44 protein-coding genes, 1 tRNA gene and 3 pseudogenes (1 of these 48 running past the window's edge) are annotated in these 57671 nt (G+C 44.6%); 27 read left to right on the top strand and 21 right to left on the bottom strand.

What is annotated here, in order from left to right; translation table 11 throughout:
- The 6 genes from QTO06_RS11930 to QTO06_RS11905 form a co-directional block, all read right to left on the bottom strand.
- Positions 1-684, bottom strand: the 5' portion of a protein-coding gene (locus QTO06_RS11930; protein WP_020196010.1) for a TRAP transporter substrate-binding protein. Its footprint begins 312 nt before the window's first position; 684 of the gene's 996 nt are visible here — the first part of the coding sequence; the start codon lies at positions 682-684; its stop codon lies beyond the left edge, outside the window.
- A 214-nt stretch (positions 685-898) separates the two neighbouring features.
- Positions 899-2368 (bottom strand): protein adenylyltransferase SelO, encoded by a 1470-nt coding sequence (locus QTO06_RS11925; protein ID WP_331408220.1) that lies wholly within the window; start codon positions 2366-2368, stop codon positions 899-901.
- 311 nt (positions 2369-2679) lie between these two features.
- Positions 2680-5670, bottom strand: a complete 2991-nt coding sequence (locus tag QTO06_RS11920; protein ID WP_331408219.1) for a M6 family metalloprotease domain-containing protein — start codon at positions 5668-5670, stop codon at positions 2680-2682.
- Between the two features lie 228 nt (positions 5671-5898).
- Positions 5899-7266, bottom strand: coding sequence for a TrkH family potassium uptake protein (locus QTO06_RS11915; RefSeq protein ID WP_331408218.1), 1368 nt, complete (start codon positions 7264-7266; stop codon positions 5899-5901).
- The gene (locus tag QTO06_RS11910) at positions 7263-7925 is read right to left on the bottom strand and encodes a potassium channel family protein (protein ID WP_005430853.1); all 663 of its coding nucleotides are present in this window, start codon (positions 7923-7925) and stop codon (positions 7263-7265) included. The genes QTO06_RS11915 and QTO06_RS11910 overlap by 4 nt, the downstream gene beginning before the upstream one ends.
- Before the next feature lie 390 nt (positions 7926-8315).
- Positions 8316-9551 carry a DEAD/DEAH box helicase gene (locus QTO06_RS11905; RefSeq protein ID WP_331408216.1) on the bottom strand — a complete coding sequence of 412 codons (1236 nt, stop codon included), beginning with the start codon at positions 9549-9551 and terminating at the stop codon, positions 8316-8318.
- Positions 9552-9733: 182 nt separating this feature from the next.
- On the opposite strand from QTO06_RS11905, the gene QTO06_RS11900 reads away from it, so the two are divergent.
- The gene (locus QTO06_RS11900; RefSeq protein ID WP_331408214.1) at positions 9734-11059 is read left to right on the top strand and encodes a hemolysin family protein; all 1326 of its coding nucleotides are present in this window, start codon (positions 9734-9736) and stop codon (positions 11057-11059) included.
- Between the two features lie 92 nt (positions 11060-11151).
- Here the strand turns inward: QTO06_RS11900 and QTO06_RS11895 are convergent.
- A pseudogene (locus tag QTO06_RS11895) lies at positions 11152-11628 on the bottom strand (TonB-dependent receptor domain-containing protein); the annotation flags it as partial.
- Positions 11629-11742: 114 nt separating this feature from the next.
- Between QTO06_RS11895 and QTO06_RS11890 the strand changes: the two are divergent.
- Positions 11743-12309: pseudogene (locus QTO06_RS11890) on the top strand (SDR family oxidoreductase); the annotation flags it as partial.
- Positions 12310-12332: 23 nt separating this feature from the next.
- Here QTO06_RS11890 and QTO06_RS11885 read toward each other — a convergent pair.
- The 4 genes and pseudogenes from QTO06_RS11885 to QTO06_RS11870 form a co-directional block, all read right to left on the bottom strand.
- A complete protein-coding gene (locus tag QTO06_RS11885; protein WP_331408213.1) occupies positions 12333-13055 on the bottom strand; it encodes a transglycosylase SLT domain-containing protein in 723 nt (240 codons plus the stop codon).
- A 150-nt stretch (positions 13056-13205) separates the two neighbouring features.
- A pseudogene (locus QTO06_RS11880) lies at positions 13206-13990 on the bottom strand (YeeE/YedE thiosulfate transporter family protein).
- Between the two features lie 297 nt (positions 13991-14287).
- The gene (locus QTO06_RS11875; RefSeq protein WP_331408212.1) at positions 14288-14704 is read right to left on the bottom strand and encodes a DUF5991 domain-containing protein; all 417 of its coding nucleotides are present in this window, start codon (positions 14702-14704) and stop codon (positions 14288-14290) included.
- 3 nt (positions 14705-14707) lie between these two features.
- Complete coding sequence (locus tag QTO06_RS11870; RefSeq protein ID WP_331408211.1) at positions 14708-15553, bottom strand: hypothetical protein; 846 nt, start codon at positions 15551-15553, stop codon at positions 14708-14710.
- 154 nt (positions 15554-15707) lie between these two features.
- On the opposite strand from QTO06_RS11870, the gene QTO06_RS11865 reads away from it, so the two are divergent.
- From QTO06_RS11865 to dndE, 6 genes are all read left to right on the top strand, one after another.
- Positions 15708-16232 carry a hypothetical protein gene (locus tag QTO06_RS11865; protein ID WP_331408210.1) on the top strand — a complete coding sequence of 175 codons (525 nt, stop codon included), beginning with the start codon at positions 15708-15710 and terminating at the stop codon, positions 16230-16232.
- 27 nt (positions 16233-16259) lie between these two features.
- Complete coding sequence (locus QTO06_RS11860) at positions 16260-18287, top strand: DNA phosphorothioation-associated putative methyltransferase (RefSeq protein WP_331408209.1); 2028 nt, start codon at positions 16260-16262, stop codon at positions 18285-18287.
- Between the two features lie 217 nt (positions 18288-18504).
- Entirely contained in the window at positions 18505-19584 is a 1080-nt protein-coding gene (dndB, locus tag QTO06_RS11855) for a DNA sulfur modification protein DndB (RefSeq protein ID WP_025541728.1), read from the top strand.
- Positions 19581-21212, top strand: a complete 1632-nt coding sequence (locus QTO06_RS11850; protein WP_021453027.1) for a DNA phosphorothioation system sulfurtransferase DndC — start codon at positions 19581-19583, stop codon at positions 21210-21212. The genes dndB and QTO06_RS11850 overlap by 4 nt, the downstream gene beginning before the upstream one ends.
- A gap of 8 nt (positions 21213-21220) precedes the next feature.
- The gene (dndD, locus tag QTO06_RS11845; protein WP_331408208.1) at positions 21221-23230 is read left to right on the top strand and encodes a DNA sulfur modification protein DndD; all 2010 of its coding nucleotides are present in this window, start codon (positions 21221-21223) and stop codon (positions 23228-23230) included.
- On the top strand, positions 23230-23577 hold the full coding sequence (dndE, locus tag QTO06_RS11840) for a DNA sulfur modification protein DndE (protein WP_331408207.1): 348 nt from the start codon (positions 23230-23232) through the stop codon (positions 23575-23577). The genes dndD and dndE overlap by 1 nt, the downstream gene beginning before the upstream one ends.
- A gap of 66 nt (positions 23578-23643) precedes the next feature.
- On the opposite strand, the gene QTO06_RS11835 is transcribed toward dndE, so the two are convergent.
- The 5 genes from QTO06_RS11835 to dptF all read right to left on the bottom strand — a co-directional run bounded on the left by QTO06_RS11835 (position 23644) and on the right by dptF (position 36269).
- Complete coding sequence (locus QTO06_RS11835; RefSeq protein ID WP_331408248.1) at positions 23644-25398, bottom strand: DUF262 domain-containing protein; 1755 nt, start codon at positions 25396-25398, stop codon at positions 23644-23646.
- 365 nt (positions 25399-25763) lie between these two features.
- Positions 25764-28142 (bottom strand): hypothetical protein, encoded by a 2379-nt coding sequence (locus QTO06_RS11830; protein WP_331408206.1) that lies wholly within the window; start codon positions 28140-28142, stop codon positions 25764-25766.
- Between the two features lie 61 nt (positions 28143-28203).
- Entirely contained in the window at positions 28204-33348 is a 5145-nt protein-coding gene (gene dptH / locus QTO06_RS11825; protein WP_331408205.1) for a DNA phosphorothioation-dependent restriction protein DptH, read from the bottom strand.
- The gene (dptG, locus tag QTO06_RS11820) at positions 33329-34669 is read right to left on the bottom strand and encodes a DNA phosphorothioation-dependent restriction protein DptG (protein ID WP_331408203.1); all 1341 of its coding nucleotides are present in this window, start codon (positions 34667-34669) and stop codon (positions 33329-33331) included. The genes dptH and dptG overlap by 20 nt, the downstream gene beginning before the upstream one ends.
- Before the next feature lies 1 nt (position 34670).
- Positions 34671-36269: a DNA phosphorothioation-dependent restriction protein DptF gene (gene dptF, locus QTO06_RS11815; protein ID WP_331408202.1), complete on the bottom strand. Its 1599-nt coding sequence runs from the start codon at positions 36267-36269 to the stop codon at positions 34671-34673.
- Positions 36270-36589: 320 nt separating this feature from the next.
- Here dptF and QTO06_RS11810 point away from each other — a divergent pair, with 320 nt between their 5' ends.
- On the top strand, positions 36590-37447 hold the full coding sequence (locus QTO06_RS11810) for a WYL domain-containing protein (protein WP_081234406.1): 858 nt from the start codon (positions 36590-36592) through the stop codon (positions 37445-37447).
- A 72-nt stretch (positions 37448-37519) separates the two neighbouring features.
- Here QTO06_RS11810 and QTO06_RS11805 read toward each other — a convergent pair whose 3' ends face one another.
- From QTO06_RS11805 to QTO06_RS11795, 3 genes are read right to left on the bottom strand one after another with little or no spacing between them, the layout of a single operon-like run.
- Positions 37520-38764: an NAD(P)/FAD-dependent oxidoreductase gene (locus tag QTO06_RS11805; protein WP_331408201.1), complete on the bottom strand. Its 1245-nt coding sequence runs from the start codon at positions 38762-38764 to the stop codon at positions 37520-37522.
- Between the two features lie 8 nt (positions 38765-38772).
- Positions 38773-39840 (bottom strand): class I SAM-dependent methyltransferase, encoded by a 1068-nt coding sequence (locus QTO06_RS11800; protein WP_009696050.1) that lies wholly within the window; start codon positions 39838-39840, stop codon positions 38773-38775.
- A gap of 30 nt (positions 39841-39870) precedes the next feature.
- Complete coding sequence (locus QTO06_RS11795; protein ID WP_005446495.1) at positions 39871-40266, bottom strand: hypothetical protein; 396 nt, start codon at positions 40264-40266, stop codon at positions 39871-39873.
- Positions 40267-40341: 75 nt separating this feature from the next.
- Here QTO06_RS11795 and QTO06_RS11790 point away from each other — a divergent pair, with 75 nt between their 5' ends.
- From QTO06_RS11790 to QTO06_RS11710, 17 genes are read left to right on the top strand one after another with little or no spacing between them, the layout of a single operon-like run.
- Positions 40342-41067 carry a beta-ketoacyl synthase chain length factor gene (locus tag QTO06_RS11790; protein ID WP_331408200.1) on the top strand — a complete coding sequence of 242 codons (726 nt, stop codon included), beginning with the start codon at positions 40342-40344 and terminating at the stop codon, positions 41065-41067.
- Positions 41064-41828 carry a lysophospholipid acyltransferase family protein gene (locus tag QTO06_RS11785; protein WP_331408199.1) on the top strand — a complete coding sequence of 255 codons (765 nt, stop codon included), beginning with the start codon at positions 41064-41066 and terminating at the stop codon, positions 41826-41828. The genes QTO06_RS11790 and QTO06_RS11785 overlap by 4 nt, the downstream gene beginning before the upstream one ends.
- 16 nt (positions 41829-41844) lie before the next feature.
- The gene (locus QTO06_RS11780) at positions 41845-42117 is read left to right on the top strand and encodes a phosphopantetheine-binding protein (protein WP_009696047.1); all 273 of its coding nucleotides are present in this window, start codon (positions 41845-41847) and stop codon (positions 42115-42117) included.
- Between the two features lie 15 nt (positions 42118-42132).
- Positions 42133-42390, top strand: a complete 258-nt coding sequence (locus QTO06_RS11775; RefSeq protein WP_005446488.1) for an acyl carrier protein — start codon at positions 42133-42135, stop codon at positions 42388-42390.
- The gene (locus tag QTO06_RS11770; protein ID WP_331408198.1) at positions 42390-42950 is read left to right on the top strand and encodes a hypothetical protein; all 561 of its coding nucleotides are present in this window, start codon (positions 42390-42392) and stop codon (positions 42948-42950) included. Before QTO06_RS11775 ends, QTO06_RS11770 begins: the two co-directional genes overlap by 1 nt.
- Positions 42951-42955: 5 nt before the next feature.
- Positions 42956-44326: an AMP-binding protein gene (locus QTO06_RS11765; RefSeq protein WP_331408197.1), complete on the top strand. Its 1371-nt coding sequence runs from the start codon at positions 42956-42958 to the stop codon at positions 44324-44326.
- 11 nt (positions 44327-44337) lie between these two features.
- Positions 44338-44697: an ApeI family dehydratase gene (locus QTO06_RS11760; RefSeq protein ID WP_005446483.1), complete on the top strand. Its 360-nt coding sequence runs from the start codon at positions 44338-44340 to the stop codon at positions 44695-44697.
- Position 44698: 1 nt separating this feature from the next.
- Positions 44699-46441: a glycosyltransferase family 2 protein gene (locus tag QTO06_RS11755; protein ID WP_331408196.1), complete on the top strand. Its 1743-nt coding sequence runs from the start codon at positions 44699-44701 to the stop codon at positions 46439-46441.
- A complete protein-coding gene (locus QTO06_RS11750; protein ID WP_331408195.1) occupies positions 46425-47978 on the top strand; it encodes an HAL/PAL/TAL family ammonia-lyase in 1554 nt (517 codons plus the stop codon). Before QTO06_RS11755 ends, QTO06_RS11750 begins: the two co-directional genes overlap by 17 nt.
- Positions 47978-48424: an acyl-CoA thioesterase gene (locus QTO06_RS11745; protein ID WP_331408194.1), complete on the top strand. Its 447-nt coding sequence runs from the start codon at positions 47978-47980 to the stop codon at positions 48422-48424. Before QTO06_RS11750 ends, QTO06_RS11745 begins: the two co-directional genes overlap by 1 nt.
- Complete coding sequence (locus QTO06_RS11740) at positions 48424-49053, top strand: LolA family protein (RefSeq protein ID WP_283311357.1); 630 nt, start codon at positions 48424-48426, stop codon at positions 49051-49053. Before QTO06_RS11745 ends, QTO06_RS11740 begins: the two co-directional genes overlap by 1 nt.
- Positions 49025-51367: an MMPL family transporter gene (locus QTO06_RS11735; protein ID WP_331408191.1), complete on the top strand. Its 2343-nt coding sequence runs from the start codon at positions 49025-49027 to the stop codon at positions 51365-51367. Before QTO06_RS11740 ends, QTO06_RS11735 begins: the two co-directional genes overlap by 29 nt.
- On the top strand, positions 51364-51975 hold the full coding sequence (locus tag QTO06_RS11730) for a DUF3261 domain-containing protein (RefSeq protein ID WP_331408190.1): 612 nt from the start codon (positions 51364-51366) through the stop codon (positions 51973-51975). The genes QTO06_RS11735 and QTO06_RS11730 overlap by 4 nt, the downstream gene beginning before the upstream one ends.
- Positions 51976-51996: 21 nt before the next feature.
- Positions 51997-53184: a beta-ketoacyl-[acyl-carrier-protein] synthase family protein gene (locus QTO06_RS11725; RefSeq protein WP_331408189.1), complete on the top strand. Its 1188-nt coding sequence runs from the start codon at positions 51997-51999 to the stop codon at positions 53182-53184.
- Positions 53177-53641, top strand: coding sequence for a hotdog family protein (locus QTO06_RS11720; protein WP_017188383.1), 465 nt, complete (start codon positions 53177-53179; stop codon positions 53639-53641). The genes QTO06_RS11725 and QTO06_RS11720 overlap by 8 nt, the downstream gene beginning before the upstream one ends.
- Positions 53638-54363, top strand: coding sequence for a 3-oxoacyl-ACP reductase FabG (fabG, locus tag QTO06_RS11715; RefSeq protein ID WP_029788652.1), 726 nt, complete (start codon positions 53638-53640; stop codon positions 54361-54363). The genes QTO06_RS11720 and fabG overlap by 4 nt, the downstream gene beginning before the upstream one ends.
- Positions 54360-55583 carry a beta-ketoacyl-ACP synthase gene (locus QTO06_RS11710; protein WP_331408188.1) on the top strand — a complete coding sequence of 408 codons (1224 nt, stop codon included), beginning with the start codon at positions 54360-54362 and terminating at the stop codon, positions 55581-55583. The genes fabG and QTO06_RS11710 overlap by 4 nt, the downstream gene beginning before the upstream one ends.
- A 52-nt stretch (positions 55584-55635) precedes the next feature.
- On the opposite strand, the gene QTO06_RS11705 is transcribed toward QTO06_RS11710, so the two are convergent.
- Both QTO06_RS11705 and QTO06_RS11700 read right to left on the bottom strand, forming a co-directional pair.
- A complete protein-coding gene (locus tag QTO06_RS11705; protein ID WP_331408187.1) occupies positions 55636-56232 on the bottom strand; it encodes a DUF1471 domain-containing protein in 597 nt (198 codons plus the stop codon).
- Positions 56233-56344: 112 nt separating this feature from the next.
- Positions 56345-56421, bottom strand: a tRNA-Arg gene (locus QTO06_RS11700).
- Positions 56422-56625: 204 nt separating this feature from the next.
- Here QTO06_RS11700 and folD point away from each other — a divergent pair.
- Complete coding sequence (gene folD / locus QTO06_RS11695; RefSeq protein WP_005430847.1) at positions 56626-57486, top strand: bifunctional methylenetetrahydrofolate dehydrogenase/methenyltetrahydrofolate cyclohydrolase FolD; 861 nt, start codon at positions 56626-56628, stop codon at positions 57484-57486.
- Positions 57487-57671 lie beyond the last annotated feature (185 nt).

The following is a 57671-nucleotide window of genomic DNA, read 5'->3' as shown; positions in this document are numbered from 1 at the left end:
GCCATCTTGTACCTCGAAGAATTTCTTACCGTAAATGTTCGACCACGTATTTTCTTGGCCATCGATAACCTTAGTTTGAAGGCCACCGTATACTTCTTTGAAAGACATCTTTTGTGGGTTTGCACCAAGCTGTTCGAACTGAGCAACCAATACGTCTGAAGCTTGTACACGGAACTTCAAACCTTCGGCATCGCTTGGCACCATCAGTGGCTTATTGGCAGACATTTGCTTCATACCGTTATGCCAGAAAGCCAAGCCCTGTAGACCACGTCGTTTCATTGCGTTTTTCAGCTTTTCACCTGATTCCGAGTTTTGGAAACGGTCAACAGCCGCCACATCCTCGAATAGGAAAGGAAGGTCAAAGATGCGGTACTTCTTGGTGAATTTCTCAAACTTTGAAAGAGAAGGGGCAGCGAGTTGAACATCACCATTAAGTAGCGCTTCAAGCACCTTGTTATCATCGTACAGTGTCGAGTTAGGGAAAACCTGCATACAGACTTTGCCATTCATCTCTTCGTTCACGCGCTTTTCCAGTAACGAAGCAGCAATGCCTTTTGGATGCTTATCTGTATTGGTTACGTGACTGAACTTGATCACGGTTTCACCAGGGTCACAGTTTGCGGCAGCGTTAAAGCTAGTGATAGCCAGAGCAGAAACAGACAATAGGGTTAGAGGCTTAAACATTATTATTCTCCTTGTTGAATCACATCCCATCCTTTCCATGAGTACCTAAATCGGTAGAGGGTAATGGGTACGGATGTTCAACAAAGAGCAAGTTGCAGACCAAGTTAATTATTCCTTATTAGTCAGCCACTTAAATAGCAATGAGGAATCATGGGTGAAGATAAGGGGTCAAATCCACCCACACGAACCAACGAGATGGGTGGAAAATGACACATTAAGAAGAACAGCTGATTTCCATTTTCTTACCCCACTCAGGAGGCAACTTGGCATAATCATCAAACTCGGGCTGTTCATCATAAGGGCGCTTTAATAGCTCAGCCAGTCGCTTTACTTCACTGAAGTCCCCTTTCTCTGCCTTATCAATGGCAAGTTGAGCTAGGTAGTTACGTAAGATGTATTTCGGATTCGTTCGACGCATCTTTTCACAGCGAATTTGTGCTGATACGCGCTCACCGTGCTCGTCCACTTCTAACTCACAGCGAGCGAGATATAAGTCTACCCATGCACTTGCCGCTTCTCGATCAATAAACAAATCAATCACAGCTTGAGGCGACTTCATGTCGAGGTTAGATAACTCACGGAAGAAGCGAGTGTAGTCAGCTTTGTTTTGGTTCAACAATTCAAACATGGCTTCGAATAAGCGGCCGTCTTCGTCCACCTTAGTGTGAAGACCGAGTTTGGCACGCATCAACTCACTGAATTTTTGACTCAGACGCACTTCAAATTTCCCTAAAGCGGCCTCAAGATCTTCTCTCTGTACAAGAGGCGACAAGGAGTGCGCCAAAGCAGAGAGATTCCACAGTGCAATACGCGGTTGCTGTTCAAAGGCGTAACGACCTTGGTAATCCGAGTGGTTGCAGATGTAATTAGGATCATAGTCATCGAGGAAGCCAAACGGCCCGTAATCAAAGGTTTGTCCTAATATCGACATGTTGTCAGTATTCATTACGCCATGGGCAAAACCATAAGCTTGCCAGTACGCAATCATCTCTGCGGTTTTCTCCACAACAGACTCAAACATGGCTGCGTATGGCTTTTCCGCTTGATAGCACTCAGGGAAATGCCACTCAATCACTTTGTCAGCGAGCAGCTTTTGCTCAGCAAGTTGATTGGTGTAGAAGAAGTGCTCGAAGTGACCAAAACGAATGTGGGTTTCTGCAACACGAATCAGTAGCGCTCCGTATTCCATCTTCTCGCGGTAAACGGGTGTATCACTGTCCATCATACCCAACGCTCTGGTAGTGGGAATGCCAAGCCCCGCCATGGCCTCACTGCACAAGTATTCTCGTATCGTAGAACGCAATACCGCTCGGCCATCGCCCATTCGAGAATAAGGTGTAAGACCCGCCCCTTTGAGGTGAATGTCGAACCAAGTGCCATCTTGGTGCTGCATTTCAGCGAACAGCAAACCACGACCGTCACCCAAGTCCGGGTTGTACACACCAAATTGATGACCCGCGTACTTCATTGCCAGAGGAGCAAATGGCGCAAGTTCTTTTTGTCCGGCAAACACATTCAACAACTCTTCGTTTTCGGTTGCAGGTAAACCGAATTGCTGCGCGAACTCACCATTCCACACCACCCAGCGAGTGTTATCTAAAAGCTGCGGCGTAACATAGGTAAAAAATGCCGACGGCAGTTCACTGAATCGATGGGTAAAATTCACACCTTCCCAAACGGACATAGCGGTTCCTTAATAAACGACTTCCTAACCAACAGTATAAGCTGTGTGTAAGGTCACCTTCAGCCACGAATTATTCATGGGTATTTACGATTCACGAAGAGGTTTGGGTTATTAGGAGAGAAAAAGAAGTTGGAAGCGTGCCCCACGAACCATCAGTAATCATGGGGCAAGTATGAGTTTCAATTAACCACGAAACTCATAAGCATCGTTTTGAGAGTCAGGCACACCTTTGAATTTAGCGCGCTCAATGTTCAGAATCGTTCGGTAGCTTAAAGACAAATGAGTGGCTTAACAGTATTGGAAATTAAAGCTTAAGCGCGACGACGCCAACCTAACAATGCCAACAACACGAGCGACCAGTAAGAGACACTACCGCCGCTATCAGAGCTTTCGAAGCTCACACTGTTAACTGAAGCAACAACAGAAACATTCACTGACCCTGTCGCAGTGCCACCATTACCGTCAGACACGGTGTACTGCAGTTGTACATTTGCCACACCCTCTTCAGGAGCTTGGTAAAGAACCTTGCCGTTAACCACACTGGCAGTACCCACACCAGACGGATTATTTACCGACTGAAGTGTTAGAGAGTCGTTGTTTAAGTCATAATCATTCGATAACACATCAATGGTGATGCTCTTACCTTCCTCCACACTTGTCACATCTTGAGTGGTGATTGGAGCAGTGTTTACCACTTCGACGTCCACATTGGCGGTTGAAGACAAACCGCTTGGGTCTTTGACCGTTACTTGGAATGTCAGAACCTCACCAGCTTTGGTGCCCTGTGCAACCGTAAAGCTCGCCTCTGCCGTGTTTGCGTCAGAAAGCGTCGCATCCGTACCTGCGGTTTGCTGCCAAGCGTATTCAAGCGCATCACCATCAGGGTCAGTGCTTGATACCGCAGACAGGCTTCCTTGGCCATTGGTACTCATGCTGCTCGTGTCAGCTTCCACACTTGCAGTTGGTGCGTCGTTTTGTCCGTTCACCGTCACTTGAACCGTAACAGGTTGAGACGAGAAAGAGCCATCCGAAGACACCAAACGATACTGGAAGCTATCACTACCTACGAAGTTAGTTTTAGGCACATATTGATCATCATTGATGGTGCCATGTGTCGGTTGTTGCGTGTACTCAACACTAAAGTGATAGCCTGGTGCGATAAAGTCGTTGGACATCAAGTTAAGATCGGCAGTCACGTTCTTGTCGGTTTCAATCGCATCCGATTTTGCTTCAACAATGCTGCTGGCATCGACATCAAACAGTGCCGCGAAAGGAACAAAAGAGAACCCTTGTCGTGATAAGCCTGAAGAGTAAATACCACTACTGCTGCCAGCCCACATGGTTGGCAAAGGTGAAATCTCCGTCGCTAGCTCACTGTCAAAGTTGAAGTTGGTCTCGAAGATACCACCTTCAATTTCAACGAGAAGAAGGTGTTTACCCGCACTTAACTGACTTGGCTGATTAAAGATAATGCGTGAAGACGAGTCGAACGCCCCCTCTTGCAACAGCTGAGCGTCGCTTTCTTGCAGCGACAAGCTGTAATTTTCAAATGCAGGCGCAGGGAAACGCCATACTTTGTAGCTCATCGTGTTGCTCCAAATATTAGTTGAAGCAAACAGTTGTAAACCATCCAGTTCCGAGTCAACGCCGAGGTCGACAGTAATCGCTAATGCATCATCAGAGCCCGGGTAAATAAAACCACGGTAAAATGAGTTCTTCCATGCTGATTTATTTGGCTCGCTTGGCATCTCTAAAGAGAAAGCTGCATCGGTGGCATTACTTACAAAGTTCGAAATGGCTACGTCAGTATTGAAACCAGCAATGTCATAAAAACCCGGATTAGTGCTGTCTGTAATGAACACGCCTCCGTTCGGATACAAGTCACCACTCTCACTGGTTCCCCAACGGCTTTCTAGCTCACCATAGCCATCTGCCTGCATGATCTGAACCTGCATTTCGCCCGTGTCATTGAAGCGGTTCATGATGTTGACAGATGTAACCAGCATACCTTCGCCAGCAAGCGCTCGGTCGTAACCAGAATAAGTTCGGTTCTCAAGATAAACTCGAGGGCCGTGCTCTTTTAAATATGGGTCGAGATAAACCAGCTTCACTTCGCCATTTTTAATCGATGAAAAAGGTTCGTTTCCGTGAGCCACCTGAGGGACAACAAAGCCAGCCGCATGTTTGCTCCAAGCACTCATGTTTACAGGCGTATCACCCGCGTAGCTATCACCAGGCTTCATTGCCCATGAACCGCCGCCCATGACACCCCATTCGCCAATAGAGCCTGAGCCACTGTATGAGTACAAGTCAGGTAGTCCTAACATTAGGTGGCCGAGCTCGTGCACTATCACACCCAGTGTCGATTGGTGCGTTAGCTGAAAATCAGCAAATACGCAGTAGTCTCTGATGACAGTGCCATCAATCGTCACGTCATCATGAGAAAACTTATGCGGCCAAATAGAAGGACGATCGACTTGGTTAGCGGCTAAATCACCACCCGCAAAAATAAACATCACTGACAGCTCAGTCGGACCAACACTGCCGCTGTTGTTCGTGTCGTATTGCGCCAAGTTGATGTATTGATCGAGCTTTTGATATGCCTCGGCAAAAACTGCGTTGGTTTTTACGTCACACTCGTCACCACGACTATTACTGTTACAGTCTGGGTGGTTTTGATTCACAGTAACGCTAATCACACCATCATTTGTCGTACCATAGTTCTCGTTTGCTGGTACAACTCGGTACTGGCCTTTTGAGTTTTTATCGTAGAAATCCACAACACTTTGGCGGTTCTCACCAAACACTAGCTGTTGAAAATCATGCACCATTTTCTGGTCATTGAAAGAGACTTCCACCACCAGCAAAGGTTGCTCTGTCACACCTGACGAGCTCATTGCTCGGTAACCTTGGGCTTGTTGACGCATCAGGTTTGCACGCGCTCTTGGCTCAATCGTTCTTAACGAAGACAAAGCAGGTTTAACCAACACACTCGGACGAAGCTGTGAAGCTTCTGGTGCTGACGTTGATTGTGTTTTCTCTACACCCGTTGAAACCAAAATTGGAGAATCGGATTCACGTTTAATCTCTGCAAAGAACCAATGTCCATCTTTTTTGATCAGGGCATTGCCTTGCTTGTCTTCATGCCAGTGAAACGCAGCGGTTCCGCGTAAAATAATATCACTGGATGTTCCATCGCTGAGAGTAACGGGTTGCCAGACAGGAGAAGGGGGTGTGGTTGCCATGCTTTGACCAGAGATAGCGGTGGCCAGCATGGTGAGTGCTAGAGTCTTGAACTTCAAACTACGGCTCCATGAGTTCGATGCGCGATCACACATTCCATACGCAAATAAAAACAATAAGTTGTATATGAAAGAACTATGGAATAGTACAGAAATCGTTAAAGATTGAAATACTGCGATCGCAAATAAATCGAAATTATTCTCATTTTGTTGATGTATTTATAAAAAACGCGAGTAGCGGTTTAACCGTCATACTCGCGTAATCGTTTGCTAGTAATAGATCTATTATTAACCAGTTAAGACATTGTCTTCTGGGTACTTGATCAACGTTGGTTCAGGGCGCGCTAGCATATACGCCAACGTCAAAGGTCCGATACGTCCGATGATCATCACCACAATCATGATGTATTTACCCGGCTCAGACAGTTCTGCCGTCAGACCCGCAGTCAAACCTACGGTTGCAAAAGCTGAGATGGTTTCAAACATCACCTTATCAAAGGCCGCTTTCTCCGTGATCATCAGTAAGAACATCGCCGTCGTTAAGATAGCGCCACTGACCACAATGATCGCCAACGATTTAGTTACCGTCTGCCAGTTCACGGTACGCTTGAAAATGACCACATGTTTCTTCTGACGCAAGAATGCCCACGTTGCCATAAATGCCACAGCAAAGGTCGATACCTTAATACCACCACCGGTTGAGGTAGAACCCGCACCGATAAGCATCAATACAATCATTACCAGTAACGCTGGTTGAGTGAACTGCGCCAAATCGACACTGTTGAAACCCGCTGTACGCGCACTCGCTGATTGGAAGAAGGCGGCGAGCCACTGCCCAGCGACTGGTAGAGACTCCATCGTATTCGGATTGTGTCTTTCCAATAGCCAGAACATGATTGTGCCCACAGCAAGCAATGCCGGTGTGGCAATCAGCATGATTTTGGTGTGCAGGTGCAAGAAGTGGAAACCTCTGCGCCAATGCAGCCACAAATCACCGATGACCGTAAAACCCAAACCGCCAAAGATGAACAAGCCTGCCAGCGTAAAGATAACCACTGGGTCATTCACAAAGCTCATCATGCTATCGGAGAAGAGCGCAAAGCCCGCGTTGTTGAAGGCCGAGATAGAGTGGAACAGCGCATAGAACATGCCTGTTTGCCAACCCATTTCAGGAACCCAACGAAACGAAAGGAAAAGAAAGCCAATCGTCTCTGCAATCAGCGCGAAGATAACGATTTTCTTCACCAACTTACGTAGATTTACTTGGCGATCTTGGCCCAATGCATCTTTCGCTAACGCTTGCTGTCGAAGGCTCAAACGAACCCCAAACATGTAAAGCAGGACAGCAGAGAGGGTCATTTGCCCTAACCCACCAACTTGCATTAAAAACATCAGCAGAATTTTACCTGCTAATGTGAAGTGCTCACCCGTATCCACCACACCTAGGCCGGTCACACTGATGGCCGAGGTTGCGGTAAATAATGCATCGGTCAGTGATAAACCGGTAACAGAGAACACTGGTAGCGTGAGCAGTACAGCAGAAGGCAATAACACACCGAGAAAGCTCAGCAATATAATGCGCGGTTCGCCACCTTTCGCTTTATCTCGTTTGCCATCTGGGACGTAAAAAACGCCTCTCTGATGAAATTGCTTCATAGTGATTTCAACTTGCTCGCAAGTTTGTCTTGAGGGCCAACGACAATGATAAGGTCGCCGATTTCTAATGTGGAATTCAGATCAGGCGCTTTGGTGATTTCTGGGCCACGTTTAAAGCCCAGCACTTGTACGCCTTCCACTTTGCAAAGCGCAAGGTCACCCAAGGTTTTACCCATCCAGCGCGAGCCAATGACAAACTCAGTCATCGCTAAGCCGCTGCCAAGTGGGTGGAACTCAAGTACGCGTTTATCAAGCATCTTACGCGCAACACGAATCCCCATATCACGCTCAGGCATGATGATGTGGTCTGCACCAATTTTTTGCAGCACGCGTGCTTGGAAGCGATCGTTCGCTTTGACCCAAACCGATTTCACGCCCGCCTCTTTCGCAATCAGCGTCGCAAGAATGCTGGCATTCACATCGGCACCAATGGCAATCATAACCATGTCATAGTCATCGAGTTTGAGTTCAGCTACCGTATCTTCTTGAGTACAGTTTGCCACGATGGCTTGACTCACGAACCCCGCCGCCTCTTTCACTCGGTCTTCATTGATGTCTACCGCCAAAACCTGTGAGCCGGAATCCTGCAGTTCTTTACAAACAGCCAAGCCAAAACGACCCAGACCAATTACCGCAAATTGCTTATCACCCGTTTTCATTCGTGCCTCATTTATGCGTTGAATAGCAGGCGCGAAAGTCTGCGCCTATTCCTCACCATCTGCAAACAAGACGACAAAAAATTGACAAAACCCTAACTCAGACTTTCGCACTCAATGTCTGTAAAGCGTAAGACACAATGATTGAGTTTTCCTAATTATTCGCAAGTAAATCAAAAGAATAGCCACCAAGTTCACACTTAGTGCGAGGTCATATTCATCGTCCATTCAAAACCGCTGCTTTTAGCCAGCAAACACCAATTCGTCTGCCATGGAAAGCATGCACCAACGAAAAATGAAAAGTAATAGACTGAAATCAAAAATAAAAAAGCCACATCGAAATGTGGCTTTATCTCTATGAAGACAGGTTTGATACAAAAACAAACGTGCAGATTATTTAGAATCGCGCTTGTCGCCATTATCACGACGAGGACGCTGATCTTGCGGTTTTCGCTTGTTCTTTGGCACGTAGTTTAGAATTGAAATTGGAACAGGCTTTCTTGGTGCAAAACCTTCAATTTCTACACGCTCTAATAAATGGCCAAGACGGCTTTCAATCATGCATAGGTTTTTGAAATCGTCTTTCGATACCAATGAAATCGCTTCACCCTGCGCGCCAGCACGACCAGTACGACCAATGCGGTGCACGTATTCGTCTGCCGGGTATGGCAAATCGTAGTTGATCACCACTGGCAAGTTGTCGATATCGATACCACGTGCCGCAACTCCTGTTGCAACCAGATATTGAATTTCACCCGCTTTGAACTGTCCAATCAGCTCTTGGCGAACGCGTTGGTTGCGACCACTGTGGAACGCTTCAGCCACGATGCCGCGCTTCTCTAACTGAGTCACTAGCTTAGCTGCACCGTGTTTGGTTTCAATGAATACCAATACTTGTGACCAGTCGTTCTCGTTTAGCATGTGGCTCAATAATGACGACTTCATGTCTTTATCAACCGTGGTGATCCACTGCTTGATGTTTGATTTTGATGCGCTGTGCTTCGCAATCGAGATTTCTTCAGGATCGACAATCGCGTTCTTCGCCAAATCACGCACTGGGTTTGATAGCGTCGCAGAGAACAGCAAGCTTTGAATGTCTTCTGGCATGCAATCGACGATCTTATCGATCGAATCGATGAAGCCCATATCCAACATTTTATCGGCTTCATCCAGCACCAGCATTTCCACTTCATCAAAGTGAATGGCGCGTTGACCGTAAAGGTCAATCAAACGTCCTGGCGTACTTACGACAATATCAACGCCGTCAATCAGCGCTTGTTTTTGCGGTGCGTAATCCACACCACCAAACATCGCCATTGAACGCAACGGTAAGTTCTTACCGTAAGCTTCGATGCTTTGGTGTACTTGAAGTGCAAGCTCGCGCGTTGGCGTTAGGATGATCGCACGTGCACGCTTTTTACGTTGCGTTTCACCTTGGCTCAATTTTTCTAAGATTGGCAATACAAAGCTGGCGGTTTTACCCGTACCTGTTTGTGCTGCGGCAATCAGGTTGCGACCACGCAGAACAATAGGAATGGCTTTTTGTTGGATAGAAGTCGGTTTTTCATAACCCAGCGCCTTCACAGCATCTGTGATAGGAGCGCTTAAACCAAGCTTAGAAAATGGCATAGAAACGTCTCAACGAAGAAATGGGCGCGTAGTGTATCAGAATCCGTCTTAAGTAACAGAATCATTCACACCAGCAAGTTGGTTGGCTCGACAAACAAATTCTATCCTTTTCATTGCGCATTTGATTGTTACAGCGTGATGATTTATTCACCACTTCACGTTTCTGCTAGATAAAGCTAGCTATGCTGAAACGGTGTGCATCACTGGAAAACTTCATGGACATTTTATTACTGGTTGGATTAATCGCGCTCAATGGTGTGTTTGCCATGTCTGAGATTGCCTTGGTCACGGCTAAAAGCGGACGACTGAAAAAGTTTGCCGAACACAGCGCTGCAGCCCGCCTCGCCTTACAACTAAAAAACAATCCCACACAGTTCCTCTCTACCATCCAAATCGGTATCACAGTGATCGGTATTCTCAGTGGTATCTTTGGTGAAGCCACACTCTCGGTTCCGTTTGAACACTGGCTCGTCGCACAAGGTATCGAGCGCGAAGTCGCCACCGTACTCGCTACCGCCATTGTCGTTGTCGTCATCACCTACTTCGCCATTGTGATAGGCGAATTGGTCCCAAAACGTTTTGCGCAAAACAATGCCGAGCGTATTGCGGTTATCGTCGCTTATCCTATTCATTGGTTAGCGAAACTGACCACACCATTTGTCATGCTGCTGACGACCTCTACTGATGCACTACTCAAGTTGCTGCGCCAAAATAACAATGGTGAGGTGGTCACAGAAGAAGACATTTTTGCCGTGGTGAGTGAAGGCTCGGAAAGCGGTGCGATTGAACCGCAAGAACAACTGATGATCCGTAATTTGCTGCACCTCAACGATCGCCTTGCACTTTCGCTAATGACGCCTCGCTGCGATATGCATTATCTCGACCTCGATTTACCCCTTGAAGAAACGCTCAGAAACTTGCGTCAAACGCAGCATTCCGTTTGGCCAGTGTGTAAAGGCGGACTGGACAACATCATCGGTACGATTTCTTCCAAAGTCTTGCTGGATGAATACAACGAGCTGTCGATTTCTCGCTTGGCTAAGTTGCTCAAACGTTCACGCTTTGTGCCAGAATCGATGAAAGGCTTACCACTGCTCAACTATATGCAACAAACCAGTACCGAAATGGTCTTTATCGTCGATGAATATGGCGATGTGCAAGGCTTGGTCACTCACCATGATTTACTCAAATCCATAGCGGGAGAGCTGGGCATGGCGCCACAGCATATTTGGGCGAAAAAACAGAAAGACGGCAGTTGGCTGATGGATGCTCTAATTCCGCTTAACGAGCTGAAATACAAACTTGAACTCAATGTCATTGAGGGTGAAGAGAGTGAGGGTTTTCAAACCTTAAATGGCTTTTTGACTTGGTTAATCGGGCGAGTACCGACTCAAGGTGAAACTGTTGACTATCAGCGTTGGCGATTCGAGATACTGCATGTGAAGAGTAATCGTATCGTCCAAGTTAAAGTCACAGAAACCGTCAAAGAACTTGAGGCTAAATGTTAAACATTCATGAGATAGAAATGAAAAATAGCCTCTGCGTAGAGGCTATTTTAGGTTTCAATAAAACCAGCAGTTCAACAAGGCCAACAGCCTAATTAGAACAGGTACGTTGCGCTTACGTACGCACTGCGGCCTTTCTCAGAGTAACCGTAGTAATCATCTTCATCATCTAACTCGACGTCAAAGATGTTGTTCAAACCCGCTTTTAGATTAAATTGTTGGAAATCGTAACCCACACCCAAGCCAACAAGCGTATAGCCATCGACCGTTTTGTTTTCACGGCTTTGGTTAGTAATAACTTGTTTACCAATGTAGTTCACGCGGGCAAAGGTGGTGAATGAATCGAAGACTTCCCAATTGACATTCAGGTTTGCCAAGTGCTCAGGTGTTTTAGTTAGCTTATCACCACTGCTCTTGTCTTTCGCGTCCGTGTAGGTGTAGTTACCTTTTAGGTTGATGCTATCGGTAATGTCATACCAACCTTCTAGTTCAATGCCTTTGATCTCCGCTTTGCCGATGTTTTGGTAAGTGAAAATAGGCGTTTTGCCCACCGAACCTACTATTCCAGTAATAATCACCTATCCCAACAAAATTGTGTTGCTTAAATACGTCAAGAATGGCCGCATCAGCAGGCTTAGCTTGCGCAACCACTTGTTCGATTTTTTGCTCTGGCAAATCCACCTCGGCAAAGTGCCTGCCGAAAGCTAGAACAAGACCAACTGATCCCCGATTACATCGTCACTTGTGCCGGTACTTTGCACCTTGAATCCATTTTAGATCTGCCTTTAGAGGCACTAAACAAAACCTTGGACGTCAATTTAAAAGGCACAATGCTGCTCACCCAGCAACTGGCAAAAATGCTGGTGAAACACAGTAAGCAAGGCGCAATAGTGGCCGTAGGTTCCAATGCGGCCGATACACCACGCGTTAAGATGTCCGCCTACTGCACATCCAAAGCTGGCCTGCACATGTGGATGCAATGTTTGGGATTAGAATTGGCAGAGCATTGCATTCGCTGCAACATCGTTAGCCCCGGCTCGACCAGAACGCCAATGCAAGAGCAGATGTGGAATGAATCTTATGGCGAGCGAGAAACGATTCAAGGCAACTTAGCATCCCATCGCATGGGTATTCCGTTAAACAAGATTGCCGAAGCCAAAGACATCACTAACGCGATTGAATTTTTGCTCAGTGACAAATCAGGCCATATCACCATGCATGATTTGAGAGTGGATGGCGGAGCTACGTTCTGATCCTCCGCCAAAATATGAAAGAATTAGCCGTGGAAGTTAGGGTGCATGCCCTTCTCTAGTTTGCGTCGCACCTTGTAAGAAACATCACCCAAGGTAATCCTGCCCGTCTTCTTACGGTCGATCCCCGCATTCTGGCGATAGGCGATCGACCCTTGTTTGAACAATACATGCGAATGCGGTTTCCCAATTGCCGCCGGATAGAGGATCGCCATATAAACGTCTTCTAAACAAGCCATGCGATTTCGGTAAGGCATAAAGTACGCTTTGACATAATCGAGCTGTTCAATAGCACTCATTTTGGCCAGTTTCTTAGTGCTGGTTCCCAGCGCCTCTGCCGTCGATGGCATAAACTGAATAAGCCCTGTTGCCCCACTCCCAGAACCATTTTTAATGCTCGGACTAAACGTCTCTGCCGTTTCAAACGCCATACAAGCCATCAAGTGGTTTGGATCAATATTGAGCTCTTGAGAAATGTCGCTCACTTTACTTTTGAAATCAGACGAAACGCGATTTCCCCAGGCAAGGGCATCTACAGAAGAGGGTGAAAAAGATGCATGAGAAGCATCATTTTTCTTAAGGGATAAAGACGAAGATGAGAAAATTTTCAGGAATTTCTGATTCTTACGTATCAGGCTACTAGGAAAGGAAAAAACCTTATCTTTTTTGTGCTTAAGCTTTGTTATTTTTAGTAGCTTATACAAGCGCTTAGAAACCGTTTTCACGATACAACCACAATTGGAAAACATTTCCCAAACTGTAATCCATTTCTTACTTTTTTAATATCAGTATCAATTATGAAGCACAAAAGTGTGAGTTGGATCCATGAGCTTTATAGAAAACATCACATCAATAAATGGAGTTGTTGGAAAAGTATTCACTCGCTTGGCAAAGTTATGCTACTTCCCAGCTCTAACCCCTACGAAAATTCCGGCAATAATACTCAACACTGCGACCAACCCTGCTGGAGAAAGTGCAGGTAATGCAACCAACAGTTGTGAATCATTACCGCCACCAGCCATCACAGCACCGAATCCCATCAAGATCCCAGCAGCCAAATGACGCATGTAATGTTTAATTGCAGAAGGCCTAAATTCAAAAGATTTTTTCGCGATTGCTGCTATCACCATGCCCCCGATTAATGCCGCCATTAACGCAAAACGTTCAAACTGAGGCCACTTCATGTCATTTTGATGCCAAATAGAAAGACTCATGTCTTTAAGCAGCCCACTCGGTGTCCAGTGCGGCTCATAAACACTAATCCTGCCATTACTCCGATTCCAAGCATCGATGCCCACAACACTTTGTCTTCTCGATTGAGTCTCCAAACGAACACAACCAACAAAATAGATAAACCAATTAAAGCGGTATATCGATACAAATGAGGAAGAGTGATCTCTCGGCCAATCACATTAGACGGAAGCAAACTAGAAAAAAACACCCAAGCGATAAACCATCCAAGTATCGTTGAGACCATGACCAACTCGCCGCGAGCAAGGCGACTTACTGTTGAAACGCCACATCCACTATTGAATGCCGCCCCAAGACCAAATAAGAAACCGCCAAGAGCAGAGTAAAGCGTGGGTTGAAATGCCGTAAAGTGACGACCTTCATCGAAAAAATAAGCAAAACCTACTGCCATCCAAGATAAAGTACCGCTCAGTATGATAGCCAATAGAAACATTGGCTTACCAGATGAAGCTTCTTTAACTCCTCTCACCATACATAACCCAGTGGTTTGAGCCAAATAGCCTAAGATCGCAATACAAATTAAGGAGAGAAAAAACAACATAACGCCCTCCGTATTGAGTCATTTTTTAGAGGCGTGTTGGAGAATCATTGATGACTACATTATTAAAACTATAGACACAGTTTTGGAAATCAACGTGTTTAGAGAGATGAATTGGCGTTATAGCTCACGAGTTGATGGCTTGAGTATTTGAACGCCAAGATAAGAGAATGATTTGAGGATGCTGAACTGTTACTTCTTTTCAAAACACGATGTGGACTTCGGTGCGGGTTCTCCAGGCCAATACGACAGCCAATGCGTTAAGAGCGCTTTTTGTTCCCTCTCCAACGAGAATAATGTCTCGTTAACTCTGTAAACTTGAATACCATACAGGTTACTTAGATCCCCATTAGAATAGGATTTAAACTGCACATCTAAACGATCGCCTTGAGCGCTCGTCGAACACACAATCGACTCATCCAACTGAAAGCCTTTTGCCTCAAGAGAACAAGAGCCTTCCGAAATGCTCAGTTCGTATTCTGCCCATGTACTCTGACCTGCTGCATTCTCACCTAAATCTAACTCACATCCATAATAGCCATCCCAAGAAGGAGTTAGCGAAGTCGATGCAGCAAAACTCAATAAAAGCGAGCTTAATAATTCGTTCATATCCTAGCCTATATACCCTGCTTGTAATCCCTTGTGGTACTTACTTGTCACTTTGCTCGAAATTTCACTTAATGTGATATTGCCATCTTTGTCTTTATCAAAGCCTGAGTTCTGCTTGTAAGCAATGGTGCCTCTTTTGAACAACGCATAAGAAGTCGATTTACCAATTGCTGCGGGGTAAAGAATGGCCATATACACATCTTCCAACTTATTAATACGCTTTCGATACGGCCAAAAGTACTTCTTAACATAATCAAGCTGTTTAACAGCAGTCATTTTGGCCAATTTTTCGGTCGTTGTCCCAAGCCCTTTGGCTGTTGCTGGCATAAACTGAATAAGACCCGTAGCCCCACTTCCTGCGGCATTCTTTATTTTCGGGCTAAACGTCTCGCCAGTTTCAAACGCCATACAAGCCATTAAAAAGTCAGGGTGAATATCCAACTCCTTACACACCAACAGAACCTTCTGCTTAAACTCTGGTGAGACTTTTGCGCCCCAAGCAATAGTTTGAATGGACTGAATGCTTGGCTCCGCTTTCTCAACGACTTGGTTGTGTGAAGTAGAGAATAAAGAAGCAAAACTCTTTGCCTGCTCTTTTGGTTTAACAAGAAACAGCGACAACGCTTTCCACGTTTTACCTTTCACATCAATTAAAGAGTCTGGCCTTCGAAACTTCAAAACCTCTTTTTGAAACCAGTAAATACGTTGCCGTGTGTTCGCACCACATACCCCATCTACCGACAGCAACCTTAATGGACCTATCGTTGCTCGATTGAGCGCCTCTTGCACTAACTTAACATCTGCCTTTTTGTTGATGCCCTTTAAGCCAACAGAATGAGAAAGTTTCATCGTCACCCTCCACTAATGATTGATGACGTGAAACTACTAAAAATGTACTAAACCTTTGGCGCAGAAAACGGAAAATAGAGTCGACTTCAACCTAATCTGCAACTATTTTGTCAGTCAGTAACCTTTCCTTACTGACCCTAAGATAAAAACTAAGATGCAAGACGCAATGATCAATTGGTATCGACAAAAACATCGCGCATTTGTTGGCGAGAATGCACCATCGAACGTCTCTCAAGAACAGCTGATGTTGCTGCAAGCTCACATATTAGAACCGCTTAGCCAACTTGGGGAGCTTACTATCACATACGGCTTTACCAACCATAAACTTCTTCGCTTTTTGTTGAGAAACAGCCCAAGAGACATGGGCCCAGATATAGATCAGCATGCTTCCATGGAGCTCAACAGCCAAGGAAATCGAATTTGCAAGCGAGATGGCGCTGCCTGTGACTTCTATGTACAAGGTTATGAACAGCGAATGGATGAAGTCGCAAAATACATTTGCACGAACCTCGAATTCGATCGCCTCTACTTCTACGGAAAAGACCGCCCTATTCACATCAGTGTCGGCCCTGAAAACACACGCTATGCACTGATTCGAGCAAAACGCAGTGATGGACTTCGCGTAAACAAGAAAAGTGCAAGAGGCACCGCCACACGGGCCTTATTCGATAACTTATAATCGAGGAAACATCATCGAGGACATGGAATGAATGAAGAACAGTTTGCTGAGCTTATTGCGCAGATCAAAGTAGGGAAACAATTGCCGGATGCTATCTACCTTCATAAAGATGCCTTTAGCGCCCTACCGACAGTACTCACTCAATTCATACCTGCGGTAGCAAAAGCCGTTAGCCTAGATGATGAACACTGGAATCTAGTGAAACTGTTTAAAAAAGAATTCCGTCTATCTTTGCTTCACTACCCTGACTTCTACACTGACTCCTACCCTGAACTAAGACAGAGCTTAACCGTCGACCTATCTAAATTAAGCCATAAAATCACAAGCTACTCGGATTCTGACAACCCACCGATCCTTCATCGCAAAGAGACCATGATCTTGCCAGAAAGTGAGCACTTTGATCATTTCACTTCAGTCACTCAAGAAGGTGAAAACGCGGGGCTGTATGAAAATAGCCGACTGATTGGGTTTAAGCGTTCTTGGGAAAACCTCATTGCGCGTCATGGCTATGAACTTGTCGACGGGCGCTTGTTCCGCAGCTCTGCTGTCACTCAAGTCGAAGAAACTGGAATTGATAGACACAAAACGGCACTCGTTCGCCATGAACTGTCTGCACCTATGAAAACACTGGTAAAGCATGGTTTCCTAGAAGGCTCTCATTCCATTTTTGATTATGGCTGCGGACGCGGTGATGACTTACGAGAACTGGAGGCACATGGGCTAGATGCACTTGGCTGGGATCCTAACTTTCAACCTGATAACGACAAAGTGAGTTCAGACATCGTCAACCTTGGCTTTGTTCTAAACGTGATTGAAGACCAAGATGAACGTTTAGATGCGCTGCTAGGCGCTTGGGAACTAGCGGATAAGCTTCTCGTTGTTTCTGTCATGCTTGCCAACGAAAGCTACATTGCCCAGTTCAAACCCTACAAAGATGGTGTGATTACTTCCCGTAATACCTTTCAAAAGTATTACGCTCAGTCTGAGATAAAGGCTTATATTGAACGCAGTTTGCAAGAGGATGCCATTACCGTTGCACCCGGCATTTTTTACATCTTCAAAGATAAACTCGAAGAGCAGCAGTACTTACAAAGCAAATATCAGCGCCACCATAAATGGCAGCAACTCACCTCTCCACAGCCTGTCGAAGCAAAAGACAAAGCCAAGCTCCTCATCACCCAAAACCAAGAACTGTTCGACGCATTTTGGAACACATGCTTAACGCTTGGTCGTATACCTGTTAACGAAGAATTTGAGCAATCAGACGAAGCAAGAGCTCTTATTGGCTCACATAAAAAAGTGTTTGGTCTGTTGCAAGAAATGTTCGACACCGAAGAGTTCGAAAAAGCAGAAAAGCGCCGCAAAGAAGACCTGTTGCTTTACTTTGCGATGGGACTGTTTGAGAAGAGAAAACCTTATACGCAACAACCAGAAACACTCAAGCGCGATATCAAAGCTCTATTTGATGATTATAAAACCGCACTTAACCTCGCAGCAGAATTGCTGTTCGCGATATCCGATACAGACCTAATCAACACGCAATGTGAAAAGGCCCACCTGCAATTACCTGCAAGTTTATTGAACGAGGGACACTCTCTTATCCTACATCGTGACTACATCGATGATTTACCACTCTTACTGCGCACATACGTAGGTGCGGGTTTACAAATGTATGGCGAACTGGATGAAGAAATCGATTTAATCAAAATCCATATCACGTCAGGCAAGCTAACCTTAACTGCTTATGACAACTTCGAGCACTCAGTACCATTTCTGGTCGAGCGCATCAAAATAAAAATGGCAGAACAAGATATCGACTTCTTTGATTATGTAGATGAGAAGCGCAGACCACCATTGCTCAACAAGCACCTTTACATGCCAGCCGAACACGAGAACTATAAAAAGCAGCTGAGCTTTGATAAGCGATTAGGCAAGTTAATGGAGTTTGAACCAACTGAAGAGACTCAGATGGTTCGAGCAGAATTTGAGGTACTTTTAGGCAAACACAATAAGGAAATCAGAGGGTTTAGAGTAAACGAGAAAGTATCCACTTAAACCTTCAGAAAAAACAGGCCTTGCCATGGAAATCTAACGTCTATCCCTGTAAAATACTCGACCTATTTTGGCAAACCAATGCAATATTTCGCAAATTTGAAATGACTGCATAACAAACTCGATCGAAAGTATGTCATTTTTTGACAAACCAAAAACTATGAACTTTGCTTACTTTTAGTTTTTACGTCAAAAAATAACAAACTAACTTAGGTTTCACATGCAAAATCAAGATTCAGGCTATTGCTACTCCTTTCCTGCTGTCAGAGGTATTCAAGCAGGACGTCCCTTTTACATTGCGACGTGCCCTCTTAGGATCATTCCTAAAATTTTCAGTTACAACGAAGACGATGTTCCGCCTGAGCTAAGAGCTCAACGAACGTTGAACAAAACTCGTATTCCTGAAATGGTTAAGTACCTTCTTGATAACCCAAAAGATTATGTTTTTTCTGCGTTGACAGTATCTGTAGGTGTAGATATCTCGTTCGAAGATCATGATGGTGCACCGAATTTAGGAACTCTAAAAGTTCCTATGGATGCCCAAATCTTGATCAATGATGGGCAACATCGTCGTAAAGCAATCGAAGAAGCCTTAAGGGAAAACCCGGACTTAGGTCAAGACAACATCCCAGTGTTGTTCTTCATTGATGAAGGACTTACACGCAGCCAACAGATGTTCGCTGATCTCAACAAATACGCGGTAAAACCTAGCCCGTCTCTGGGTACGCTGTATGACCATAGAGATGAAAGCTCCGAGCTTGCTCGCGAATTGGCAACTAAGGTTAAGCCTTTCATCGGTTTAACTGAAATGGAGAAATCCAATATCAGCCCTAAGTCGAACAAGCTATTTACTTTGAGTAGCATCAAACAATCGACTCGCGCACTCTTGAGCAAAGGTCCTAAGGACGGCTTCAGCGAAGAAGAAAAGCAACTTGCAGCTGAATTCTGGGAAGAAGTGACTCGCCACATCAAAGATTGGCAACTAGTCATTGATAAAGAAGTATCCCCAGCACAACTTCGCCAAGAATATATACATGCGCATGGCGTCGGGTTACATGCCATTGGTGTCCTAGGTAAACACCTACTGTGCCAAGAACCGAAGCAATGGAAAGAAAAGCTTCAGCAGTTGGGCAAAGTTAACTGGTTAAAAACCAATCCGGACTGGATCAAACGAAGTATGAACCACGGCAAACTAAGTAAGTCGACACAGAACATTCAACTTACTGCCAACGCACTAAAAATTGAACTTGGGTTACCACTAACCCCAGAAGAGAAAGCTCTAGAGAAACAGTTATCATGATACACGAGCTAAAACTGGCAGAAGATCTAGCCGAATACGAAGACTTTATCAATGCAGAAGACTTCGCAAATAACAAACTAAGCCACTACATTGCAGATGTGCAGCGTGTCTACTGTGCTGACAAACGCCCATGGGTAATTGGCTACAGCGGTGGTAAAGACTCATCAGCAGTCATGTCGTTAGTTTACTTGGCACTACTTGGCTTAGAACCAAAAGACCGCCAAAAACCGGTTTTTGTTGTATCTTCAGACACACTTGTTGAAACACCTGTTGTTGTTAACCACATCAAAGACTCGTTAGCCGCTATCGAGAAAGGCGCGAAGCGCGATAACCTACCTATCACTTGCCATAAAGTCGTCCCTAAAGACAATCAAACGTTTTGGGCAAACTTGCTTGGTAAAGGCTATCCGGCACCAACACGCTCCTTCCGTTGGTGTACAGAACGAATGAAAATTGACCCAGTGAGCGACTTTATCAAGTCTAAAGTCTCACAATTTGATGAAGTGATTGTAGTACTTGGCTCTCGTAGCCAAGAAAGTGCATCACGTGCGCAGGTCATTGCGAAACACAAAATTGACGGCTCACGATTAGCCCGCCATACAACACTTGCAAATGCGTTTATTTTTACCCCTATCGATACATGGGGTGTAGATGATGTTTGGAAGCTACTGCGTCTTTGCCACCTAGAAACTAAACAAACCCCGTACGGACCTAAGAACATTTGGATCGATGAGTATGATCTTGAATGGGAAAATCCGTGGGGTGGCAAAAACCTTGTGCTGTGGAATCTCTACAAAGACTCTTCTGGTCAAGGCGAATGCCCAATGGTCATCGATGAGACAACACCCTCTTGTGGTAACTCTCGCTTTGGTTGCTGGACCTGTACTGTCGTAACGAAAGACCGTGCAATGGAAAGTCTTATCCAAAATGGTGAGCAATGGATGGCCCCTCTTCTTGAGTTTCGTAATAAGCTGTCAATGACAACAGATCCTGCGAACAAAGAAGAATACCGAAACCATAAACGTCGCACAGGTAAAGTTAGCTACCAATACGCAAAAGAAGGCGAGGACATCGCAACCGAACGTAAGCACGTTCCGGGACCTTACTGGCTGAAATATCGCCGCCAGTGGTTGCGCGAGTTGCTTGAACTGGATAAGAAGTTTAAAGCTGAAGGAAGAGAGATCGAGCTGATCACAGTACCTGAACTTCATGCTATTCGCCAAGAGTGGATTCACGATCCAAATGAGCCAGACTGGGACGACTCTCTGCCTACTATTTTCAAAGAAGTTTATGGTTACGACCTTGATTGGGTATATGACGATAACGCAAGTTTTGGTAAAGATGACGCACAGCTCATTCATGAGCTTTGTGACAACTTTGATATTGAACCAGAGATGATCATGAAGCTTATCGAGCTAGAAGTCTCGATGGAAGGGTTAAGCCGTCGTAGCGGTATTTCAAATAAAATCGCGTCACTGTTGAAGCGAGACTGGGGTAGCTTGGAAGAGATCAAACAAAAGCATGCTTCTCTGCAGAGTAAAGCTGAGTTTGATATTCACCAAAAAGAGATCGAGCGCTACAACGACCAACTTGCCGAGCTAGATAAGCTGCTTCAAAAAGAGTTCTAAATACTGAAATGTTAATTACAAAACTAACTCTAAACAACTTTCGAGTGTTCCGTGGCGTACATGAAATCGACTTGCGCCCTGCTCCTGCACGTCTGAGTAAAAATGGCCCTATTGAAGGAACCGAACGACCAATTATTCTGTTTGGTGGCCTTAACGGTGCTGGTAAAACATCGATTCTGACAGCTGTGCGACTCGCTCTTTTTGGCCGTCAATCATTTAGCCAAGTGTTGTCAAATGGTGAGTACGTTGATGCCCTATCCGAACTTATCCATAAAGGCGTTGGCCATGGTGGCGTTCAAGATAACGCATCGATTGAGCTTGAGTTTAAATACAGCCAAAACGGCGAAGAAAACACTTATAAAGTGATTCGCGGCTGGAAACGCGGTAAGAAAGATAACCTGTGCCTTGAGAAAGATGGCATCCAAATCCCAGAGCTCAACTACGAGCAGTGCCAGGGTTTCCTCAACGAATTGATCCCTACAGGCATCGCTGACTTGTTCTTCTTCGACGGTGAAAAAATCGCAGAGCTTGCGGAAGACGAGTCAGGCACAGTGTTAAAGACCGCAGTCCGTCGACTATTGGGCTTAGATGTTATCGCAAAGCTCAAGAGTGACTTAAATATATTCTTGAAGAAGCAAGGCTCTAGTGCACTAAGCCAATCGATAAAAGAGGAAATGGATTCCCTTGATGAGCAACGTATCAGCCACGAGCGCAATGCAGAAAAACTTCGTGGTGAAGCGGACATCGTTGACGCACAAATTGAGCTCGTATCACGAGATATTCTTAGCCTAGAGGATAAGTTATCTCAAAACGGCGGCGCTTGGGCTAAAACTCGAGAAGATGAGCAACAAAAAGTAGATAGCTTGCTTAAAGAGAAAGTAGAGCTTGAAAAGCAAATCCGCATGGAGATGGAGACAAGTCTTCCATTCGCACTAGCACCTAATGCAATGCAGCGCCTTCAAACTCAGATCAAGCAAGAACAACAGATTAAGAAGAAACAGAACTTTGGTAATGAACTGGACTCATTCTTAGAAACACTGCGTTCAAAGTACCCAAGTTTCGATACAGAGATGGCTCAAAGTGCGATTGCAGACAGCTTTAAAGCACACGTGGGTGAATTTGATTCTGCTGAGCTGCTTTTAGATATCTCCGACCGTCAAGCGAATACTATTGACTATCAACTCTCAAATCTGGCTCGAGAATCTTTTTCACGTTTCGATGAAGCACGAGTACGCTTGGAAAAAGTCGAAGAAGAGATAGACAACGCCTCAAACAATATTGCACGAGCTCCTGAGCAAGAGCAGGTGCAAGAGCTTTTTGCGGACGTCCGCGCATTAGATAAGAAAAAAGAAAAGCTGATTATCGAATACCATGCTTTGCTCGAAGAAGCAAAACGCGAATTGCGCCAAGCACTCGAGACAGCTCGTCAAATTCAGAAGCTACACGATAAGAATAAAGATCAATCCAATAAAGATCAGAGTATTAGCAATGCCCAAAACTCAATCTTATTGCTTGAGAAATTTGGTGAACAGTTAACTAAAGCTCGCGTCAACCAGTTAGAGAACGAGTTCGTACAGTCATACAAAAAGCTGGCTCGTAAAGAAGATTTGCAGCTATCCGCTTCAATTAACCCTGCGTCGTTTGATGTTGAGCTAGTCGATGAACACGGTATTAAGATCAATCGCAAAGCAATGTCTGCGGGCGAAAAACAGATCTACGCGATCTCGATTCTGGAAGCACTAGGCCGTACATCTGGTCGTAAGCTGCCAATTATTATTGATACACCGCTAGGTCGCTTAGACTCTCATCATCGTGACAAGTTGGTAGAAAATTACTTCCCTACCGCAAGCCATCAAGTTGTAATTTTATCGACCGATACTGAGATCGATAGAAACTACACAAGTCTTATCCAAGACGACATTGCTCGTACTTACGAAATCTGTTTTGACGGTACAACTAAGTCTTCAACCTTGAAGGAAGGTTACTTCTGGAGAGAAACAACTAAGGAGGCTGTATAATGCTACCTAATCGTATGAATCTGACTCGCACTACTGAAGAGCAGCTTAAAAAGTTGAAGGGCTATACTGGTATCACTCCAAACGTGTCGGCACGTATTGCTTTCTTCCGTTCAATAGAAAGTGATTTTCGATACCAAGGTCAAGAAGCCAAGCTAGACGGCTCACTTGTGTTGGATAAGTATACTTGGCTTGGTGAGACTAGCGATGTTACTGAGTTAGTTTTGAAAATATACTACCCAAAGCTTGATAGCAAAGAATACCAACAAGCTTGGGCAGCACATGTTGAGGACGGAATAGCGGCTATTCGCAATCATAGAACTGTCGTTAACCTTTCAGTATCTTTATAAACAGCTAATTATTTTCCCAAAAAATGCGTAGTCAAAACTAATACCAATGGCTACGCAATCTACCCATCAAATATCATCAATATTAAGAGGCCAAATTTCACAAGCTTTAGTACTTAACTTATCAGCTCTTTCAGTAATATTGTCTACTTTCCAACATGCTAGAGTAGATATATTCCTTGTCTCAGAAAAATTTGAAGCTTGATAACTAGCAATTTTTTTAGAAAAAACGTTATTTTGATCTTTCTGATTCTGCTTTTTATTGAGAAGCGTCATATTTCCTATATGATAAACCCAATCTTTTACAGTAGTACCCTCTGGCATTTCAAAACCTGCTTCCTGCCATTTTTCTGGGCTTTGTGGGAGAATATGCTCCAAATGGATTTCAGAATAATTTGGAATTTTCTCATTACTATTACAATCAAGTTCATACTTTGACCATATGTATTTAGCAATACTATTATCTTTTATTTTAAAATTCCGTAAGGTCTCCTTAAATGCTTCATCTCCAATTTTATCCTCATGGCTAAAGAAAGGCAGTAAAGCTGCTGATTTACTTTTTTCCTCTCTTAAGTTATCTATGACCTGATCAAATACTTTTTTCGCACCACCTACTGAATAACTACCAATTGTTATCCATCGAAACAAAAATGACAAACTTATCTTTGTTATTACATCTAATAAATCTGGGCGATACTTTTGGCAATACATAATAAGTGGAAGGCATGTCGTATATTTCAAGGTATTAATATCACCAAAAACTCTCATATAGGTTTCTTTTTTGTGCAAAGAAACAGGAAAAACAAGATCTCTTGATGCATAATTAGACAAATATTCCGATTGTTCTAAAAGATCTTTTGAAAATTCCAGCAACTCATCCAAATTACACCCGTCCACATCTCTACTTATATACTTATAGAGTTCTTTTTTTGTAGTATTTGTGTTTTTAATTGACTCCCAATATACTCTAAGAAACTCAACTGGACTAACTCGTGTAGTTTCTATATTAAAAATCATATTGTCCCAAGATTGTAGAATTTCATCACTTGAATCTTGCTGAGAAGAGTTGTTCCACCGCATAAGTATCTTGTTTTTAACAAGATCTGCAACACTCAGATCCATCCCTTTTGAGTTCAATGACTCAAACAAAAGAAAGGCGTCATAATCAGTTTCAACTTCAATAGTTATAAATTTAAGTTTCTTTACTATATGAACCAAAATATTCTTTAGATTTTCTAATGCATCAGGACCCTTTAAGTCATTCCATATCAACTTGTAAAATTGCTTTTGTGTTTTTACTAATCTTTTATCTGATTTGTTGACCTTAAGTTCATCCTCAGTAAGTAGTACTCGCGTACGGTTTCTTACAATAGACTGAAAGCAAGTATCATTTTTTTTATTCAACTTAACAAAATAGTTATCTGGCTCACTAACTTCCAATAATCTTCCTGATGCTATTGATTCAATTTTTCTAGCTATCTTTTCGCTATCAGAATCTCTTTTAGCATCTTTGAAAATGCTAGAGTTATTCTTAAAACACTCTCCTATACTAGCAATTACTGAAAATAATATTGAAAAAGTAGCTAACCTTTGTTGGCCGTCAACTATATCAAAGCAATCCTCTGAATCAGAATACTTCTTTAGAACAACAGTTCCCATAAAATAATCAGAAGACTGCTTATAAGAATTAATAACGTCAATCCAAAGGGTCTCGACTTCGTCTGTTGTCCAAGAGTAATCACGTTGATAATCTGGAACATAGTAACTTCGTTCAAAACCACTTAGTATTTTTTCCAAACTTTTACTTTCAGGCGTAATGTTCATCACATTTATCTCTTTTTACTATAAATACAAGCTAAAGCACAAAGTGGCGCTAAATAATCCAATATACCTCGAATATAAGTAGCTTCAACTAACGTCCTTATTCCATCACCAAACCTTTCTGTCACTCTTGGGATATTACGATTGTGTAACTCTTTACCTAGCCGCCCGAGCTGTTTGTAATTTTCCATATACTCTATAACTTCCTGAGTATGTTTAGGGGTTGTATCATACCAATCACGTAAAGTAACAACCTCTGCATTTTTTTTGCCTTAGTAACCTCATCAAGCTTTTCTAAAACTTCTGGTTACTTCCTGCTCAATGGTATTTTTTCCATTTGTTACCTTTCAAAAATATCTGTAGTTAAGCTAAAGCACAGATCTGCTATTCAACTGCCCATAAACCACTTTCAACCTTGCTTCATCAATCAAGCAAACTTGCGCCACTTTTTGTGCAGCTTCATCAAAGCCATCAGTTTCATTAGTCAGTTGGCGGCAAATATCGGCCAAGCTGTCAAAGGCAAAGACCTGCTTGCAAACAAGGTTATGAGCAAAGTGCCAATGATAACCAAACTCTACATGAAAGCTTTTGATCAACGACAGGTAGAAATACTTGTTTAGATCAAGATCTAACACTTTATTGAGCTTGCGCTGAATAATGCCCACCTCAATGATACGCTCTTCATTTTCAATGATGTTGATTGCCTCCTCCATAATAGCTGGCACATCCACTGAAACAAAAGCACGCTCTTTGGCTTGGTAGGCAGCCTCATCGACACGGACTACCGCACCTTTGGTAATCAGTTTATCTAAATAGAAACTTGCATGGCCAATCGACTGGCTGCGAATTTTGCTAGCGATAAAGGCTTTATCTAATGGTTTATCACTGGCCGAAAATAGGGCCTCTAATACGCTTTCTTGGCCTGCTAAACTAAACTCTTGTTCCAAGCTAATAGTGTCAGCACCTGACTTGCCATTAAAGAAAATCCCCTCACGTTCACCGTGAGTACGCACAATGTGCCTTACCGTGAAATAATCCAACACTTGCTCATCACTCGCTTGGTAGTAGTCCACCGAGAGGTTGAGTGACTCTCGCCCCTCAGCTGCCGATTGTTGTAACACCGCTTTTACACCGCTCAGTGTATGGTTGATGTCATCTTCGGTAATGTTAATAAAGCGAATATGGCGGTATGAGCCTCGGTCAATTTGGTAAAGCCAGCCATAATCCACCGCATAGCCAATGCTCGGGTCTGGTCTGTCTTCCAACAACTTCACTCGAGAAATCGCTTTTTCATTGGTTCTTTTGTGAATCTGCTTCCAAGCCAACCCTTGTGGGTAGTCAATCAATGCATTGGCAATTGCCAGTGGCTTTGAAAGGTTTAGAGGAAGCACAAGCTCACCGAGTAACTCGAGTTTCTTACCACTTAAATGCGCCACGGCATTTTCGGCAACCGCTTTTTCAAGCCCGAGTCGGTCTTGTAAATAAGAGGTCACTGACTCTAAATCAGCTGGCGAAGAGTATTCCGCCCAGTAGTCGTCCAGTACCGAAACAGAAATATCCGGATAAACAATTTTGGTTAAACCACCAGAAACCAAGTCGCAGCTCATCTCCAAAAATTCATAAAAGCCTTTTTTGCTACTAAAACTACGTTGAAGCTGAGGAAATAACTCGGCCCGCAATACACTGAGGTTAGACTTCACATTAACCCATAATGTCACCGGTGCTACACGCATATGTGCGTGCCAATTTTTCTCTAAACGTACTTGAAGCTGGCGCACGCGCTCACGGGTAACCTTACCCGTAGGTAATGTATCGCCAATTTCTTGCAACGTCATAGATTCCATTTTGTAACCTAAACGGCCGGCTAAGATGAAAGAATCTCTTTCGCCTAGAGTGCTGAAAAATGAAGCGATATCGTCAATGAGCAGCTCTTCAAGCGTCGCAAGATCCACATCTTCACGCTGGCTATAGAGCTGTCTGGATCCACTTGTGTTTCCGAAATTTTCAGCGGAAATCTCAGCAAAGTTCTTGCTATCGATGAACGCAATCATTTCTTTAATTACGGCAATCTTTTTCGTACCAACGCTCGGGATCGCTCTTAGCGCAGGCTCATTAAGTTGACGCAGCTCACCCACCGTTAACGCTTCACCCAGGTGCTGGCACAACAAATTGCACGTTGCTTTAAACACATGTGGAAGTGCAAGCTGCGAGAGTGCAAGGCCATCTGATGGCATTTCCACTGGTTGCACTGGCAGTTGAACATCTGCATTGTGGTTATCTTCAGCTACAGCTCGTTTTCCACCCGAAAAGATGTCACGCAGCGTCGTGATGTGTGCAAGCTTAGTTCTCCCTAAACCTTTTATAGCTAGAAAGTCATCATCGCTCATGGTGAGAAACTCATCAGCAGTGAGCTCACGCTCTAAGCGAGATTGGATCAGTAGCAATGTGACCAGCTCTTTTTCAGGTATTCCAAACTGACTTACCATTAGAGGGGCTTCGACTTCGGCTTCGGCTTCGGCTTCGGCTTCGGCTTCGGCTTCGGCTTCGGCTTCGGCAAGAAGCATTGCATCTCTTACGCTCGTGTCAACATCTTTAGGCACACTTTTTTTTTGCTGAATATCAGATAGTGGAACCGTATTTGCCGGCTCTTCGTCCTGTATCTGATTCCCATTAGCATCATTACGCTTATTAAAAATGAAATAAGCAAGTGGTAAAATTGCCAGTAAAAGAAGGTAGTAATTATCCATTAACCCTTAACCAGATGAAAAAGATGAGACAAAGAGGCAGTGTTCACTGCCTTTCTATGTGTTATGCCAACAACTCCCAGAATGCTCTATCTCGCATTTTCTGGATTTGCTTCGCTCCATCGATATATAAGCTGTAATGCTTATCGAGCTTGTTGATGGTTTCCATCAACCTCTCCTGCTCATTTTTATCATTGACACCAAACATGGCTTTAAGCTCTTGCGGGCGGATCTTCGCCACGCGGTGGATCACCCACGTCAGCACATAACTTGAATAATCGTTTTCCCCAGTTTGGAAGTGCGTAATATCCTGTGTTGAGAGGATTACGCCCACGCCGTATTCGCGTCCTTCCTTGAGGATTTTGCGAAGACTTGGGAAGTTTTGAGACATAAAATTATCCGCCTCGTCCACCAGAATCATCTTGGTGATTTGTCGGAAATCACCCACTACTTCTGGCTTTCCTTTCTTCTGCATTTGCGAGTAGAAAAGGTCCAACGTCAGCGCAACAACCAGATTTTGAATTTCTGACGGGTAACCCGCTAACTCAACCACCGTGATGCCATCCACCAGCTCATAGAGGCTGGTCATTTTCTCTGGCTCTGACTCAAAAATTTTGAAGCGAGCGAGCTTAGAGAGTGCAGCGTAGAGTGAATCTTCTTCGACTTTTTCTTGCTCTAGAAATAGAGCCCAAACGTCATCAATCGTTGGTGCAGGTCTGTTCCACGTTGAAGGATCTTCAGGGTGAATACCTGATGCCGCGTAAGACTCCAGAATCAGGTTCTCCAAGCGAAGCTGCTGCTTTTTGCCTAACCCGTATGCACGGGACATGGTTTCTGAAAACCCTGCCGCAGTGTGAATCGGTAGCATTGGCGTGTCACCATACAAGCTCAGCGGGTTGTATGGCAGCTTAAACAACTTGTACTTTTTGGCATTGGTGGCATCTAAAAACTTGTCATCCACATAGTCTGACTTGTAGTCGAAAATAAGCATGCCAATTGGCGCGCCGTTTACGTTGTCTGCCCGATTGCGATAAAGCTGTGTAATCACCGATTTAGTGAACTGAGTTTTACCCGTCCCCATAGTGCCTATGATACCGGTGTTGGTATTCATAAACTTAGCCGTATTAGTTGGTTCCCAGTTCAATGGGGCTTGTGTTAGAGCATTATGACCAAAAAGCACATTTAAGTTAGTGCCTGATGGTTGTGACTTGAAGGTATCTACTGCTTCAGCACCTTGCACCGAAACGTCTTTCTCCGGAGCTGTTTGTTCTTCTTCTACCTCAGAGCAACGCGCTTCAGCTTCCGTGTTTAACTCAATCTCAGAGTCAACTGTTTCTTGGGGTACGTTTTCACTCGTAACATCAGCTTGGCTGTCGGCTTCTAGCGCTTCTGCTTGCGTTTTTCCACCTAGAACGTATTCGGTCGGTACGTGACATAACTTGACGATATCTAACTCGTTAAGCACTTCTTGAAGTGGCGTTTCGACCAAACGAGGAAGCAAGCCCATCGGAAGGTCGACTTTTAGCACGCCTTCCAACATTTGGTATTCTGGTTGCAAGCAACTTGCGCCCTCAAGATGGCTAACAACAAATCCATCTGGGTAATCAGCCACTTTTGCTAGCGAGTAATCGCCTTTCAGCCACTCTTCTTTGTTGTCTAGCAGTACGTCAAAGTAGTTTGGAGCGAACACGTTGTACAAGCGGTACTTGTCTACCTGCATTAGCACTTGACGCATGAACAGGCCGCGGTAAAGCTTGCTGGCAAGGTTGTCATTGCCAAGCAGATCTTCGCTCAGATAACGCAACAACTCTTTTGATTGCTTAACTGCTTTTTTATAGTCAGGAATTGAACCCGTTTTTACTTCCACGGGTAGCAAGTACATGTTTTGCCCTTTAAAGCCAACAAGCAACACATCATCAGAAATCTCACCTTTTTTGTAGCCATGAACGTTACGCGAGAATTCACTGTCTGACATTTTCAGGCCGATATTACCTGAGACACGGATCATTTCTGCCACAGAAAGCGGAACCCAAGTGATATCTGAGTTATGCACTAAGCTGGTCACAAACTTATAAGCACCAATAACACCTTTGCGCTCTTTGTTGATGGTTGGCGCGCAGGTCATCATCTTCAACAACCAGTCACCATTAAAGGCATTGAATTCGTTGATTTGGCCACCATCCCCCTGCTTGATGACTTTTTCAAACAGACCACGCTGTGCGGTTACGGTTATCGCATCATAGCTGGATGAGCTGGTGTACTGATCGGAATAGTGAATCAGCACCACATCTTCATTGCTGTGGAAGAAGTCTAATGTCACTTTTGGATCAATAATGGTGGTCCAAATGGAGCTGTCGTATGAGCGCTCTAGCAAACCTTTAAAATCTTCACTCACTGCAAGTGCAACTGCGTTTGCACCGTGATATTGCGTATTCGGCTTTAACGCAGGCTTGAGTAAAGCGCCAACATATTTGGCCATCATCAGGTGTGGATGGTCTTGATAATCCGTTCCCTTTAAACCAAAGCCAGTAAAGTAAGAGCCAGATTTACTCTCAGACGCATCACCCGTTAATAGACCATCACATGCAATCCCCGAAGCCATGTCTTCGATTGCAATGTCTGAGCAATCCACTTTGTCGTTATTACGGAAGAACGATAGGTGCGCGTATGACTGTCCGTCTTTATTCGCCTGCTCATTGGTAAACTTACTGTAGGTTAGACGAGTGCGAAGGATATCAATGATGGTATCCGCCACTTCACGTACTTTACCTTTGTTCAGCTCTAACCACTCTTTCAGTTCGTCGTAATTGGCTGTTTCTGCAAAGCGGTCAAATGCATTGAACGTCAGTTTGTCATCATAAAGGTTGATGTGAATCGAAGCCGCTTGTTCTTGATTGCTACGGATGTAATCCACTAGCCCCATGAACAACTCTTCAGCACTGTCTTGGTTCACCGCGTTAATAATGATGCTCTTTTCAGAACCTGTGAATAATTGATTAAATGCAGTTTGGAATTCGTCAATTTTTTCTTTGACGAGTTTACGAACGAATGTCAGTGAGCTCTTCTCTTGAGGGACACTCTTGATCCAAAATGCGTTTTCTTTCACCTGTTGGTTGTAAGCAAACTCGTGCTGAGGATGATAAACATATGGCAACAAGCCTTTTGGTGATAGGCGCTCAAACGTCACATCTGGCAGGCTAGCGAAGCTTTCATCTTCACGAATCACTTTGCGTAAGTTTAGGTAGTAAGCCAGGATTAACGGGTGGAACGGAGAGTAATACTCTTCACCTTCAGATTTAACCAAACCAATTTGCAGCGCGGCTTTTTGCTCTTTGGTCAGCATACTGCCCGTTGGAATCGCTTCAAAATAAGCAAGACTGGCATCTACTACATTTTGTACAAGCGTCGTGAAATCATCCCCCCAAGAGGCTAGAGAAGGTGTACTGCGGCGCTGCTCAAGGTAATCATACAATTCGACATAGGATGAATGCATCGCGTCATCAATGGCTTGTACATCATCCAACTTGATTGTGTCTGAGTCAGAAATAGAAACGACTTTGTCATTGATGAAGGCTTCTTCCCAGCGCAGCAGTTTTAAACGAACACCAGGTACAACAAATTCGCTATTATCGATGCCAACTTTACCTTTTTGGGAGTAAAACTCACCGTTGTATTCATCTTTGAATAACTTGTGGTAACGGCCTCGGTTGAGTAGCAAAGGCAAGCTCAACGAGTCTGTTGCTACTGCACCTTCGACATTGAACTTAAGTTGGTTGTCACCAGATTTAACAGCAAAGTCAATCTCATCCGCTTCATTGGCAAGCGCCTCAAAGTCCACCAGCGAGTGTTCTGCTACGTCTACGACTTGTTTTGCATCTGTCAAAGAACAAGCTGTACCCTCTTCAGCTCGAATCTGAAGCTTATTTTCTTCCATGTTCAAGGTTAAACGCTGCTTCGCAGGTGCTGGCTCGATCAAGAAGATGTTTTTGAATGGCTCAATGTAAAATTCACCCTTGCGAACAACGAGACAGCGGAAGTTGTATACCTCAGACTTGTTCTCGCGCTTGAGCGCTAAGTTGAAGAACAACGGTTCGTTATTGTATGTCCCTTTCAAACTTGCTCGTGTCGTCTTCAGGCCATTCAGCGTTGAAATCACTTCTTGATTACCAAGCGCTTTAGCTGGTTGAATTTTAAACTGGCTCTTTTCTAGATTGCTTGCACCTTGGAAAATCAACTTCAATTCAAAGTCGTTGACGCCTTCATCAAGCTCAATAATAAGGTGGCGATCACGCATACCGGCTTTAGTTTCTGCACGGTTGCGCGCAGTAATAGTCATGCCCTCGCTAGCTTGCTCTTCTTCAAGAACAAGTTGCTGCTGTGCATTGCGTTTTTTCTCTTGTAGAAACGCCTCAAACTCAACATCTTTCCACGCATCAGTTTCAGAGAAGTTTTCGTTAATGAATTTTTCACCAAACGACTTCAAACGATCCTGAAGCTGATCACCGAAGTGTTCCACTTCAAAAGAAAGTTCTTCATAGAGTGCACGGTTGTCTTCCAAACGTTTTTTAATTTGTTTTGGGTTACCACTCATCTCTGCAACGAGCGGATCTTCAAACATACCAAGCTCATTGAAGCGCAGATCACCATCTTCCACAGCTTTGTATAGTGATTCGAAACCGAACATGGTCGCGCCATCTTCAAGGATCGCATCAAACTGGTCATCCAAAAGACAATTAGACACATCACGGCCTTTGTCTTGTTGATCAATCAGCCCTTTCATCGCCGCTTTGATCTTGCTTGGGCTCCACACCTGACCCAGCTGAGCCAGATCTTCTGCTGAGTTAATCAAGGTATCCAACAAGCTATTGTGAATTACCACCAACGCGCAGCCCTTCAAATAGCCTGATTGGCTTGCAACTTCATCACGTAGGTGAGAGATATAGTTTTCTGTAAAGCCTTTGTACTCAGCAGGATCTTCACTATGAATAACAGGTACGATCTTACAGTTAGACAACTGAATAAATGGCAGTTCGATACCGTTGCTCGCACTAATACTACTTTGTGAATGTGCAATCATCGCTTGGTACAAACGCACACTGTTTTCGCTATCTGGTGACTTGAATTGATAACGGAAGCCTGCCTTGATGTGAGCTTCAGCATCAGCCAGAAACTGCTCAACTAGAAAGGTCTCAAATTGTTTTACGGACATAAACTGCGTCTCCACTATCACTCATGCGCTCAACGTTACCAATGCGCTCATAGAATTTAATTAGTTCTTGTTCGGTTTGTTTATCAACGAAAATGCCACGTTGTTTAAATGCGGCAATCAGTTCGTGGAAACGGAGTTTGTCCTTTTCTCCAACAACAAGGTTGGTTAATAAAATGATGTAGTCTTGGTTAAGTACCAACACTCGGCCACTGCGACCTCGGCTTTGAATAAAGTGAGCAGCAAGATACTTTTCTACTTCAGAAACGTATTTTTTGTTGATGTTGAATCGCTCACCGATACTAAACTGTGCCATGGCTAACTTCATGATGTTGCCAAGCCAGTCCAGCGCAGATTCCGATTCATCAAGCGATGTATCAAGTCCACGCTGAGCTTTAAATGCTCGCGCAAAGTTCTCTAAGTCACTCTTTAGGTGTTCATAGCGGGATTCTTGAATCCCCTTTGAAATCGCCCACAATGGTACTTTGGCAGCACTCTTGTCACCCATGCTAGGCTGGAGAAGTTCTAGCATTGTCAACATTGGGAACAAACGAGTCGCCGATTCATTGAAAAGCTTGTAACCGTGATTTTTGATGTGTGTACGTTCATTGCTAGCACGCTCATGATCCATGATGAAGTACAACGGCTTCGCTGTTGGCTCCTCACCAGAGCGCCAATCTGTGAGCGATAGGCTTAACTGAGCGGTGTAAGCAAAACCGTAAAAAGACAAAAACGATTCGATTTCACTTAACAGGTACTTAGGTCGACTTGCCAAAAACTTCAAATCATCACGAAATGCTTTAGATAGGTATGGCAAGTATGGATGCTCACTTGCTTGCATTGATGAATCGCTCTTCATCTTGCCACGCAGAGTTGAAAGCATCTCTCGTTCGATGAAGTTGAGTTTTGCATCAAACTCTTCGACACGCATGTTCTGAAGTAAGTTGGTAAACATAGAAGCAACACGAGAATCGCCTGCTGCAAACTCACCTTTTTGCGCACGAAATAGCAAAAGCTCAGGACTCACAGAGAAGATATCTTTGTTATCAAAGTACATCTCTCGTAGTACTTCCCAAAACTCTTCTTCGCCTAACTTCTCTTCAAACGCAGACTGACAGTCAGAGACAAAATCCTCGTATTTGTAGCCTTCAATCTTCTTACGTAATAATCCACGCAATACAAGACCAATCACCGCATCGCTATCAAAGTCATTACCTTTAGTACGAATTGGCAAATAGCTGTTCAAGCTGTTTTTATTTGGTACGCCTTCCGCCGTTTGTGGCAATTTCTGATTAAACGGTTTGATGTATTTATCCATTGTCATCTTAAATACCACTCACTTCGAAATACTCGTCATCTTCATTGACGATCTTGTAGCGCTTATCATTTTTCAGGATAAACAGGGTGTTCTTCTCGTTTGCAACAGTGATGAGCTGTTCAATCACCTCATCCAACAAAAGCACCGCGTTTTTATCGTGCTTGTTAGGTCGATACCCCTGATTAATCTTTTCTAGCAACTCAAGTAAGTTAATACTGATTGGCATTGGAAGCAGAGCGTTATCATCAGCACGGATGTGCGCATTGAAAGAACCAATTTTGCCAACACCTTGAGTTTTGATAGCGGTAAAATCAGGTTTCACCTCAAGCTCTGCTGCGGTTTTAAACCCGTTGTATTCTGAGATAAAAAATTGGTCTTTATCGAGCGTTGGAGAGTTACGATTACAGTAACGATGAATCGCCGAAATTAGGATGTCTTTATAGAACTTGTTTAGATCTTTTTTCTGTTTACCAGAACCATCAAACTCACGGTGAAGCAGCCAAGTATTCGCGTACTGATTCACTAAAGAGTTATCGAAGTCGACTTTCAGCTCGTTGATGTATTTATTTGCAAACTGCTCTTCATCTTTGAGCAAGTAAACCATACGCAGGTAAGAAGCAGCATTTGATACATCAAAAACACCTAGTGGCTTCACTTGTTCTTTCAACTGAGTAAAGCCTTCTTCTTCAATGCCCAAACCAAATTGCAGAACAAACTCATCAATCTTGCGAGTATGAATATTGCTTGGGTCAAAGCTCTGAATATGCTCTAGTAGCTCGTTATCCGCACCAGAGAACAAGTTGTCGAACAGGTAACCTTCTTCCATTGCTAAGATCTGGAATACAAAATCCAGTAAAGCACGTGCTGTTAAAAACTGGTCTTTGATCAAACGCGCTTTGAGTAACAAAGCGATAATGTTCTTTTGAACGGACGCCAACCCCAATAAAGCGTAGTTTGCAGTCAGTACGCTGTGACCAGACTTTTTCACTTCACTGTCGTAGAGCGCATAAAACGGGTTATCTAAAGTTGGCTCAGTTAAGCGAGCTAGAAATTGAGCGGCAAAATCGGATGTGCTCACTTCGTGGCCAAGAGTAAATTTCGGATACTGTTCGAAATCTAGAAATGTATGGTTTGCTGGAATGTCGTCCGTTTGATTTTCCAGAAAAGCCTTTATCGACGCTTTCACATCGTTATGTTGGTCAGCACCTTCCTCAGCATAGTTACCCAACATACCAATATTAATGCCAACAACGAGTGGCTTGTCATTTCCTTTGAACTGAGTGAAACGCTCATCTAACGCATGAATGGCCGTTTGGCTCGGGTTGAAGCTGTGCGTAGCATCAAGATGAAAATCATGCGTTGCTTTATGCTTTTGGCTGTATTGAGTCAAAATCTCCGACTTACCATCACCACTACTGCCACACAAAAAGATGATTTCATCTTTTTTAGCAGACAGAAGCGCTTGCTTAAAATCAGCTTCAATGTCGGTTTTGATGTAGATATGACTTTTATATTCAGCCAGAAGGTCTTGATTTTGCTCTCTTTCGGTACTTACCGCATAGGGTGAGGACTTGGAGAGAATGCTGAGGGCTTGTGCTAAATTCAAGGTTCTTTCTCTTCAAAGGTTGATTAAACGGACTTTCTTTGTGGGATTAGATATTACCAAACGAAGAAAACACACGATACCGTATATGAAATGCATCAGGTTTGAATGGGTAATTTATAACCACCATTTATGCAACCAGTGCATATTACTCTTCTCACACAAAAGTTGAATTCTGACCTTAATAAAATTTGAGCCAACTGACATTGCTATGAGTCAGAGTTTTCAACTTTCGTATGACGTAAGCACTATACCCCCAAGAAAAATGTACGTATATTCTGTATACATCAACATGTATCATTTTCAGGCATTAAAACAGAGCAATGACTATCAAATGGGATCAACTTCTTCGCTTCAAACTGATTGAAATAGTGGCGTTGTGGGAAGGTCGAGTTACCACTAATCATTTGTGTAACTCATTCAATATAAAGCGACAACAAGCATCTCGAGATATCAAAGCATTTCAAGAGCAGTTTGAGTTCCCTCCTCTTATCCACGATCGAAGTATCAAAGGTTATCGCCCATCAGAAGACTTCGTCCCTCGCTTCACAAAAGGCACACCAAACGAATACTTGTCACTACTGCACAAATACAGTAATGAGCACGTCGATGGCTTCGACATACAAAATTTAGGTCACGCCGATTCTATCGTTCTTTCTGTTCCAGATAGGCACGTCGCTCCGATCATTGTTCGTCGTTTGCTGCAAGCCGCTAGAGAAAAGCGTCGTGTGGATATTGAGTACGTTTCAATGGATAGCCCAAGCGGCCGTGGCAGAAACATTGTTCCTCACACTATCGTATTTGACGGCTTTCGCTGGCATGTACGCGCTTACTGCGAAGATAGACAAATGTTCTTAGATTTTGTTTTAAGTCGCTTCCGAGGAGAACCAGAGCTGCTCGATAAGTCGAACATTGGAATGGATGCGGATGAAGACTGGATGATTGAAGAAACCATCCAAATCATTCCAAATCCGCACTTAACACCGGAACAACAAGCCATTGTTAAAGCAGATTATGGGATGGATGAGTCATCTTTTACTATCAGTTGCCGAAGAGCACTGATTAAGTACTTGGTTAAACGATTAGATATATGCGTAGATCAGAGAAAACTAAAATCCTCTCCGAAAAAATACCAACTAACAGTAGCTAACCCTCACGTGGTTAAACGTTGGCTTTTGTGACAAAAAAGCCCCACTTCTTTCACAAGCGGGGCTTTGATATTAAATGGCTATCCTTAGTTTCAGTTCTGAGCCTTACAGCTCTTCGCCTCTTACCAGTTCCGCTAATGTAGATAACCGCTGTTCACTCTGTTTTACGTATGGGTTGGCTTCATCCCATGCGTAACCCGCAAGAATCGCGCTGATCATCTGTTTGATACGTGGATTGGGGTTTTGGTAGAAGATAACATCTTGCAACATGCCGTTGTACCAACCTTCCACGTAAGTACGGAAAGTATTGACGCCCACCATTAGGCGATCAGCATAATCAGACTGCCAATCGACCGTTTCACCATTTAGCTGACGTTCAATGCAGTCTGCTGCAAATTGTGCTGACTTCATGGCAATAGTCACGCCTGAAGAGAAGACTGGATCAAGAAACTCACCAGCATTACCAAGCAACGCGTAGTGTGGTGTCGCTAAGTGTTTTACGTTCGCTGAATAGCCACCCAGCTCACCAGCAGGATTTGGGTACTGAGCTTGGTTAAGGAGCTGCGCAAGCCCTGGTTCTTCACTTGCTAGCTGCTTAAGAGCGGCAATCTTATCCTCGGGATAGTTTTCAAAGAACGTCGGTTCGCCAACCACACCAAATGAGCAAGTACCATTTGAGAACGGGATCAACCAATACCACACATCATGATTTTCAGGATGCACAGAGATCAGGATCTTGTTGCGATCGTATTCAATCCCTTCTGCAGTAATGTTGTCTTCAATGTGCGTAAAAATTGCTTTTCTTGGTGGCAGGCATGAAGGCTCTTCTAGCGCGAGCAAACGAGGAAGAACGCGACCAAAACCACTAGCATCTAGCACGTAATCGGCTTCAATTTGGTAAGCTTGTTTGTCAGCGTCAAGCACATTAAGAATCGACTTGGCACCTTCAAAGTCGATGCTTGTCAGTTCGTGTTGGTAACGAATTTCAACACCTTGCTCCACTGCACTGTCTGCCAGTACTTTATCGAAGTTACCGCGTTGAACTTGGTAAGTGGTACCCGGTCCTGCAGTGAATTTGTCGGTGAAATCAAATTGGGTATAAACGCCATTGCGACGAAACGCAGCACCATCTTTGTACTGGAATCCATATTGGTTCACCGCTTCCAACATACCGGCTTGCTCTACCACTTCCATGCAGGCAGGAAGAAGGCTTTCACCGATCGAAAAACGTGGGAACAACGCTTTCTCAATCACAACGACATTAATTCCGCGCATATTGAGCAATGCGGAAACGGTAGAACCTGACGGTCCTGCACCAACGACGACGACTTGCTTTTGTTCTTTTATCATTCTGCTTTCTAGTTTGCTTGTAGTTTTAATAATGTATGACCGAGACCAATGTTGTCGGTTCTTTCTGTCACGACTAAGCCTGCCGCTTCGACAATTTCCAGGAAGTCATCGCTGCGGTAGAAACGACTGTTGCCGTTTGCTAAACAGGTAAAGTAAAGCGAGGTCGCATTCAAGCTATAAGAAGCTCCCGCGTATTTTTGTGCATCCCAGAACAGTTCTAAGATATACACCGTATCGCCTTCTCGAAGCTGCGCTTTCACTTTCTTAAGAATATTGAGAATTTCGATTGGTGAGAAGCAATCAAGGAATTGACTCATCCACCAGATATCAGCGTGCTCAGGTAACACTTGAGCTTTATCCAGCATGTTGGCTGGGAATGGAGTGATGCGCTCACTCAGTTGATTTTCCTTGGCATTTGCCATTGCAACTTCTAGCTGCTGAGGAAGATCAACAATCGTAATATTCACATCTTGATCGTGGTTACAGCACTGCATTGCCCACTTACCAGTATTGCCACCAATGTCCACAATGTGACTTGGTTTATTAGCAAATACTTCTTTAAGTAATAGTGGGAAAGAGCGATCAGAGTAAAAGTGGTCAAACTTGAACCAGCTTTGTTTCGCTTGTTCTGGCAATGTTGATAACCCTTGGTAAATGGTTTCCCAATCACCAAGTTCTTTAAGACCTGACGGCTTGCCTTCTTTGATCGCATCCGTTAGGTGCATCATAGCGGCGTAACAAACATCGGCAGTGAAATCCATGTTTGCTTGCGTCATGCCATCATAAAGTAAGTAAAAGCCTAGGTTAGCCAAGGAATAGTTAGGTTTTTCCCACAAAACAATGTGCGCACTAATGGCCATATCCAACAATACTTTCACGCCGTATTCAGACACACCCGTTTTTTCTGCAATTTCTACAGCGTTCATACCCTTTGAGCCTGCACTGTCGAGCGCAGCTAAGATACCAAGCTCTCTTAATGTTCTCGCAGTGTGGAAAACAATAGGGGCAAAAGATAATTTTTGAGCTTCTGTTTTAGCTTCAAAAGCGTTGAAAGGATCAATATTTTGATTTAACACGAAAAAACCTAACTTCAATTAATATAATTATTACTGGGACTCTGCGCCTAAAAGTGCAAGCGCGCGTTGAATATCAACATTTAAGTTGTTCACCCAACGGTTGTAATTACGATGGATTTTGCCATCACTTGCTTTTAGATTTACTGAGTTGAGATAAATAATTGAATAATATTTGTTGCTATATGGAATTTTTACTTCCGCAAAGTGGCTACGAACGTTGATTTTTGCAATTAATACACCTGGGCTTGTTTCTTCAATCGTCCAACCGCGATTAGTTGCTGATTGAACAATCGCCGCTTTTACTTGTTTATTTTGAAGATCATAAGCAACTGGAGTATCCTCCACATTCAATACAGGTTGCACTCGACCACAACCGACAAGAAGCAAAGTTAATAGCACTGATATAAACAGCTTTAAACGTGACATGATAATTTCCTTTATTATGGTTTCTGCTGAAGCTTAAATTGTATCGAGCGGTAAAATAAAGCAATTTAATCAAATATGCCAAACTCCAAGATCAAAATTTCGTTTAATATCGACGCTTGGTCAGCTAACTCTCAAGGGCTTAGTCAAGTCGATGAGTGGAAACAATGGACCTCTACCGGTCAGTGGCCAGAAGAAGGCAAACTGAACGTATCTGATATCCCACCTATGATGCGCAGACGTATGAGCCAACTGAGTAAGCTAGCGGTTCAAACGGCGATTGAGTTGCTCAAGCAGCACGATGTTGACTACCTTGTTTTCTCTAGCCGTCATGGTGAACTTCATCGCAGTGTGGCGTTGATAGAAGACATCCTCAAGGGTGAAGAAGCTTCACCAATGGCATTCTCTCAGTCTGTGCATAATACCGCATCGGGGCTTGCGACCATTGCAACTAAACAGCCGATCCCTCTCACCTCTATCGCAGCTGCTGAAAATACCTTCCAAAGCGCGTTAATCGAAGCGTGGCTATTCCTGTATGACAATCCTGACAAGAAAGTTCTGATTGTCGATTTTGATGAGCCACTCCCAGAGTCATATTCTGAGTTTGAAACGCACGCTTACCATGGATATGGTTTAGGTCTGGTGCTTTCTCATGGCGATACTTTTCGCATACAAGCAACAACCGAGAAAACCGGCGAAGGTGCCTTTCCGCAAGGGCTTAGCTTTATTCAGCACTTTTTATCATCAGCAAACAATTGGACGATTCATTCGCCTCAACAATCATGGGAATGGCGTCGTCAATGAGGGTGTTGAATCAATATTGGCGAGTATTCGCGACAGGATTTTGTTTCTCAGTTTTTGGTTTAGGTGGCTTGGCACTCAGCTTTATCGTCATTCCACTTATTCACCTAACCACATCGGATATAAAACAGAGAGAATATAAAGTTCAAGGGGCGATTCAATATTCTTTCAACACTTTTTGTAACTTGATGAAGCTTTCCGGCGCAATTGATTACCAAATCATTGGGGCTGACATTCTTCAACAAGATAAAAACTGCCTTATCGTTTCGAACCACCCCAGTTTAATTGATTACGTTTTGATCGCATCCCAATTAAAACGCTGCGACTGTTTAGTTAAGTCCGCAATTTGGGCAAACCCATTTATGAAGCACATTGTTAAGGCTGCAGGTTATATCCCCAACGAAGCACCTGATGATTTATTATCAATGTGTGAAGCAAGATTTGACGATGGTAACGTTTTGCTTATTTTTCCTGAAGGCACAAGAACCACTCCAGGTGTAAAATCAAAATTACAAAGAGGCGCAGCGCAAATAGCGGTTAGAACCGAGCGAGATTTGCGTGTCGTACATATTACGGTCACGCCAAGCTTCCTGACAAAAGAGAAAAAATGGTATCAAGTTCCAAAGACAAAACCATTTTTCAAGGTTGAAGTTAAGGATAAAGTTGAGATTGAGCCTTTTATAAAGCAAACTACGTCCCCAACGATAGCGGCTCGTCGCTTACAACAGCATTTGGCTGAAACTATATTTCCAGAAAATTCGTAATTATAAGCAGGTCCCAGTGGAACAATTACACAACGATATCAAGCAACTTATTATTGACGCTCTAAACCTAGAAGATTTGACCGTCGACGATATTGAAACAGAAGCACCACTTTTTGGTGATGGTCTTGGCTTGGATTCTATCGATGCTCTTGAACTTGGATTAGCAATTAAAAAGCAATACAACATTGTCATTGATGCAGACGATTCGAACACTCGTGAGCACTTCGCTTCTGTAGCTAACCTTGCGAAGTACATTTCTTCTCAAACCTCTTCTCAAGATAATGAATAGTTTTTAGGTATATTCATGACAGACGTAAATAAAGATCAAGTATTTGAACAAGTTAAAGATGCGCTTGTGGAGCTATTCGAAATTGAAGCTGAAGACATTCAGCCAGAAGCCCATCTTTACACCGATCTAGACCTAGACAGCATTGATGCCGTAGACCTTGTTGTACACCTACAAAATGTCACTGGCAAAAAGATCAAACCAGCGGAATTCAGCACAGTTCGTACTGTCGATGACGTGGTTAATGCAGTAACTGAACTTCTCAAGGAAAGTTAATGCGCCAATTGCTGACAGTTTTGTCTGCAATTGTATTATTTGCCTACCCCTTCGCGGTTTACTTCGGTATCGACCGATTTGGTTTAAATCTGGTTGGTGGCTTATTGGTTGCAGCGTTGCTTTTGCGGTTACTCGCTGCAAACAAAACACCACTCAAAGAGTTTAAGTTCCTTGCGATCACCACGGGCGCTGTGGGTATTGTCTTAGTCACCTTAGGTGTTGTTTTTAAGCAGCACGGGTGGCTAAAGTTCTATCCTGTTGTCGTCAACCTTTGCATGCTTGGCGTGTTCTCACTGAGCTTGAAGCAACCGCAAACCATCATCGAGAGACTCGCTCGCCTTCAAGAGCCTGAACTTCCTCAAAGTGGCGTGATCTACACACGAAAAGTTACGATCGTGTGGTGTGGATTCTTTATCTTGAATGCATCGGTAGCACTGTATACCTGTTTTCAACCTATCGAAATCTGGACGCTGTACAACGGCTTAATCAGTTATTTACTCGCTGGTAGCTTGTTCGCTGGTGAATGGATAGTGCGTCAATTTGTACGAAAGGAACATTAAATCGTATGAACACAAGTTCGTTAAACTTCTCCTCTATTGCGACCTTAATGACAGCCAATAGAGAGGCACAATCCACGATTGCGTATGACAGAAACCAAACCATGACGTGGGAGTCTTTTCAGCACAACGTCGCCAGTTTGCGAGCAACGTTAGAAGCGCTTGATGCCCAACGAATCGCGCTCTGTTTTGGCAACAGCTACCTTTTTGCGCTCAGTTTCTTTGCTTGTTGTCATGCTGGAAAATCAATCGTCCTTCCCGGCAATTACCAACCTGAAGCTTTAAAAGAGCTCGATGAGCACTTCGATCTTGTATTGCACGACAATGAAGTGATGATTCCAACAGGGCTCTCAGCTTTGCACGTGAATACAAGTTCCGATTCTCTCATTTGTGAATGGCAAGCCTTGCCACTTGCGAATATCAACGTCACGCTGTTTACCTCAGGTTCAAGCGGTAAACCAAAAGCGATCAGAAAAACACTCAAACAACTGGATGTGGAAGTCGCCATTCTTGACGGCTTATGGGGTGACAAACTGGAAGGCTCTCATATCGAGAGCACGGTGTCTCACCAACATATCTACGGGTTGCTATTCCGCGTTCTCTGGCCATTGTGCTCTGGGCGCCCTTTTGCCGCTCATAACTTAGAATTTCCAGAGCAGATTGTGCATTTTGCCTCTACTGAAACAACATTGATCAGTAGCCCTGCATTACTTAAGCGCCTGACAGAAGAGCATCAACCATCGGCGTTACGCTGCGTTTTTTCTTCTGGAGGTCCTTTACCTAATGATGCTGCCAATCACAGCCAGCAATTGTTTGGTGATTACCCATTAGAGGTCTTCGGCAGTACCGAAACGGGTGGTATCGCTTATCGACAGCAACTATCTGCTACCCAACCTTGGACTCTTTTCCCCGGTGTTGAAGCCGCTCTAAATCATGAAAACTGTTTAAAGCTTCGTTCTCCCCACATTGACGAAAACGCGTGGTATCAAACTGCAGATGAATGCTATTTCCATGATAGTATTTCCTTCGAACTACGCGGTCGCACCGACAGAATCGTCAAAGTTGAAGAAAAGCGCGTTTCGTTGGTCGAAGTCGAGAAGCGTTTAGAGCAATTGCCGTGGGTAAAAGAAAGCGCCGTCATCCCGATGGAAGACGCCGGGCGGCTGTCTCTATTTGCAGTGATTGTCTTGACCAACGAAGGCGATCAAACACTGCAAGAACTCGGGAAAGGTAAGTTCTGGTTAGCGCTAAGAAAAGCCTTGCGTAGCTGGTTAGAGCCGATTGCTATTCCAAGAAAATTCCGCGTTTTAGACGAGATTCCGCTCAATAGCCAAGGCAAGCGCCAGATCGCTGAAATAGAAAAACTGTTCCAAGAATAAAAGAACTCATCATGGACAAAAGAAAACCAACGCTCAAACAGGTTGATATCGACAATCACATCGCGACGATTGAAATGCGTGTCGATGCCGACATCTTGGATTTCCAAGGTCACTTTACCCATTTCCCATTGTTGCCAGGCGTAACACAAATCGATTGGGCGCTGTTTTATGCGGTCGAATACTTGAACACACCAACACTGTTCAAAGGCATGGAAGTTATCAAATTCCAAGAACCTATCCTACCGGATATGTGCGTTAGTCTTACGCTTTCTTGGGATGCAGAGCGTGAAAAACTGGCATTTAAGTACACGTCGATCTCGGGCGAGCAAACCGTGGTTCACTCTTCAGGCAAAATGAAACTAGGGAATTAACGTGACAAGCGCAAGCAACGAGAACCAATACCACCCTTGTTTTCTTATTCCATGCTACAACCATGGCAGCACGATTGCGGCTGTAGTTGAGTCGTTGTCTGTTTTTTCCCTGCCAGTTTTAGTCGTTGATGACGGCAGTAATGAAGAGACAAAACGTGCTCTAGATGCTTTAGCAAATGAAGAGAAAATCACCTTGATTCGCCTTTCAGAAAACCAAGGTAAAGGTGGCGCAGTAATGGCTGGTATTAAGCAAGCGCTGCTACAAGGGTTCTCTCATGCAATTCAGATAGATGCCGATGGGCAACACGACCTTGAGGCTGTGCCAACGTTATTGCAGGCTTCGCAGGCTAACCCAAACAGACTAATTTCTGGACAACCGGTTTACGACGAAAGCGTACCTAAATCACGTCTCTACGGACGATACGCGACCCATGTTTGGGTGTGGATTGAGACGCTATCGTTTTCTATCAAAGACAGCATGTGTGGCTTTCGGGCTTACCCTCTTACCCAGACTGTGGACGTACTCAACAAGTACGACATTGGTAAGCGCATGGACTTCGACATTGAGATCTTAGTTCGTATGTATTGGGAAGGCACCGATATTGTTTTCGTACCAACACGCGTGATTTACCCTGAAGGTGGCATTTCTCATTTTGATGCACTTTGGGACAACGTAAAAATCAGTTGGATGCACACACGTTTGTTCTTTGGCATGTTGCCTCGCATCCCTTCATTGCTGGCTCGTAAGCACAAGCGTGCAAACGAGTCCAAGCAAGCAACATCTCGCGACGATCATTGGTCAAAGCGAAAAGAACAAGGCACCGTGTTGGGGATCAAAACCCTATTAGCCGTGTATCGAGTATTTGGACGCAAAGTTTTTGACCTCATTTTGAAGCTCGTAATGCGTTACTACCACCTAACAGGTAAGTCTGCTCGACAAGCTTCTGAGCTCTACTTAGATCAATTGCAACAACACGCGAAACAACAGAACATCACCCTACCTCAACCTTTGGACAGCTATCAGCACCTGCTGTCATTTGGGCGAACCATGCTTGATAAGTTGGCAGCTTGGCAAGGTGATTTCAGTGTGGACAATCTTACCATTCATGGTCAGCACCACTTCAAAGAGATGGCTGAGAAACAACAAGGCGTGGTCATTCTTGGTTCCCACCTTGGTAACATCGAATTGTGTAGAGCGCTTGGTCGCCGACATTCACACGTGAAAATCAATGCATTGGTGTTCACCGAGCACGCCGAGCAATTTAATGCCGTGATGAAGGCCGTCAACCCAAGCTCCGAGCTTAACCTTATCCAAGTGAGTTCGATGGGACCCGATACCGCCATTTTGCTTCAACAAAAAATAGAGCAAGGTGAATGGGTGGTGATTGTTGGCGATCGCACTTCCACCAGCGTTGAAAGCCGCGTCGTTTGGGCGGACTTTTTAGGCAAGCCAGCGCCCTTCCCACAGGGACCATTTATGTTGGCTTCAGTGTTAAAAGCTCCAGTTTATCTGCTGTTTGGTCTACGAGACGATAACGCCGAAACGCCGCACTTTAACGTATATTTTGAACATTTTAGTGATCAAATCGTCTTACCACGTAAGAGTCGCCAAGAAGCGCTGGACAACGTGGTGCAGCAATATGCGCAACGATTAGAACATCACACACTGCAAGCTCCATTGCAGTGGTACAACTTTTTTAATTTCTGGACTTTAAGTAATCAGCAACATGACAATGAACAATAATCAAAGCATCACCTTTGGTGCAGAACGCCTTTCGATTGAAGATGTCGTCGCGATTGCACATGGTGCAAAAGCAAACATGAATGCGTCACCGGAATTCACATCGAAGATTGATCGCGGTGTGGCATTCCTAGAAAAATTACTTAAAGAAGAAGGCGTAATTTACGGCGTAACCACTGGGTATGGCGACTCTTGCACTGTTGCAATCCCACCAGCATTGGTCGATGAATTACCCCTTCACCTCACTCGCTTTCATGGTTGTGGTTTAGGCGAGAGCTTGTCTCATGAGCAAGCAAGAGCCGTGCTGGCAACTCGCCTATGTTCTCTATCACAGGGGGTTTCTGGTGTTTCGCATGATCTGTTGAACCAAATCGTCAACCTGATCAACCACGACATTGCACCACGCATCCCGCAGGAAGGCTCGGTTGGCGCCAGTGGCGACTTAACACCACTGTCTTACCTTGCTGCGGCGCTTGTTGGTGAGCGCGATGTGCTTTACAAAGGTGAAGTACGCCCAACTCTTGATGTATTTACTGAACTTGGCATTACTCCAATTACGCTCAAACCAAAAGAAGGTTTGGCGCTGATGAATGGCACATCCGTGATGACTGCTCTGGCGTGTATTGCTTACAAACGCGCAGAATACCTTGCTCAGTTGTGCACTAAGATCACGGCGATGGTATCGGTAGGTATGCAGGGCAATGATTTCCACTTTGATGAAGCCCTCTTCGCAGTGAAACCTCATCCGGGTCAACAACAAGTTGCGGCATGGCTACGTAACGACCTTAAAGCGGAACGCCCACCACGCAACAGTGACCGCCTGCAAGATCGTTACTCTCTGCGTTGTGCTCCACACGTGATCGGCATGGTTCAAGATTCTCTTCCTTGGTTGCGTCAATTGATCGAGAACGAGCTTAACAGCGCAAACGACAACCCAATCATCGATGGCGACAACGAACGCGTACTGCATGGTGGACACTTCTACGGCGGTCATATTGCAATGGCGATGGACACACTGAAAACAAACATCGCGAACCTAGCGGATCTACTGGATCGTCAGATGGCTCAGTTAATGGACTACAAGTTCAACAATGGTCTGCCATTCAATCTGACGGGCGCGGAAGGCGAACGTAAGCCAATCAACCATGGCTTTAAAGCGGTGCAGATTGGTATTTCAGCTTGGACAGCAGAAGCGCTAAAACACACCATGCCTGCAAGCGTGTTCTCACGCTCAACAGAGTGTCACAACCAAGACAAGGTGAGCATGGGTACGATTGCAGCTCGCGACTGTATGCGCGTTCTTGAGCTGACAGAACAAGTCGCAGCGGCATCTTTGCTGGCGAGTGTTCAAGCGGTAGAGATTCGTCGCCGCCATAATGAGCTAGACGAACACCACATGAGCAGTAACTTGAAGATGATTCGCGATGCGGTACTGGAAGAGTTCGAGTTTGTTGTCGAAGACCGTCCACTAGAGCACGATCTACGTAACTTCATCGCTAAAATCCAACAACGTCACTGGTTGTTGTACGCGGAGGCGTAATGCAAGAACAAGTCCTTTACCCGCTAGAAACCGAGGTGACAATGGTCACCTCATTTCAGGATGCTGATCCGATGGGCGTCATCTATCACGGTAACTTCTTTCGTTACTTCGAAGAAGCACGCCGAGTGCTAATGGAGAAGGTTGAGTACAGCTACCGTGATATGCAAGCGTCGGGCTACATGTGGCCAATCATCGACACCCGCGTGAAGTATGTAAAGGCAATCCCATTCAACCACGAGATTCGCATTACCGCGACGCTCACTGAGTGGGAAAACCGCTTGCGCGTAGACTACGTGATTTATGATGCCAAAACCGATCAACGCATGTGTAAAGCTCATACCACGCAAGTGGCAGTTTCTATCGAAAAACAAGAAATGTGCTTTGTTTCTCCTGCCGCTTTTCTAAATAAAGTAGAGCAGTGGCATAAGTGTGGGAGCCTATCTTAATGCGCAAATCCTTGTTCTCTTTATTTGTGTCTATGGCTCTGCTCGTATCATTCTCGACTCCGAGCTGGGCTAAAGTGGTGGATCTCGACTCATTGCAGGCGCAGCTGTCACAAAACGAAGTAGTCCGCGGCGATTTTAAACAAAGCCGTCACCTAGAGATGTTTAATCAACCGCTTACTTCAACAGGCATTTTTACTCTCAGCAAATCGCACGGTTTACTTTGGCAACAGCAGATCCCATTTGCCGTAAACTTGGTTTTAACTCAAGACAAGTTACGCCAGACCTTTGCTAACCAAGTGCCAAAAACCATCACCGCACAAGAAAACCCAATGGCATTCTATTTTAGCCATGTATTTCTATCGGTTTTCCATGGTGATACCGCAGCATTGAAAGAACAGTTTACGCTGGACTTTTCTGCTCAAGATAGTGGTCAATGGCAATTGGTTCTCACTCCAAAACAAGCGCCACTTAACGCGGTGTTTAAAGCCATCACGCTCTCTGGTAACACCCATATTGACCAATTAATGCTAGAAGAACTGCGCGGAGACAAAACAGAGATTGAGTTTACTCAACAAGCGTCTTTGCCAAAGGAATTAACGGATGCAGAAAAGGCTCAATTTGATTTCTAAATTCCGTCTAGGTTCATACGCATTGGCTTGGCTTTGGTTAAGCTTAGTTGTGATCGCAAGCGCTCTGCTATTAAAACAATGGGTGGGGTGCGAACACTCGCCGATTGAAACCAACATCCTAAAGCTGTTGCCTGAAAATCAGCAAAATCCAATCGCAGAACAAGCGTTTGAAGCAATCTCCACCAGCATGAGTGATCAAGTCATCTTTGTACTGACCGCTGCCGACAAAACACAATTGCTAAAAGCCGCTGGCGCATTTGAAAAAGGGTTAAGAGAAACCCAACAGTTTACCAACGTCATCGGGAAAATATCACCTGACGCTCAACAAGCTTGGGCAAGCTACTACTTCAATCATCGTTTCCAGCAACTGACTCAAGCACAACGAGAGCGACTAAGCCAAGACCCACAAGCTCAAGTGCAATATGTGGTTCAATCCCTTTACAACCCGTTCTCGGGCGTAACAGGTCAAGAGCTACAAAACGATCCGTTCTTACTGTTTCGTGATTACTTAAGCCAAGTCACGCAGCAAACATCAGCGTTTAGACTCGATAATGGCTACTTGTCTGTCGAAAAAGATGGTCAACAATACCTCTTAATCACTGCGACAATCAGTGGTTCTCCATACGCTCTATCGACTCAAAGTGTCGTTCCAAAAATCGAACAGCTAGAGCAATCCATCGCCGCACAGTTTGGTGCTAAAACTGCGCATACCGGCGTACTGTTTTACGCAGACTTTGGCACTCAGAGTGCGAAATCAGAAATCAGCACTATTGGCGTGTTCTCTTTATTGGGCATCGTCGTGTTGTTCTTGGTTGTGTTCCGCAGTTTAATGCCACTCTCTTTAGCGCTGTTATCCATTTCGGTTGGCTTGCTGATTGCTCTTAGCGTCACCACTTGGGTATTTGGCAAAGTCCATCTATTCAGTTTGGTCTTCGGTGCAAGCTTAATTGGTGTTTCAATAGACTACGCTTTCCATTATCTGACTGAACGTTTATCTGAAGGCAGCCAGTGGGACAGCCGAAAAGGTCTCAAACATATTTTTGCTGCCATCACTTTAGGTCTTATCACCAGTTTGATTGGCTATTTAGGCATGTTGATTGCGCCCTTCCCTGGCTTGCAGCAACTTGCTCTTTTCTCCTCTATCGGACTGATTGCCGCTTACGCAACCGTAGTGGCTTGGTACCCGATTCTCGCAGTGAAACCTTCTCGCAATGCGGTGAAAGTACCGGGTCATCGGTTGTTGTCTGCATGGTTATCTGTGTGGCAACGTCCTAGTGTGAAAGTTGGGCTGCCGCTTATCTGTCTTATCATCAGTGGCTATTTTCTCACTCAGTTGAAGTACGACGATGACATTCGCCAATTGCAAGCCATGCCAGAAACGCTAAAGCAGCAAGAAGCTTTGATTACAAAAGTCAGTGGAATGCAGGCTTCTCAGCAAATGCTTGTGGTCACCGCCGACACGGATCAATCTCTACTTCAACGACTAGAGCAACTTGACCCCACGCTACAGCAATGGCAACAAACCAACATCATTGAAGGCTATCAAAGTTTGAGTAAGTATCTGGGCTCAACCGAACGCCAACAAAGTGATTTTGCTCTGATAGCGAATCTGTACCAAACGCAAGCTTCTGCTTTAGCATCAGGCTTACAACTGGCACACAAGCCAAAACTGACAAACACCCTTGTGCCAGTCAGTTTGCCAGACTATCTAAACAATCCGGTGTCCGAACCAATTCGCTTCCTCTACTTGGGAGAAATCGAAGGTCAATCGGCAGCGGTCATCACGTTAAACAAGTTGAACGCCCCAGAAATTGTAAAAGCATTTGCGCAGTCTCAACCAGATATCAGTTACTTAAACAAAGCCGAAGAGATCTCGACATTATTTGGCGAGTACCGCATTAAAATCATGGAGCTGTTATTTGCTGCTGTCGCGATTATTTTTGCCGTTCTAGTCAAACGCTACGGCTTTCACCACGGTTGGCGTATTTTACTCCCTTCAGCAATTGCTTGTATTGGAGGTCTCGCTGCCGCGGTTGCTGCTGGCTCGACACTCAACTTATTTAACTTGTTAGGCTTGATCCTGATCTTGGGAATCGGTATCGACTACACCCTATTTTTTGCTGAGAAAGCACGCAGTTTGAGCACTCTTCTCGCGATTACGCTCTCTGCCATCACAACGGTATTGTCTTTTGGGTTACTCTCTCTCAGTCAAACCCATGCGATTCATAGCTTTGGTGTGACCGTTTTAAGCGGCATTTTCATCGCTTGGCTACTCTCGCCAATTGCTATTATGACTAAGGAAAAATCACAATGAGCACTTCCACGGCCATGCGTATTTTCATCACAATGATTTTTGTAACTTTGCTCAGTGCTTGCAGCTTAGTACCCAAACAATCAACGCCTAGCGTCGAAATAGAACAAGGCGTCTCTGTCGCGCTCCCTGCCCCGAACGATCTCGGTTATCACCTCACAGCAAGCCAGTTGATTACTGCGACTTGGACCGCAGAAGGAAAAGAGAGACAAGAACAACTGCCAGTGCAATTACAAGTGAACAGCAACGATGTCACACTAGCCGGCTTTTCCTCTTGGGGTACCCGAATTTTATCCCTCAACTACAATGGTGAGCAGATAAATACAGAAGTTTTAACCGGTCTCGATGGCACGTTGCCAGAACCGGAGCAAGTACTATTCAACCTAATGATCACGCTGTGGCCGAGTTCTGCTTGGGAAGCGCCGCTAAATAAGGTAAGGTGGCGAATGATTGATGATGAATATTCTAGAGCCGTGTTTAATAGCGACGGTGAAAAGATCATAGACATCCACTATGAGAATCGCGACAAACTGAAAGGTAAGATTAGCTTTAATCACCTTCAACATCCGTTTTCGATTTCTATTCAAACACTGCAGTATCAATTAAATTAAGAACGATCCTAATACAACACTATGTCTACTCGCTCTCCTCAACCTTTGTATATTCAGGCCTGCGGCTTTCATTCCGCGATGGGTAACGATGATGCAAGCATTCATCAATGTCTATCGGGTTCTAAGCCATCGAACATGGTCATGGATAAAACCATTCTGAATAACGATCGAGAAACCGTTATTGGACGCGTCTTAGAGCCATTACCAACGCTTCCGCAAGCGTTGCATTCGTTTGATTCTAGAAACAACCGACTCGCACTCTCTGCCATTTTGCAGATCGAACCCAAAGTCCGCGAAGCCATTAGCCAATATGGCTCAGACCGCATTGCCGTGGTGATCGGGACCAGCACCTCCGGCATTGCAGATGGTGAAATTGCCTTTGCAGAAAAGCTCTCAGGTGGTGCGTTCCCAGACGATTACCATTACCGTAAGCAAGAGCTTGGTCATTGCAGTGACTTTGTCGCCGCGTATTTTGGATTGACAGGTCCTCATTACGCTGTATCGACAGCTTGCTCTTCCAGTGGACGCGTATTTATCACCGCTCAACGTCTTTTAAAATCGGGGCTAGTCGATGCCGTGATTGTTGGTGGTGTCGACACCATATGTCGCCTGACCTTAAATGGCTTTTGTGGTCTAGAAGCCCTGTCAGACAAACACTGCTTACCATTCGATGCAGATCGTTCGGGTATTAATATCGGAGAAGCCGCGTCCATCATGCTATTGAGCCACACGCCCGCCAAAGTGGCGTTGTTAGGCGCAGGAGACAGCTCTGACGCACATCATATCTCTGCACCACACCCAGAGGGACTCGGTGCAGAAGAGGCCATGAACAAAGCCCTTTCAAACGCTGGCTTAACGGCTGAAGATATTGGTTACATCAATGCGCATGGAACCGCGACCCCATTGAACGATTCGATGGAAAGCAAAGCCATTTTCCGCTGCTTTGGCGATGCTGTATCAGTGAGCTCAACCAAACCGTTAACCGGTCATACTCTAGGTGCCGCCAGCGCAACTGAAGCGGCAATCGCATGGCATATTTTGAATTACGATCTCGATCTCCCCGTCCAGCATTGCGCAAACAAAGCGGAAGATATCGAAATCTCCCTCGTTGAAGCACCATCAAAACTTGGTGGAAAAGCGATTTTAAGCAACTCTTTTGCTTTCGGCGGTAATAACGTTAGTCTTATTTTTGGTTACGCTCATGACTAAACTTCCCCCAATTGAACAACTGCTTCCGCACGATAGACCAATGATCTTGGTTGATCGTGCTATCGATATTCAACAAGACACCATCCATTGTCAGGTTGATATTGGCGAGCATAACCCTTTTTTCAACCGTGATACTCAAACGGTTCCGGCGTATGTCGGTATAGAGTTTATGGCACAGTCTGTTGCCGCTTGGTCTGGCTACCATGCCCTTATTCAAGGACAGGAGCCACCTATTGGGTTCTTATTAGGCAGTCGACGTTACACTTCTGAGTGCGATGCCTTTACTCAAGGTCAACAGCTCGACGTGTATGCCGAGAAAATGATGGAAGACAATGGCATGGCGGTGTTTTCTGCTCGCATGGAGTGGCAAGAAAAAACCATCGCTACCTGTCAGTTGAACGTATACGTTCCATCAGAAGAAAAATTAAAAGAAATGAAAATCAGGAGTCAACAATGACCCGACAAGTCCTCGTAACTGGTGCCAGTAAAGGCATTGGTAAAGCCATCGCCGTTCAACTTGCCAAAGACGGTTTCCACGTCGTCGTGCATTACATGGGTGATCAACAAGGCGCACAAAACACTTTAGAGACCATTGAACAACATGGTGGCTCGGGTCGTCTGATCCAGTTTGATATCAGCAACCGCGAAGAATGCCGCACTAAATTAGAAGCCGACATCGCAGAGCATGGTGCTTACTACGGTGTCGTCAACAATGCTGGCATCACTCGCGACACTGCTTTCCCAGCTATGACGGAAGAAGAATGGGATGGCGTGATTCATACCAACCTAGATAGTTTCTACAACGTACTGCACCCTTGCGTAATGCCAATGGTACAAAAACGCAAAGGCGGTCGTATTGTGACTCTCGCGTCAGTGTCTGGTCTGATGGGCAACCGCGGTCAAACCAACTACAGCGCGGCAAAAGCTGGCGTGATTGGTGCAACGAAATCTCTCGCGCTTGAACTCGCAAAACGTAAGATCACCGTGAACTGTGTGGCACCAGGTCTTATTGATACTGGCATGGTGGATGAGCACGTAAAAGAGCACGCGATGCCGCAAATCCCTCTTCGTCGCATGGGTGAACCAGAGGAAGTGGCTGGTCTGGTAAGCTACTTGATGTCTGATATCGCAGGTTACGTTACCCGCCAAGTTATCTCAGTAAATGGAGGCTTAGTATGACTCGTCGAGTCGTTGTGACAGGTATGTCCGGTGTTACTGCCTTTGGTAACGATTGGTCAGCAGTAGAGCCTAAACTGCGCGACTGCCAGAACGCCACTCAATACATGCCTTCTTATGAACAATATGATGGTTTGAACACCAAGCTTGCTGCACCTGTAACTGACTTCGAACTACCGAAGCATTACAAACGCAAACAAGTCCGCGGTATGGGTCGTGTCTCTAAGCTTGCGACTGTCGCAACAGAAAACGCGCTAAGCCAAGCCGGTCTGATTGGCAATGATGTTCTCACTAATGGTCAAACCGGTATCGCTTACGGCTCATCTACAGGCAGTACCGATGCCATTGGCGCATTTGGTGTAATGCTAAATGACAAAACCACCAAAGCGATTACCGCGACAACTTACGTACAAATGATGCCACACACGACTGCGGTTAACGTTGGTCTGTTCTTTGGCTTAAAAGGTCGCGTAATTCCAACCAGTAGCGCATGTACTTCCGGCAGCCAAGCGATTGGTTACGCCTACGAAGCCATTAAGCACGGCTACCAAACCGTGATGGTTGCAGGTGGCGCTGAAGAGCTTTGCCCAACAGAATCGGCTGTGTTTGATACCCTTTTCGCGACCAGTTTGAAAAACGATGCACCGAAAAGTACCCCAAGACCCTACGATACCGAGCGCGATGGCTTAGTAATTGGCGAAGGCGCAGGTACATTGGTTTTAGAAGAGTACGAACACGCAGTGGCTCGCGGCGCGAAAATCTATGCAGAGATCATTGGTTTTGCAAGCAACTGCGATGCTGCGCACGTAACACAACCTCAAATGGAAACCATGCAAATCTGTATGGAGATGGCGCTACAGAACGCAGGCATTTCGGCAGATCAAATCGATTATGTATCGGCGCACGGTACGGCTACTGACCGCGGTGACATTGCAGAAAGCAACGCCACGGCAAATGCACTTGGTAAAGTGCCAATCAGCTCATTGAAGAGCTACTTTGGTCATACCCTAGGTGCTTGTGGCGCTATTGAGGCGTGGCTAGGCCTAGAGATGATGCACGGAGGTTGGTTTAACCCGACCCTTAACCTAGAGAACCTAGACCCACAATGTGGCGACCTAGATTACATCTCAGGGCAAGGTCGCGAGCTCAATGTTGAACACCTAATGAGCAATAACTTTGCGTTTGGCGGTATCAACACCTCACTCATCTTTAAAAAGATCTAAGCCCCTTTTAAACAAAAAAGCGCTAGCTTTCTTAGCTAGCGCTTTTTTTGTTCTATTTGTAAGCTACAGAGCGGTGCTTACAGCGATAAACATCTGCTGAAACTGACGTTGGATTTTGTCCATCAGTTTCTATCACCTTCACCACGTGATATCGGTTACCACCCGCCATATAAACTTGGTTTGCAAGTTCCTCAAATAAGGAACCTTTTTGTTGCTCAGACACAACTTGGTTACCGATGACTTTACACTCATTGTTTTCCACCTCTGCAAATGAGATTGGCTGCACCTCATTGGCACCAGGCAGTAACATGGTCTTGGTTGCTTTAGCCACACTTACGCTCGGTGCCGATGGACAATGATACAACTCAGCAACCACACTGGAAGGACGACCACGACTGGTATCGAGCACGGTAGCAATGTGATAACGGTTACCTCCCGATGCGTATGTTTGATTCTTCAACATACGGTCAACGTTGTTAGGATGGATATCTTCAATCGTGTAAGAGTCCACCATCTGACAATTAAGATTTTTAATTGCTACGTCAGTAATCGGAGAAATATTGACAGCTTGTGGAAGCACACGAACTTTACGCGTGACACATCCACTTAAAATAGAAAGCACAACTGCGGTTAGAATTATTTTTTTCATGATTTACTAAATGGAATAGAAGAGAACCAAATTCTATGAAATGAGTCATTTTGGACAATCCAAAACGACAAAACCCCGACAACTTAGAGAGCTATCGGGGTTTCTAAATAAATGGCACGCCCTATAGGATTCGAACCTATGACCACATCCTTAGAAGGGACGTGCTCTATCCAGCTGAGCTAAGGGCGCGCTACAGGGACAGGATTATACGAGTTCAAGCGCTTAAATCAACGGGTTTTCATAACATTCTGATCTGAATGCCTAAAAAAAGGGCACTAAAGCGATAAATGTTCAAAAACACCCCAAAGCAAACGTTTGCGTATGGATGTTAAATAGATTTTCTGCGACAATGCGCCGCAAATAATTTGCCTTCTCAATTTAAAAAGGAAAGTCATGACTGCTCAAAATATAGATGGAACTCTCATTTCCCAAACTGTTCGATCCGAAGTTGCAGCACGTGTGAAAGCTCGCGTTGAGGCTGGCCTTCGTGCTCCTGGTCTTGCAGTTGTTTTAGTTGGTGAAGATCCAGCTTCTCAAGTTTACGTTGGCAGTAAGCGCCGTGCGTGTGAAGAAGTTGGCTTTGTCTCTAAGTCTTTTGACCTTCCTGCGACAACGTCGGAAGAAGAGTTGTTGGCACTTATCGATGAGTTGAACAACGACGCAGAAATCGATGGCATTCTTGTTCAGCTACCACTTCCTGCTGGCATCGATGCAACGCACGTTCTTGAGCGTATTCACCCAGAGAAAGACGTGGATGGCTTCCACCCTTACAACGTTGGCCGTCTAGCACAGCGCATTCCTAAACTTCGTTCTTGTACGCCAAAAGGCATTATTACGCTGCTTGATCGATACAACATCGAGCTACGCGGTAAGCACGCGGTTGTGGTTGGCGCATCAAACATTGTTGGTCGCCCAATGACACTTGAGCTGCTTCTTGCTGGTTGTACGACAACAACTTGTCACCGCTTTACCAAAGACCTAGAGGGCCACGTTCGTCAAGCTGACCTTGTTGTAGTTGCAGTTGGTAAACCAAACTTCATTCCTGGCGAGTGGATTAAGAAAGGCGCTGTTGTGGTCGATGTGGGCATCAACCGTCTTGAATCTGGCAAGTTAGTAGGTGACGTTGAATACGATAAAGCACGTGAGAACGCGAGCTTCATTACACCAGTACCGGGCGGCGTTGGCCCAATGACGGTAGCAAGCCTAATTGAGAACACGATGCTGGCTTGCGAGCAGTTCCATACGAAGAAGTAGATTCGAGATTCGAGATTCGAGATTGGAATGTGGAATGTGGAATGACCCCTTAAAAGTAGACACAGGGGGTTAATTCATTAGCTCAAAGTCTATGGGGCTCACTCCACCTAGAGTCCCATGTCTTCTTACCGGATTGTAATATGTATCGATATAAAGTCGGCTTTGCATTGTCATTTCCTGACGAG

Source organism: Vibrio sp. M260121 (genome assembly GCF_036533715.1).
In the GTDB taxonomy this organism is placed as follows: Bacteria; Pseudomonadota; Gammaproteobacteria; order Enterobacterales; family Vibrionaceae; genus Vibrio.
The sequence above is the reverse complement of the archived record's forward strand: the minus strand, read 5'-3'. Positions and strand labels throughout refer to the sequence as shown.

Coding starts and splice junctions, on each gene's coding strand:
- QTO06_RS11925 (WP_331408220.1), bottom strand. CDS start 2,368: ATGTCCGTTTGGGAAGGTGTGAATTTTACCCATCGATTCAGTGAACTG.
- QTO06_RS11915 (WP_331408218.1), bottom strand. CDS start 7,266: ATGAAGCAATTTCATCAGAGAGGCGTTTTTTACGTCCCAGATGGCAAA.
- QTO06_RS11910 (WP_005430853.1), bottom strand. CDS start 7,925: ATGAAAACGGGTGATAAGCAATTTGCGGTAATTGGTCTGGGTCGTTTT.
- QTO06_RS11905 (WP_331408216.1), bottom strand. CDS start 9,551: ATGCCATTTTCTAAGCTTGGTTTAAGCGCTCCTATCACAGATGCTGTG.
- QTO06_RS11900 (WP_331408214.1), top strand. CDS start 9,734: ATGCTGAAACGGTGTGCATCACTGGAAAACTTCATGGACATTTTATTA.
- QTO06_RS11885 (WP_331408213.1), bottom strand. CDS start 13,055: ATGTTTTCCAATTGTGGTTGTATCGTGAAAACGGTTTCTAAGCGCTTG.
- QTO06_RS11875 (WP_331408212.1), bottom strand. CDS start 14,704: ATGAACGAATTATTAAGCTCGCTTTTATTGAGTTTTGCTGCATCGACT.
- QTO06_RS11870 (WP_331408211.1), bottom strand. CDS start 15,553: ATGAAACTTTCTCATTCTGTTGGCTTAAAGGGCATCAACAAAAAGGCA.
- QTO06_RS11865 (WP_331408210.1), top strand. CDS start 15,708: ATGCAAGACGCAATGATCAATTGGTATCGACAAAAACATCGCGCATTT.
- QTO06_RS11860 (WP_331408209.1), top strand. CDS start 16,260: ATGAATGAAGAACAGTTTGCTGAGCTTATTGCGCAGATCAAAGTAGGG.
- dndB (WP_025541728.1), top strand. CDS start 18,505: ATGCAAAATCAAGATTCAGGCTATTGCTACTCCTTTCCTGCTGTCAGA.
- QTO06_RS11850 (WP_021453027.1), top strand. CDS start 19,581: ATGATACACGAGCTAAAACTGGCAGAAGATCTAGCCGAATACGAAGAC.
- dndD (WP_331408208.1), top strand. CDS start 21,221: ATGTTAATTACAAAACTAACTCTAAACAACTTTCGAGTGTTCCGTGGC.
- dndE (WP_331408207.1), top strand. CDS start 23,230: ATGCTACCTAATCGTATGAATCTGACTCGCACTACTGAAGAGCAGCTT.
- QTO06_RS11835 (WP_331408248.1), bottom strand. CDS start 25,398: ATGAACATTACGCCTGAAAGTAAAAGTTTGGAAAAAATACTAAGTGGT.
- QTO06_RS11830 (WP_331408206.1), bottom strand. CDS start 28,142: ATGGATAATTACTACCTTCTTTTACTGGCAATTTTACCACTTGCTTAT.
- dptH (WP_331408205.1), bottom strand. CDS start 33,348: ATGTCCGTAAAACAATTTGAGACCTTTCTAGTTGAGCAGTTTCTGGCT.
- dptG (WP_331408203.1), bottom strand. CDS start 34,669: ATGACAATGGATAAATACATCAAACCGTTTAATCAGAAATTGCCACAA.
- QTO06_RS11810 (WP_081234406.1), top strand. CDS start 36,590: ATGACTATCAAATGGGATCAACTTCTTCGCTTCAAACTGATTGAAATA.
- QTO06_RS11805 (WP_331408201.1), bottom strand. CDS start 38,764: ATGATAAAAGAACAAAAGCAAGTCGTCGTCGTTGGTGCAGGACCGTCA.
- QTO06_RS11795 (WP_005446495.1), bottom strand. CDS start 40,266: ATGTCACGTTTAAAGCTGTTTATATCAGTGCTATTAACTTTGCTTCTT.
- QTO06_RS11790 (WP_331408200.1), top strand. CDS start 40,342: ATGCCAAACTCCAAGATCAAAATTTCGTTTAATATCGACGCTTGGTCA.
- QTO06_RS11785 (WP_331408199.1), top strand. CDS start 41,064: ATGAGGGTGTTGAATCAATATTGGCGAGTATTCGCGACAGGATTTTGT.
- QTO06_RS11775 (WP_005446488.1), top strand. CDS start 42,133: ATGACAGACGTAAATAAAGATCAAGTATTTGAACAAGTTAAAGATGCG.
- QTO06_RS11770 (WP_331408198.1), top strand. CDS start 42,390: ATGCGCCAATTGCTGACAGTTTTGTCTGCAATTGTATTATTTGCCTAC.
- QTO06_RS11765 (WP_331408197.1), top strand. CDS start 42,956: ATGAACACAAGTTCGTTAAACTTCTCCTCTATTGCGACCTTAATGACA.
- QTO06_RS11760 (WP_005446483.1), top strand. CDS start 44,338: ATGGACAAAAGAAAACCAACGCTCAAACAGGTTGATATCGACAATCAC.
- QTO06_RS11750 (WP_331408195.1), top strand. CDS start 46,425: ATGACAATGAACAATAATCAAAGCATCACCTTTGGTGCAGAACGCCTT.
- QTO06_RS11745 (WP_331408194.1), top strand. CDS start 47,978: ATGCAAGAACAAGTCCTTTACCCGCTAGAAACCGAGGTGACAATGGTC.
- QTO06_RS11740 (WP_283311357.1), top strand. CDS start 48,424: ATGCGCAAATCCTTGTTCTCTTTATTTGTGTCTATGGCTCTGCTCGTA.
- QTO06_RS11735 (WP_331408191.1), top strand. CDS start 49,025: ATGCAGAAAAGGCTCAATTTGATTTCTAAATTCCGTCTAGGTTCATAC.
- QTO06_RS11730 (WP_331408190.1), top strand. CDS start 51,364: ATGAGCACTTCCACGGCCATGCGTATTTTCATCACAATGATTTTTGTA.
- QTO06_RS11725 (WP_331408189.1), top strand. CDS start 51,997: ATGTCTACTCGCTCTCCTCAACCTTTGTATATTCAGGCCTGCGGCTTT.
- QTO06_RS11720 (WP_017188383.1), top strand. CDS start 53,177: ATGACTAAACTTCCCCCAATTGAACAACTGCTTCCGCACGATAGACCA.
- fabG (WP_029788652.1), top strand. CDS start 53,638: ATGACCCGACAAGTCCTCGTAACTGGTGCCAGTAAAGGCATTGGTAAA.
- QTO06_RS11710 (WP_331408188.1), top strand. CDS start 54,360: ATGACTCGTCGAGTCGTTGTGACAGGTATGTCCGGTGTTACTGCCTTT.
- QTO06_RS11705 (WP_331408187.1), bottom strand. CDS start 56,232: ATGAAAAAAATAATTCTAACCGCAGTTGTGCTTTCTATTTTAAGTGGA.
- folD (WP_005430847.1), top strand. CDS start 56,626: ATGACTGCTCAAAATATAGATGGAACTCTCATTTCCCAAACTGTTCGA.